The 55,228-nt window shown below is 66.9% G+C and carries 52 protein-coding genes and 1 tRNA gene (2 of these 53 cut by a window edge); 23 read left to right on the top strand and 30 right to left on the bottom strand.

All coding sequences use genetic code 11. The annotated features are described in order from the left end of the window. The 3 genes in view from BO996_RS13970 to BO996_RS13960 are tightly spaced (at most 30 nt apart) and all read left to right on the top strand, a layout consistent with a single transcriptional unit that may run on beyond the window. A protein-coding gene (locus BO996_RS13970; RefSeq protein ID WP_063326519.1) for a COG4315 family predicted lipoprotein crosses the window boundary here: on the top strand, nucleotides 1-366 show its 3' portion. The gene continues 51 nt to the left of window position 1, outside the view; 366 of the gene's 417 nt are visible here — the last part of the coding sequence; its start codon lies beyond the left edge, outside the window; it ends in the stop codon at nucleotides 364-366. A gap of 30 nt (nucleotides 367-396) precedes the next feature. Further along, entirely contained in the window at nucleotides 397-990 is a 594-nt protein-coding gene (locus BO996_RS13965; RefSeq protein WP_071955095.1) for an RNA polymerase sigma factor, read from the top strand. A gap of 10 nt (nucleotides 991-1,000) precedes the next feature. After that, complete coding sequence (locus BO996_RS13960) at nucleotides 1,001-1,840, top strand: anti-sigma factor family protein (RefSeq protein WP_071955093.1); 840 nt, start codon at nucleotides 1,001-1,003, stop codon at nucleotides 1,838-1,840. A 15-nt stretch (nucleotides 1,841-1,855) separates the two neighbouring features. Here the strand turns inward: BO996_RS13960 and BO996_RS13955 are convergent, their stop codons facing one another. After that, complete coding sequence (locus tag BO996_RS13955; protein ID WP_071955091.1) at nucleotides 1,856-2,551, bottom strand: DAPG hydrolase family protein; 696 nt, start codon at nucleotides 2,549-2,551, stop codon at nucleotides 1,856-1,858. Nucleotides 2,552-2,707: 156 nt separating this feature from the next. Between BO996_RS13955 and BO996_RS13950 the strand changes: the two genes are divergently transcribed. Continuing rightward, a complete protein-coding gene (locus tag BO996_RS13950) occupies nucleotides 2,708-3,373 on the top strand; it encodes a TetR/AcrR family transcriptional regulator (protein WP_071955089.1) in 666 nt (221 codons plus the stop codon). A 73-nt stretch (nucleotides 3,374-3,446) separates the two neighbouring features. On the opposite strand, the gene BO996_RS13945 is transcribed toward BO996_RS13950, so the two are convergent. The 4 genes from BO996_RS13945 to BO996_RS13930 all read right to left on the bottom strand — a co-directional run bounded on the left by BO996_RS13945 (nucleotide 3,447) and on the right by BO996_RS13930 (nucleotide 7,444). Beyond that, the gene (locus tag BO996_RS13945) at nucleotides 3,447-4,538 is read right to left on the bottom strand and encodes an enoyl-CoA hydratase/isomerase family protein (protein ID WP_071955087.1); all 1,092 of its coding nucleotides are present in this window, start codon (nucleotides 4,536-4,538) and stop codon (nucleotides 3,447-3,449) included. Between the two features lie 142 nt (nucleotides 4,539-4,680). Further along, entirely contained in the window at nucleotides 4,681-5,706 is a 1,026-nt protein-coding gene (locus tag BO996_RS13940; RefSeq protein WP_071955085.1) for a Bug family tripartite tricarboxylate transporter substrate binding protein, read from the bottom strand. Nucleotides 5,707-5,748: 42 nt separating this feature from the next. Next, a complete protein-coding gene (locus BO996_RS13935) occupies nucleotides 5,749-6,246 on the bottom strand; it encodes a MaoC family dehydratase (protein WP_013803034.1) in 498 nt (165 codons plus the stop codon). A 1-nt stretch (nucleotide 6,247) separates the two neighbouring features. Beyond that, a complete protein-coding gene (locus BO996_RS13930; protein ID WP_071955083.1) occupies nucleotides 6,248-7,444 on the bottom strand; it encodes a CaiB/BaiF CoA transferase family protein in 1,197 nt (398 codons plus the stop codon). An 83-nt stretch (nucleotides 7,445-7,527) separates the two neighbouring features. Between BO996_RS13930 and BO996_RS13925 the strand changes: the two genes are divergently transcribed. Beyond that, nucleotides 7,528-8,415: a LysR family transcriptional regulator gene (locus tag BO996_RS13925; RefSeq protein ID WP_043823541.1), complete on the top strand. Its 888-nt coding sequence runs from the start codon at nucleotides 7,528-7,530 to the stop codon at nucleotides 8,413-8,415. A 155-nt stretch (nucleotides 8,416-8,570) separates the two neighbouring features. Here BO996_RS13925 and typA read toward each other — a convergent pair whose 3' ends face one another. The 9 genes from typA to BO996_RS13880 all read right to left on the bottom strand — a co-directional run bounded on the left by typA (nucleotide 8,571) and on the right by BO996_RS13880 (nucleotide 19,670). Next, on the bottom strand, nucleotides 8,571-10,397 hold the full coding sequence (gene typA, locus BO996_RS13920) for a translational GTPase TypA (protein WP_034398352.1): 1,827 nt from the start codon (nucleotides 10,395-10,397) through the stop codon (nucleotides 8,571-8,573). 23 nt (nucleotides 10,398-10,420) lie between these two features. Beyond that, nucleotides 10,421-11,386, bottom strand: coding sequence for a tRNA pseudouridine(55) synthase TruB (gene truB / locus BO996_RS13915; protein WP_012204836.1), 966 nt, complete (start codon nucleotides 11,384-11,386; stop codon nucleotides 10,421-10,423). Between the two features lie 4 nt (nucleotides 11,387-11,390). Continuing rightward, entirely contained in the window at nucleotides 11,391-11,762 is a 372-nt protein-coding gene (rbfA, locus tag BO996_RS13910) for a 30S ribosome-binding factor RbfA (RefSeq protein ID WP_012204835.1), read from the bottom strand. A 6-nt stretch (nucleotides 11,763-11,768) separates the two neighbouring features. Next, nucleotides 11,769-14,630: a translation initiation factor IF-2 gene (gene infB / locus BO996_RS13905; protein WP_034392162.1), complete on the bottom strand. Its 2,862-nt coding sequence runs from the start codon at nucleotides 14,628-14,630 to the stop codon at nucleotides 11,769-11,771. A gap of 23 nt (nucleotides 14,631-14,653) precedes the next feature. Next, nucleotides 14,654-16,141, bottom strand: a complete 1,488-nt coding sequence (gene nusA, locus BO996_RS13900) for a transcription termination factor NusA (protein WP_012204833.1) — start codon at nucleotides 16,139-16,141, stop codon at nucleotides 14,654-14,656. Nucleotides 16,142-16,228: 87 nt separating this feature from the next. Beyond that, nucleotides 16,229-16,807, bottom strand: coding sequence for a ribosome maturation factor RimP (gene rimP / locus BO996_RS13895; RefSeq protein WP_012204832.1), 579 nt, complete (start codon nucleotides 16,805-16,807; stop codon nucleotides 16,229-16,231). Between the two features lie 266 nt (nucleotides 16,808-17,073). Next, on the bottom strand, nucleotides 17,074-17,475 hold the full coding sequence (locus BO996_RS13890) for a thioredoxin family protein (RefSeq protein ID WP_013803038.1): 402 nt from the start codon (nucleotides 17,473-17,475) through the stop codon (nucleotides 17,074-17,076). Nucleotides 17,476-17,484: 9 nt separating this feature from the next. After that, nucleotides 17,485-18,828: a c-type cytochrome gene (locus BO996_RS13885; RefSeq protein ID WP_071955081.1), complete on the bottom strand. Its 1,344-nt coding sequence runs from the start codon at nucleotides 18,826-18,828 to the stop codon at nucleotides 17,485-17,487. Continuing rightward, entirely contained in the window at nucleotides 18,825-19,670 is an 846-nt protein-coding gene (locus BO996_RS13880; protein WP_071955079.1) for a c-type cytochrome, read from the bottom strand. Before BO996_RS13880 ends, BO996_RS13885 begins: the two co-directional genes overlap by 4 nt. A gap of 168 nt (nucleotides 19,671-19,838) precedes the next feature. Between BO996_RS13880 and BO996_RS13875 the strand changes: the two genes are divergently transcribed. After that, a complete protein-coding gene (locus tag BO996_RS13875) occupies nucleotides 19,839-20,834 on the top strand; it encodes a DnaJ C-terminal domain-containing protein (protein WP_071955077.1) in 996 nt (331 codons plus the stop codon). Further along, nucleotides 20,831-21,166 (top strand): chaperone modulator CbpM, encoded by a 336-nt coding sequence (locus tag BO996_RS13870; protein WP_034392145.1) that lies wholly within the window; start codon nucleotides 20,831-20,833, stop codon nucleotides 21,164-21,166. The genes BO996_RS13875 and BO996_RS13870 overlap by 4 nt, the downstream gene beginning before the upstream one ends. 88 nt (nucleotides 21,167-21,254) lie before the next feature. Here the strand turns inward: BO996_RS13870 and BO996_RS29450 are convergent, their stop codons facing one another. Next, nucleotides 21,255-21,416 carry a hypothetical protein gene (locus BO996_RS29450; RefSeq protein ID WP_012204826.1) on the bottom strand — a complete coding sequence of 54 codons (162 nt, stop codon included), beginning with the start codon at nucleotides 21,414-21,416 and terminating at the stop codon, nucleotides 21,255-21,257. Nucleotides 21,417-21,660: 244 nt separating this feature from the next. Between BO996_RS29450 and BO996_RS13865 the strand changes: the two genes are divergently transcribed. Continuing rightward, nucleotides 21,661-22,287 (top strand): lipocalin family protein, encoded by a 627-nt coding sequence (locus BO996_RS13865; RefSeq protein ID WP_071957100.1) that lies wholly within the window; start codon nucleotides 21,661-21,663, stop codon nucleotides 22,285-22,287. An 18-nt stretch (nucleotides 22,288-22,305) separates the two neighbouring features. Here the strand turns inward: BO996_RS13865 and BO996_RS13860 are convergent, their stop codons facing one another. From BO996_RS13860 to BO996_RS13845, 4 genes are all read right to left on the bottom strand, one after another. Beyond that, nucleotides 22,306-23,994 (bottom strand): ABC transporter ATP-binding protein, encoded by a 1,689-nt coding sequence (locus BO996_RS13860; RefSeq protein ID WP_071955075.1) that lies wholly within the window; start codon nucleotides 23,992-23,994, stop codon nucleotides 22,306-22,308. Continuing rightward, nucleotides 23,991-25,118: an ABC transporter permease gene (locus BO996_RS13855; protein WP_442856961.1), complete on the bottom strand. Its 1,128-nt coding sequence runs from the start codon at nucleotides 25,116-25,118 to the stop codon at nucleotides 23,991-23,993. Before BO996_RS13855 ends, BO996_RS13860 begins: the two co-directional genes overlap by 4 nt. Nucleotides 25,119-25,260: 142 nt before the next feature. Then, the gene (locus BO996_RS13850; RefSeq protein WP_013803046.1) at nucleotides 25,261-26,289 is read right to left on the bottom strand and encodes a microcin C ABC transporter permease YejB; all 1,029 of its coding nucleotides are present in this window, start codon (nucleotides 26,287-26,289) and stop codon (nucleotides 25,261-25,263) included. 96 nt (nucleotides 26,290-26,385) lie between these two features. Continuing rightward, nucleotides 26,386-28,215: an extracellular solute-binding protein gene (locus BO996_RS13845; protein ID WP_043796336.1), complete on the bottom strand. Its 1,830-nt coding sequence runs from the start codon at nucleotides 28,213-28,215 to the stop codon at nucleotides 26,386-26,388. Between the two features lie 112 nt (nucleotides 28,216-28,327). Here BO996_RS13845 and fabI point away from each other — a divergent pair, with 112 nt between their 5' ends. Further along, complete coding sequence (gene fabI / locus BO996_RS13840; protein ID WP_012204820.1) at nucleotides 28,328-29,128, top strand: enoyl-ACP reductase FabI; 801 nt, start codon at nucleotides 28,328-28,330, stop codon at nucleotides 29,126-29,128. Here fabI and BO996_RS29060 read toward each other — a convergent pair. Continuing rightward, nucleotides 29,125-29,283 (bottom strand): hypothetical protein, encoded by a 159-nt coding sequence (locus BO996_RS29060; protein ID WP_156897953.1) that lies wholly within the window; start codon nucleotides 29,281-29,283, stop codon nucleotides 29,125-29,127. The two genes, fabI and BO996_RS29060, sit on opposite strands and share 4 nt — an antisense overlap. A gap of 120 nt (nucleotides 29,284-29,403) precedes the next feature. Here BO996_RS29060 and BO996_RS13835 point away from each other — a divergent pair, with 120 nt between their 5' ends. The 3 genes from BO996_RS13835 (at nucleotide 29,404) to BO996_RS13825 (ending at nucleotide 31,510) form a co-directional block, all read left to right on the top strand. Further along, nucleotides 29,404-29,856 carry a hypothetical protein gene (locus BO996_RS13835; protein ID WP_225614194.1) on the top strand — a complete coding sequence of 151 codons (453 nt, stop codon included), beginning with the start codon at nucleotides 29,404-29,406 and terminating at the stop codon, nucleotides 29,854-29,856. A gap of 62 nt (nucleotides 29,857-29,918) precedes the next feature. Next, nucleotides 29,919-30,554, top strand: coding sequence for a superoxide dismutase (locus BO996_RS13830; RefSeq protein ID WP_071955071.1), 636 nt, complete (start codon nucleotides 29,919-29,921; stop codon nucleotides 30,552-30,554). A 35-nt stretch (nucleotides 30,555-30,589) separates the two neighbouring features. Then, nucleotides 30,590-31,510, top strand: a complete 921-nt coding sequence (locus tag BO996_RS13825; RefSeq protein WP_012204817.1) for a ZIP family metal transporter — start codon at nucleotides 30,590-30,592, stop codon at nucleotides 31,508-31,510. Nucleotides 31,511-31,534: 24 nt separating this feature from the next. On the opposite strand, the gene BO996_RS13820 is transcribed toward BO996_RS13825, so the two are convergent. Further along, nucleotides 31,535-32,266, bottom strand: coding sequence for an IclR family transcriptional regulator (locus BO996_RS13820; protein ID WP_012204816.1), 732 nt, complete (start codon nucleotides 32,264-32,266; stop codon nucleotides 31,535-31,537). Nucleotides 32,267-32,423: 157 nt separating this feature from the next. Between BO996_RS13820 and BO996_RS13815 the strand changes: the two genes are divergently transcribed. The 3 genes from BO996_RS13815 to BO996_RS13805 all read left to right on the top strand — a co-directional run bounded on the left by BO996_RS13815 (nucleotide 32,424) and on the right by BO996_RS13805 (nucleotide 35,871). Continuing rightward, nucleotides 32,424-33,377, top strand: coding sequence for a hydroxymethylglutaryl-CoA lyase (locus tag BO996_RS13815; protein ID WP_071955069.1), 954 nt, complete (start codon nucleotides 32,424-32,426; stop codon nucleotides 33,375-33,377). A 39-nt stretch (nucleotides 33,378-33,416) separates the two neighbouring features. Next, nucleotides 33,417-34,664: a CaiB/BaiF CoA transferase family protein gene (locus BO996_RS13810; RefSeq protein WP_071955067.1), complete on the top strand. Its 1,248-nt coding sequence runs from the start codon at nucleotides 33,417-33,419 to the stop codon at nucleotides 34,662-34,664. 145 nt (nucleotides 34,665-34,809) lie between these two features. Continuing rightward, on the top strand, nucleotides 34,810-35,871 hold the full coding sequence (locus BO996_RS13805; RefSeq protein ID WP_071955065.1) for a Bug family tripartite tricarboxylate transporter substrate binding protein: 1,062 nt from the start codon (nucleotides 34,810-34,812) through the stop codon (nucleotides 35,869-35,871). Between the two features lie 96 nt (nucleotides 35,872-35,967). On the opposite strand, the gene BO996_RS13800 is transcribed toward BO996_RS13805, so the two are convergent. Next, nucleotides 35,968-38,580 (bottom strand): arginine/lysine/ornithine decarboxylase, encoded by a 2,613-nt coding sequence (locus tag BO996_RS13800; RefSeq protein WP_071955063.1) that lies wholly within the window; start codon nucleotides 38,578-38,580, stop codon nucleotides 35,968-35,970. 149 nt (nucleotides 38,581-38,729) lie between these two features. On the opposite strand from BO996_RS13800, the gene BO996_RS13795 reads away from it, so the two are divergent. Further along, the gene (locus BO996_RS13795) at nucleotides 38,730-39,155 is read left to right on the top strand and encodes an NfeD family protein (protein ID WP_013803053.1); all 426 of its coding nucleotides are present in this window, start codon (nucleotides 38,730-38,732) and stop codon (nucleotides 39,153-39,155) included. A 100-nt stretch (nucleotides 39,156-39,255) separates the two neighbouring features. Next, nucleotides 39,256-40,173: an SPFH domain-containing protein gene (locus BO996_RS13790; RefSeq protein ID WP_013803054.1), complete on the top strand. Its 918-nt coding sequence runs from the start codon at nucleotides 39,256-39,258 to the stop codon at nucleotides 40,171-40,173. Nucleotides 40,174-40,218: 45 nt separating this feature from the next. Here BO996_RS13790 and BO996_RS13785 read toward each other — a convergent pair whose 3' ends face one another. Continuing rightward, a complete protein-coding gene (locus BO996_RS13785) occupies nucleotides 40,219-40,623 on the bottom strand; it encodes a tautomerase family protein (RefSeq protein WP_012204809.1) in 405 nt (134 codons plus the stop codon). A 198-nt stretch (nucleotides 40,624-40,821) separates the two neighbouring features. On the opposite strand from BO996_RS13785, the gene BO996_RS13780 reads away from it, so the two are divergent. Both BO996_RS13780 and BO996_RS13775 read left to right on the top strand, forming a co-directional pair. Next, a complete protein-coding gene (locus BO996_RS13780) occupies nucleotides 40,822-41,799 on the top strand; it encodes a LysR substrate-binding domain-containing protein (protein WP_071955061.1) in 978 nt (325 codons plus the stop codon). Nucleotides 41,800-41,812: 13 nt separating this feature from the next. Next, a tRNA-Ser gene (locus BO996_RS13775) sits at nucleotides 41,813-41,902 on the top strand. 127 nt (nucleotides 41,903-42,029) lie between these two features. Here BO996_RS13775 and BO996_RS13770 read toward each other — a convergent pair. Continuing rightward, nucleotides 42,030-43,097, bottom strand: coding sequence for a 2,3-butanediol dehydrogenase (locus BO996_RS13770; protein WP_013803056.1), 1,068 nt, complete (start codon nucleotides 43,095-43,097; stop codon nucleotides 42,030-42,032). Nucleotides 43,098-43,166: 69 nt separating this feature from the next. Continuing rightward, nucleotides 43,167-44,969 carry an NAD(P)/FAD-dependent oxidoreductase gene (locus tag BO996_RS13765; RefSeq protein WP_071955059.1) on the bottom strand — a complete coding sequence of 601 codons (1,803 nt, stop codon included), beginning with the start codon at nucleotides 44,967-44,969 and terminating at the stop codon, nucleotides 43,167-43,169. A 320-nt stretch (nucleotides 44,970-45,289) separates the two neighbouring features. Between BO996_RS13765 and BO996_RS13760 the strand changes: the two genes are divergently transcribed. From BO996_RS13760 to BO996_RS13755, 3 genes are all read left to right on the top strand, one after another. Further along, nucleotides 45,290-47,239, top strand: coding sequence for a sigma-54-dependent Fis family transcriptional regulator (locus BO996_RS13760; protein ID WP_071955057.1), 1,950 nt, complete (start codon nucleotides 45,290-45,292; stop codon nucleotides 47,237-47,239). 136 nt (nucleotides 47,240-47,375) lie between these two features. Continuing rightward, a complete protein-coding gene (locus BO996_RS29940) occupies nucleotides 47,376-47,498 on the top strand; it encodes a hypothetical protein (protein WP_013803059.1) in 123 nt (40 codons plus the stop codon). 135 nt (nucleotides 47,499-47,633) lie between these two features. Further along, the gene (locus BO996_RS13755; protein WP_071955055.1) at nucleotides 47,634-48,248 is read left to right on the top strand and encodes a hypothetical protein; all 615 of its coding nucleotides are present in this window, start codon (nucleotides 47,634-47,636) and stop codon (nucleotides 48,246-48,248) included. A gap of 45 nt (nucleotides 48,249-48,293) precedes the next feature. On the opposite strand, the gene BO996_RS13750 is transcribed toward BO996_RS13755, so the two are convergent. Both BO996_RS13750 and BO996_RS13745 read right to left on the bottom strand, forming a co-directional pair. After that, a complete protein-coding gene (locus tag BO996_RS13750) occupies nucleotides 48,294-50,213 on the bottom strand; it encodes a hybrid sensor histidine kinase/response regulator (RefSeq protein WP_071955053.1) in 1,920 nt (639 codons plus the stop codon). An 86-nt stretch (nucleotides 50,214-50,299) separates the two neighbouring features. Further along, nucleotides 50,300-50,593 carry a DUF2789 domain-containing protein gene (locus BO996_RS13745; protein WP_012204803.1) on the bottom strand — a complete coding sequence of 98 codons (294 nt, stop codon included), beginning with the start codon at nucleotides 50,591-50,593 and terminating at the stop codon, nucleotides 50,300-50,302. A gap of 207 nt (nucleotides 50,594-50,800) precedes the next feature. Here BO996_RS13745 and BO996_RS13740 point away from each other — a divergent pair, with 207 nt between their 5' ends. Beyond that, entirely contained in the window at nucleotides 50,801-51,064 is a 264-nt protein-coding gene (locus BO996_RS13740) for a hypothetical protein (protein WP_071955051.1), read from the top strand. 78 nt (nucleotides 51,065-51,142) lie between these two features. Here BO996_RS13740 and BO996_RS13735 read toward each other — a convergent pair whose 3' ends face one another. The 3 genes from BO996_RS13735 to BO996_RS13725 form a co-directional block, all read right to left on the bottom strand. Then, nucleotides 51,143-53,521: a TonB-dependent siderophore receptor gene (locus tag BO996_RS13735; RefSeq protein ID WP_071955049.1), complete on the bottom strand. Its 2,379-nt coding sequence runs from the start codon at nucleotides 53,519-53,521 to the stop codon at nucleotides 51,143-51,145. Nucleotides 53,522-53,753: 232 nt separating this feature from the next. Further along, nucleotides 53,754-54,713 carry a FecR family protein gene (locus BO996_RS13730; protein ID WP_083571152.1) on the bottom strand — a complete coding sequence of 320 codons (960 nt, stop codon included), beginning with the start codon at nucleotides 54,711-54,713 and terminating at the stop codon, nucleotides 53,754-53,756. Beyond that, nucleotides 54,703-55,228, bottom strand: partial view of an RNA polymerase sigma factor gene (locus tag BO996_RS13725; protein ID WP_013803066.1) — the 3' portion only. 23 nt of this gene lie beyond the right edge of the window; 526 of the gene's 549 nt are visible here — the last part of the coding sequence; its start codon lies beyond the right edge, outside the window — the gene reads right to left on this strand; its stop codon occupies nucleotides 54,703-54,705. The genes BO996_RS13730 and BO996_RS13725 overlap by 11 nt, the downstream gene beginning before the upstream one ends.

The following is a 55,228-nucleotide window of genomic DNA, read 5'->3' as shown; positions in this document are numbered from 1 at the left end:
ACATTGACCCTGGCAGGCTGCTATTCCGCGCCTGCGGCCAACGCCTCTGGCCAGACCCCGCCCAGCGCGGTCAGCGTGCAAAACGGCATGCTGGTCGGCGCCAACGGCATGACGCTCTACACCTTCGACAAGGACACGGCCGGCAGCGGCAAGTCCGTCTGCAACGGCCCCTGCGCGACCAACTGGCCGCCGCTGATGGGCAAGCAGGCGCCGTCCGGCGGCAACTACAGCGTGGTCCAGCGCGACGATGGCAGCAGCCAGATCGCCTACAAGGGCAAGCCGCTGTACTACTGGGTGAAGGACGGCAAGGCCGGTGACACCACGGGCGACGGCGTCATGGGCGTCTGGCATACCGCACGCCCCTGATTCCAGCCGCATCCGCCTTCGGACCTGCCCATGGACCGCAGCCAGATCCTGGAGCACCTGCCCGGCCTGCGCCGCTACGCGCGGCTGCTGGCAGGCGATGCCTGGGCCGCCGACGACCTGGTGCAGGACACGCTGGAGCGTGCCTGCCGCAAATGGCTGCTGTGGCGCCCCGACGGCGATCTGCGCGCCTGGCTGTTCACGCTGATGCACAACCTCTACCTGAACCAGCGGCGCTCTGCCGCGCGCGGGCAGTGGCTGGACATAGACAGCCTGTCCGAGACCCTGGCCGCACCCGAGGACAGCAGCGACGCGGCCCTGGACCTGGAGCGCTGCCTGCAGCGCCTGCCCGCCGAGCAGCGGGCCGTGCTGCTGCTGGTCAGCGTGGAGGACATGAGCTACGCCGACACGGCGCGCGTGCTGCAGCTGCCCCTGGGCACCGTGATGTCGCGCCTGTCGCGCGCACGGTCCCGGCTGCGCGAATTGATGGAGGCCCCATCGGCCACCTCGGCAAACTCGGCAAACTCGGCCACTTCGGCCTCCTCTGCAGCGCCTGCACAGTCAGCACCTACTGCGAAGGCCGCAACACCCCAAGCCGCAGCCCCCGCGCTGCGCCGGCTCAAATGAAGAGGCCGCCATGACTGCATCCGCCCCCACCCCTCTTTCATCTTCCTCGCCCTTGCCCCCGCCCATTTCCGACGAGCAGTTGCACGCCCTGGTCGATGGACGCCTGCCCGCGCAGCAAGCGCAGGCGCTGCGCGACCAGCTGGACGAAGACAGTGCCGCGCGCGTGGAGCAATGGCAACGCCAGCGCCAGTTGCTGCGCGCCCTGCATGCCGCCCGGGATGAACCCGGCATGCCCGACGAAATGCGCGCCGCCGCCGAACAGTTGCAGGGCCTGCGCCAGCGCCAGCAGCAGTGGTGGCGCTGGGGTGGCATGGCCGCGGGCTGGATGCTGGCCTTCGGCCTGGGCTGGCTGGTGCATGGGCAGCAGGCGGTGCCCGCCGCCGCGCCATCAACGGCGGCCACGCTGGCTGCGGCCACCCCGGCCCGCTTCGCCCACCAGGCGGCCGTTGCCCACGCGGTCTACCAGCCCGAGCAACGCCACCCGGTCGAGGTGGAGGCCGCGCAGCAGGCCCATCTGCTGCAGTGGCTGTCCAAGCGCCTGGGCCGGCCGCTGAAGCTGCCGGCCCTCACGGACCTGGGCTATGAGCTGGTGGGCGGCCGATTGCTGCCCGGCGACAGCGGCGCACGCGCCCAGTTCATGTACCAGGACGCGGCGGGCGAGCGCATCACCCTCTACCTGGGCGCGCTGGAGGACCCGGCCACGCGCGGCGAGACCGCCTTTCACTTCAGCAGCGACGGCCCCGTGCCCAGCTTCTACTGGGTGGACCAGGGCTTTGGCTATGCGCTCAGCGGCGCCCTGCCGCGCAACCGGCTGCTGCAGCTGGCCACGGCCGTGCACCAGCAGCTTTGAAGCCTGGGGCCACGGCTACCAGGGCAGCGGCGCCGCCTCGCCGTTGCCATGCTCGCCGTAGTACAGCGAGGGCAGGAAGCGCGACAGGTAGGTGAACTCCGTGTAGCAATGGCGCAGCAGGCCCAGGCCCAGCACATCGGGCAGCTCGGCCGCCGGGTCGGCGCAGGACTGGCCCAGCAAAAAGCGGCTGCGCAGCACGCAGCCAAAAGGCGTGTCACGCGCCAGGTGCACCATCTGCCCGTCCATGGGGTCCCCGCTGGCATCCAGCTGCACATGCTCGCCGAAGCCGATGCGTGCATACACGGCGGCCGAGGCGCGTTTTTCGGCAAAGGCCAGCTCCAGCTGCGCAGGGTCGAACAGCTCGCGCGGGTCGTGGAACTTGAGCCTGGCCGCCACGGGCGGAATATCGGCCAGGGACTCCACGGCCTCGATGGAAGCGCCGATGTAGCTCTCGCCCTTCTTCCATTGCGCATCCCAGCCGCGATGCGCGATGTGGTCATGCGGATGCCACCACTTGATGTGCTGCGTGGTCTCGAAGAACTTGAACCACCAGTCCAGCATGCGGCCGCTGCAGCCATGCAGGTCGGTGCGGCAGGCCACCACCAGGCAGCCGCTGGGCAGGCGCTGGATTCCCGTCTCCAGCCGCAGCGGCGTGATGTGCAGCAGCTCGTCGATGCGGGAAATGTCGGGCTCGAAGGCATGGGGGTTCATGGGTGTTTTCCGTTCCTGGGTTGATGAGGAAAAGCCATCTTATATTAAAGAAACGAACAACGTTTCCAAAAAATTGGATAATCCCTGCCGGGTAACAAAATGCTGCACAACTAGGCCCGACCCTGCACAACACCGAACGGAACGACAAGAAAACCAATGGAATCCGAAATCACTCCTGCGGCCCCCCGGCCGCGCGGCCGGCCGGCCCGGCCCGAGCACGAGGCCAACGATGCCGCCCTGGCCGCCGCCACCTGGCTCTTGCTCAACGAAGGCTATGCCGCCACCACCATGGAAGCCGTGGCCAGGCGCGCGGGGCTGGCCAAGAAGACGCTCTACCGCTTTGCCGCCAACCGCGAGGATCTGGTGGCCCTGGTGGTGCGCGGCTGGACCGACGGTTTCCGCCCTGCCCTGTCGGCCGATGCGCGATCGGCCTCAGAGGTGGCGCCAGCGCTGGCCGAGATCCTGCGCGTGATTGCCGCGCGCGTGCTGTCGGCCGAGGCAGTGGGCATGTTCCGCCTGCTCACCACCGATTTCCCCGCCAAGCCCGAGCTGCTGGAGGTCTACCAGCGCAACGGCATAGAGCGCGGCCGCGGCATGCTGGTGGACTGGCTGCGGCGCCAGTGCAGCAAGGGGTTGCTGCGGGCCGAACAGCCCGAAGTCGTCTGCGACCTGCTGCTGTCCATGGTCATTGCCGAGCCGCTGCGGCAAATGGCCCTGGGCCTGACGCCGCCCGTGCCCGAATGGGACCCGGGGCCGCGCATAGAGCATGCGGTCCGGCTGCTTGCCGGCCAAGCCTGCAGCATGGAGCCTGCGGATCGTTGAATGAAAAAAGGCCACCCGGCATGGCGCCGGATGGCCTTTTGGAAGCTTGAACGCTGAACGCTCTGCGCCGCGATCAGTCCAGCGCCGCCAGCGGATGCGAATGCGCAGGCCAGGGGCTGTCAAAGAAGGCACGCCATTGCGCGTCCTGCACCTCCTCGATGCGCGCGGGGTTCCAGCGCGGGTGGTGGTCCTTGTCCACGGCCAGTGCGCGTATGCCTTCGATGGTCTCGCTCTGGCCCGGGCGCAGGTAGAAGCAGTGGCGCACCATGTCGCGCTCCATGCGCAGGTCCTGGGCCAGCGTCATGCCGCGCGCGCGGCGGATCTGCTCCAGCACCACGTGCAGCATCAGGGGCGAGCGCTTGCGCAGCGTGGCTGCCGTGTGCCGGGCCCACTCGCCATCCGCCGCTTCCAGCGCCTGCACCATGGCAGCCACCGTGGGCAGGGCGAACACGCGGTCGATCTCGGCGCGGGGCTGGGCCGCCGGCTTGGCCGGGGCCGTGAACTTCGACTTCACCAGGGCCTCGATGGCCGCTGCATCGGCAAAGCTGCCGGCGGCCAGCGCGTCCCACAGCGCAGGCTGCTGGTCCGATGGCAGGTAGCCATCGGCCAGGCCGAAGTCCAGCGCATCGGCCGCGCCGATCACGTCGCCCGTCAGCGCCAGCCACTCACCCGCGTGACCCGGGCAGCGCGAGAGGAAGTAGCCGCCACCCACATCGGGGAACAGGCCGATGGCCGTCTCGGGCATGGCCATCTTGGTGCGCTCGGTGACGATGCGCAACGTGCCGCCCTGGCTGATGCCCATGCCGCCGCCCATGACGATGCCGTCCATGAAGGCGATGTAGGGCTTGCCAAAGGTGTGGATCAGGTGGTTGAGCGCGTACTCCTCTGTGAAGAAGTCCTCCAGCTGCGGATTGCCCATGCTGCCCGCGCCATGCAGGAAGCGGATGTCCCCGCCCGCGCAGAAGGCGCCGAAGACCCCCTCCTTGCCCATGCCTCGGATGGCCACGGCCAGCACCTGCTCATCCTTTTGCCAGGCCAGCAGGGTGGCCAGCAGATCGCGCACCATGCCCAGCGACAGCGCATTCAGCGCCTTGGCCCGGTTCAAGGTGATCATGCCCATGCGGCCCCGCACTTCGCTGAGGACTTCGCCGGCAGCTCCCGTCATATCTTGCTCCTTGTTGCTATGCATGCCCTGCCCCGGCAGCCCGGGGCAATGAGCCGCAACCATAGCTGAAAAACCGCGCCCGCCCCTGACAAACAGGTGCCAATATGCGCAACTGCGCGACAGGCGCCGCAACGTCCCGCACTCAGTCCAGAGAGACGCCCGTGCTCTTGACCACGCCGGCCCAGCGCTTGATCTCGCTGCGGATGTAGGCGCCGTATTCCTCGGGCGTGGAGCCCAGGCCTTCGGCGCCCTGCAGCTGCAGCTTCTCGACCACGCCCGGGTCCTTGAGCGCGCGCATCAGCTCCTGGTTGAGCCGCTGGATGATGGCGGCCGGCGTTTTGGCCGGCACCATCACGCCCTGCCAGGCCCCGGCCTCGAAGCCGGACATGCCGCTTTCGGCCAGCGTGGGTGCATCGGGGAAGTTGGGCAGGCGCTTGGAGGAACTCACGGCCAGCAGCTTGAGCCGCCCTTCCTTGATGAAGGGAGCGACCGAGTTGATGGTGTCGGTCATGAAGTCGATCTGCCCGGCGACCAGATCCACGTCGGCCGGCGCGCTGCCCTTGTAGGGCACGTGGCTGGCCTCGATCTGGTAGTGCTGCACGACCTGGAAGGCCGCCAGGTGGGTGACGTTGCCGTTGCCGGCCGAGCCATAGGACAGCTGGCCGGCCTTGTCCCTGGCATGGCGCACGAACTCCTGCACGTTCTTCACCGGCAGCTTGGGGTTGACCACCAGGCCCAGCGGCACCACGGCCGTCAGCGCAACGGGCATCAGGTCCTTGCCCACGTCGTAGCTCATCTTCTTGTAAAGCGACGGGCTCAGCGCAATGGACGAGGTGTTGTAGAGCACGGTATAGCCATCGGGCGCAGCCTTGGCCACCAGGGCATTGCCGATGTTGCCATTGGCTCCGGGCCGGTTGTCCACGATCACGGTCTGGCCCAGTTGCTGGCCGACCTGCTGGGCCAGCACGCGCGCCACCAGGTCGGTGGGACCGCCCGGCGGGAAGGGCACGACCATCGTGATGGGTTTGCTGGGCCAGGGCTGCTGCGCCAGAGCGGCGCCGGGCAGTGCCGCCCCCACCGCCACCGCCGCCGCAATAGGGGCCGCCAGGGTGACCAGCGCCATGCGGCGCCTTCTATTGCGGGCCGCCTTGTCGATCTGCTTGTCCATGCTTTTGTCTCCTGATGTCGTTATGGGAATGCTTGTGGCCGCCTAGCTGCGCCCGGCCAGCAGGCGCACGGCCGTGTATTCCATGACCTTCTGGTGGCCCTGGTTGAAGACCTCGATGCGCGAGGTGACGACGGCGCGGTTGCCCTTGGAGGTGGGCTTGATGGCGGTGACTTCGACCAGCGCCTCGATGGTGTCGCCCACCAGCACGGGGCCGAGGATCTTCTGGTGCAGCTCCAGCATGGCCAGGCCCGTGCCCTGGATCATGCTTTGCAGGATGAAGCCTTCGATCAGCGCATAGGTCATGGCGCCCGGCACGGGGCGGCCGGCAATGGCGCCGCCGTCGTAGCCCTCCTCGATGAAGATGGCCTCCAGCATGCCCGTGGCATTGATGAAGGCGACCAGGTCGGACTCGGTCACGGTGCGGCGGAAGGTGCGCAGCTGCTGGCCAACCTGCAGGTCCTGCCAGAAAAAGCCCTGGCCCATGCGGGGCACGGCGTTCCAGGCGGCACCAGGGTGGGGCTGCGGGGTGTTCACTGTCATCTCATGTCTCCTGTTGCGTGATCTGCAGGCCGGCGATGCGCTCGGCGCTCCAGCCCGCCTGGGCCAGCAGCGCCGCCGTGTGCTCGCCAAGGCGCGGTGGCATGCCCATGGGGGCCTGCCGGCCATCCATGCGCACGGAGGAGCGAGGCAGGTGCACGGTGCCCATGGCGGGGTCCTCCAGCGGCACGAAGAACTCCGTGGCCTGCAGGTGTGGATCGGCGGGCAGATCGTCCATGCGCGCCACGGGGGCGGCGGGAATCTCCAGGCGCTGGCAGGTGTCCAGCCAGTACTGGGTGCCGTGCAGCGCCACATGCTCGCCCGCGGTCTCCAGCAGCTCGGCGATGTGGGCCGTGCGGCTGGCCTGGCTGGCAAAGCGCGCATCCAGGGCCAGCTGCGGCTGGCCCACGGCGGCGAAGAAGCGCTGCCAGTGCGCATCGGTGTACGGCATCATGCAGACGTGGCCGTCCAGCGTTCGGTAGGGCTTGCGCCAGGGCGCCATCACGCGCGGGTAGCCTGCGCCGCTGAGCGCGGGGCTGAAGTGCATGCCGTAGAAATGCTCGACCAGATTGAAGCCCACCATGGTCTCGTACATGGGCACTTCCACAAAGCAGCCATGGCCGCTGCGCTCGCGCTGGAACAGCGCCGCCAGCACGGCATGCGCGGCCACCAGGGCGCAGGTCTTGTCGGCCGCAATGGTGGGCAGGTAGCGCGCCTCGCCCGTCTGGCGTTCCATCAGGTCGGCCAGGCCGCTCATGCCCTGGATGACGTCGTCGTAGGCGGGCATGCCCGCATAGGGACCGTCCTCGCCAAAGCCATGCAGGCCTGCATAGACCAGGCGCGGATAGCGCTCGCGCAGCGTTGCGGGGTCCAGGCCCAGCGGGGCCAGCTTTTGCGGCCGCATGCTGTGCATGAACACATCGGCCGTGGCCAGCAGCGCATGCAGGGCCTGGCGCGACTCTTCCCGCTTGAGGTCCAGCACCACGCTCTTCTTGCTGCGGTTGGTGCCCATGAACATGGCTGCCATGCCGGGCTCCACGGCCGGGCCGGTATGGCGCGTGGAGTCGCCGGCCGGCGGCTCGATCTTGATGACTTCGGCGCCGTAGTCGGCCAGCACCTGGCTGGCCAGCGGCCCGAACACCACGCTGGACAGATCCAGCACCCGAATCCCTGTCAACGCAGCCTGCACTGTGGTCTCCATGTTGCTTCAGGGAGCCAGTATTTGATATCTTCAAAGCTGCGTCTAAGACTTAATTCAGCATCTCTGATACACGGTAGATATCAATGGACCTGCGCCAACTGCGTCACTTCGTCACCCTGGCCCGCACGCTCAACTACCGGCAGGCGGCCGAGCAGCTGCACATGTCGCAGCCGCCGCTGTCCCAATCCATACGCCGGCTGGAAGACAGCCTGGGCGTGCAGCTCTTCCAGCGCGACCGCCGGGGCACGGCGCTGACCGAGGCAGGCCTAGCGGCCCTGGAAAGTGCCGAGCTGGCCCTGCACCATGCACGCCAGATGCAGGAGGTCTCGCGCGCCACGGCCGGCGGTGAGCGCGGACGGCTGCACATAGGCTTCATAGGCTCGGCCACGTTCTCGTTGATTCCGCGGCTGGTGCAGGCCTTTCGCAGCGAATATCCGCTGATCGACCTGGTGCTGACCGAATCGACCACGCGCGAGATCTGCGCGCAGGTGGCCAGCGGCGATTTCGATGCCGGCCTGCTGCGCTACCCGGTGACGCAGGCCACCGAGCTGTCCATCACGCCCGTGGAAAAGGACGAGCTGGTGGCCGTGCTGCCCGAAGGCAACCCGCTGCTGCAGCGGCCCGCCTTGCGGCTGCGGGACCTGGCGGACCAGCCCTTCATCAACTACCGCCCCAGCGAGGTGCCCGGCCTGCATGCGCTGGTGGTGCTGGCCTGCCAGAACGCGGGCTTCATGCCCCAGGTCAAGCAGCATGCCGTGCAGGCGCAGACCCTGGTCAGCCTGGTGGGCGCAGGCCTGGGCGTGGCGCTGGTGCCAGCGGTGGTGGCCAAGGGCAGCACGCCGGGGGTGGTGTTCCGCGCGCTGGCAGATACCGAGAACCTGCCCTCCATCGGCCTGGCCCTGGCGCTCAATCCGCAGCAAAGCGCAGCGGCCGGGCAGCGCCTGCGCGAGTTGCTGCTGCAGCTGCAGTAGCAAGCAGTAGCAAGCAACAGCAGCAGCAGTTCCTTTGCCGTTGCGCCGGCACACCTGAGAGCGGCGCGCCAAAAAGACAAAGGCCGCAGATGCGGCCTTTGACAGTCAGGGCGGTGAAGCCATGCGGCTTGCGTGCGCCCTGGTCGCAACAGCGCTTATGCGCCGCGCGAAGCGCGCTTGCGCTCGTTCTCGGACAGGTGGCGCTTGCGAACGCGGATGCTCTTGGGGGTGATTTCCACCAGCTCGTCGTCCTCGATGAATTCCACCGCGTATTCCAGCGACAGGTCGATCGGGGGCGTGATCTTGATGGCATCTTCCTTGCCGGACACGCGGAAGTTGGTCAGCTGCTTGGTACGCGTGGCGTTGACCACCAGGTCGTTGTCACGGCTGTGGATGCCGATGATCATGCCTTCGTACACGGGATCGTTGGCCTTGACGAACATGCGGCCACGGTCGTCCAGCTTGCCCAGGGCGTAGGTGAAGATTTCGCCTTCGTCCATGGAGATCAGCACACCGTTCTTGCGGCCGCCGATTTCGCCCTTGTGCGGCTCGTAGCTGTCGAAGATGTTGGAGATCAGGCCGGAACCACGGGTCAGGTTCAGGAATTCGTTGGTGAAGCCGATCAGGCCACGCGCAGGAATGCGGTACTCCAGGCGCACGCGGCCACGGCCATCGGGTTCCATGTTGACCAGCTCGCCCTTGCGCTCGCCCAGGGCCTGCATCACGCCACCCTGGTGGCCTTCTTCGATGTCGGCCGTCACCAGCTCGATAGGCTCGTGGCGCACGCCGTCCACGTCGCGGTAGACCACGCGGGGCTTGGACACGGCCAGCTCGTAGCCTTCACGGCGCATTTCTTCCAGCAGGATGGTCAGGTGCAGTTCGCCGCGGCCCGACACTTCGAAGATGCCGTCTTCGTCGGTTTCCTTGACGCGCAGGGCCACGTTGGAACGCAGTTCCTTTTGCAGGCGGTCCCAGATCTGGCGGCTGGTCACGAACTTGCCTTCACGACCTGCCAGCGGCGAGGTGTTGACGCAGAAGTTCATGGTCAGCGTGGGCTCGTCGATCTTGAGCATCGGCAGCGGCTGGGGGTTCAGCGGGTCGGTCAGCGTGACGCCCATGCCCAGGTCGGCAATGCCGTTGACCAGCACGATGTCGCTGGGACCGGCTTCGGTCACCTGCACGCGGTCAATGCCCTGGAACTTCAGAACCTGGTTGATGCGGCCCTTGTAGCTCTTGCCGTCAGGACCTTCCATGACCAGCACGTCGGTCGAAGGCTTGAGCGTGCCGGAGGTGATGCGGCCCACGCCGATACGGCCCACGAAGGTGGAGTAGTCCAGCGCCGAGATCTGCATCTGCAGCGGAGCGGCAGGATCGCCCTTGACGGCGGGAACGTGCTTCAGGATGGTGTCGAACAGGGCCGACATGTCGGGGCCCCACTGTTCGCCGGGAGCGCCTTCTTCCAGCGAGGTCCAGCCGTTGATGCCCGAGGCGTACACCACGGGGAAGTCCAGCTGCTCGTCGGTGGCACCCAGCTTGTCGAACAGGTCGAAGGCGGCGTTGACCACGTAGTCGGGACGCGCACCGGGCTTGTCCACCTTGTTGACCACGAGGATGGGCTTCAGGCCCAGGGCCAGTGCCTTCTTGGTCACGAAGCGCGTCTGGGGCATGGGGCCTTCCTGCGCGTCGATCAGCAGCACCACGCCGTCCACCATGGACAGGGCACGCTCCACTTCACCGCCGAAGTCCGCGTGGCCGGGTGTGTCGAGGATGTTGATGTGCGTCTCGTTCCAGCTCACGGCGCAGTTCTTGGCCAGGATGGTGATGCCACGCTCGCGTTCGATGGCGTTGTTGTCCATCACCGTGTCCACGACTTTCTCGTGCTCGGCGAAGGTTCCGGATTGGCGCAGCAGCTGGTCCACCATGGTGGTTTTGCCGTGGTCCACGTGGGCGATGATCGCGATATTGCGGATTTGTTTGCTCATAGTGTTTTCCCATTGCCGCTGCGTCATGGGCGCGGCGTGTCTTCCAAAATCTGTTGAATTTCCAGTGAACTGAGCAGGCGCCCGGGGATCAGTTCCCCACGCACCACGCGCCCCACTCCCAGCAGAGCCTGTGGGTTCTCGCCATACACAGCCACCGCCTCGGCATCGGCCCAAGCGCCCTTGCGGGGCAGGCCCGTGAGAAAACGGGCCGCATCTTGCTCGCCCAGCGTGACAGCCGTGTGGCTGGCCAGCAGGGCGTCGACAGGCTGCAACTGCTGCAGACGCTCGCCCTCGCCCATGGCGGCCAGCGCCTCCAGCGAGATACAGCGCTCGACACCCAGCCCCCCGGTGTCGATACGGCGCAGCGCGCGCAGGTGCGCGCCGCAGCCCAGGGCCTCGCCCACGTCCTCGGCCAGCGTGCGGATGTAGGTGCCCTTGCTGCAGGTCACCAGCATCCGGATCGCAGGCAGCCCTTCGCTGTCTTGCGTCAGCGAAAGCTCCAGTGCGTGGATTGTCACTTCGCGCGCCGGGCGCTCGACTTCGATGCCGGCACGCGCATATTCATAGAGAGCCTTGCCGTCCTTCTTGAGGGCGCTGTACATGGGTGGCACCTGCCGGATCGCACCCGTGAACTGCGCCTGCACGGCGGCCAATCGCTCGGCCGTGAGGGCGGCGAGGTCAACGGCGCGCTCGCGCAGCACCTCGCCCTCGGCATCGGCCGTGGTCGTGGTCTGGCCCAGGCGCGCAATCGCCTCATAGGTCTTGGCAGCTTCAAGCTGCAACTGGCTGAACTTGGTCGCCGCACCGAAGCACAGCGGCAGCACGCCGGTGGCCAACGGGTCCAGCGTGCCGGTGTGTCCGGCCTTTTCGGCGCGCAGCAACCACTTGACCTTTTGCAAGGCGTCGTTGCTGGACAGCTCCAGCGGTTTGTCGAGTAGCAACACCCCATGCACAGGGCGCCGCTGCACCCTTGTGCGTGGCGCGTTCATGGGGCTACTCTTCCTTTCCGCGCGAAGAAACGGCCTTGGCGATCAAGGCGTTCATGTCGGCCGCACGCTCGGAGGTGCGGTCGTAGATGAAGTGCAGCGTGGGCACTGTGTGGATATGCAGGCGCTTGAACAGGCCATTGCGCAGGAAGCCTGCGGCCTGGTTCAACGCTTCCTGCGTCGCCTGTGGATCGCCCACGAGCAGGCTGAAGTAGACCTTGGCGTGGGCATAGTCCGGAGTCACCTCCACGCTTTGCAGCGTGACCATGCCCACGCGCGGGTCCTTCAACTCGCGCGCGATCAGCTCTGCCAGATCACGCTGGATCTGGTCAGAGACTTTGAAGCTGCGATTCGGCGCAGCGGACTTGCGTGTTGCCATGGCGAATTACAGCGAGCGCGCGATTTCCTTGATCTCGAACACTTCGAGCACGTCGCCTTCGCGAATGTCGTTGTAGTTCTTGAGCTTGATACCGCACTCGAAGCCTTCCTTGACTTCCTTGACGTCGTCCTTCAGGCGCTTGAGCGATTCGATCTCGCCCGTGTAGATGACCACGTTCTCGCGCAGCAGGCGGAAATGCGCATTGCGCGTGACCTGGCCTTGCGTGATGTACGAGCCGGCCACGGTGCCGATCTTCGAAGCCACGAACACGGTGCGGATCTCGGCCATGCCGATGATCTCTTCCTTGCGCTCGGGAGCCAGCATGCCGGACATGGCTGCCTTCACCTCTTCGACTGCGTCGTAGATGATGTTGTAGTAGCGCAGGTCCACATCGTTGCTCTCGGCCGTCTTGCGAGCCTGGGCATCGGCCCGGACGTTGAAGCCGATGATGATGGCCTTGGAGGCCAGCGCCAGGTTCACGTCGGACTCGCTGATGCCGCCCACGCCCGAGTAGACCAGCTGAACGCGGATCTCGTCGGTCGAGAGCTTGAGCAGCGATGTGCCCAGCGCTTCCTGCGAGCCCTGCATGTCGGCCTTGATGATGATGGGCAGGGTCTGGACCTCGCCTGCACCCATTTCGGCAAACATGTTCTCGAGCTTGGCAGCCTGCTGGCGGGCCAGCTTGGTGTGGCGGAACTTGCCGGCGCGGTAGGTCGCGATTTCGCGGGCACGACGCTCGTCCTGCAGCACCATGAAGTCGTCGCCGGCCTGGGGCACGTCGGACAGACCCTGGATTTCCACCGGGATGGAGGGGCCGGCAGACTTGGTCTGCTTGCCGTCTTCGTCCAGCATGGCGCGCACGCGGCCGTAGGTCTGGCCTGCCAGCACCACGTCGCCCACCTTCAGCGTACCGGACTGCACCAGCACCGTGGCCACAGGGCCGCGGCCCTTGTCCAGCTGGGCTTCGATGACCAGGCCCTTGGCAGCGGCTTCCACGGGAGCGGTCAGCTCCAGCACTTCGGCCTGCAGCAGAACCTGCTCCAGCAGCTCGTCGATGCCCTGGCCGGTCTTGGAGGACACGGCGATGAACGGGGACTCGCCGCCGTACTCTTCAGGCACCACCTGCTCGGCCACCAGGCCTTGCTTGACGCGGTCGAGGTTGGCATCGGGCTTGTCGGCCTTGGTGATGGCAACCACGATGGGCACACCAGCCGCCTTCGCGTGCTTGATGGCTTCCTTGGTCTGGGGCATCACGCCGTCGTCGGCCGCGCACACCAGGATGACGATGTCGGTGGCCTGGGCACCACGGGCACGCATGGCCGTGAAGGCCTCGTGGCCCGGGGTATCCAGGAAGGTGACGATGCCGCGGGGCGTCGTCACATGGTAGGCACCGATGTGCTGGGTAATGCCACCGGCTTCGCCCGACGCCACCTTGGTGCGGCGGATGTAGTCCAGCAGCGAGGTCTTGCCATGGTCCACGTGGCCCATGACGGTGACCACGGGAGCACGCGACTCCTGGGCAGCTTCCTGCTGGGACACTTCCTCGGCCGTGAAGGCTTCGGGATCGTCCAGCGCGGCGACCTTGGCCGTGTGGCCCATTTCCTCGACCACGATCATGGCCGTGTCCTGGTCCAGAGGCTGGTTGATGGTGACCATCTGGCCCATCTTCATCAGCACCTTGATCAGCTCGGACGCCTTGACCGACATCTTGTGCGCCAGTTCGGCCACGGTGATGGTCTCGGGCACGTGCACTTCGATGGCACGGAATTCCGCTGCCGCGCTCTGGTGCTGACCGTCATGACGGTCATTGCCACGACGGCCGCCACGCGGGCCGCCGCGCCAGTTGGAACGGCCACCCACGCCACCGGAGCTGTCGCCACGGGTCTTGATTTCCTTCTTCTTGCCATCGCCAGCCCAGCTCGACGAGAGCTTGGCGGACTTGACTTCCTTGCCGGCACCGGCAGGCGCACCCGCACGCGCACCGGCTCCACCGGTGGTCGTGCCGGCGGGCTTGTGCAGCGTGGTCTTCTTGGCATCGCCGGCAGCGGGCGCTGCAGGCTTGGCCACGGGCTTGGGCTCTTCAGGCTTCTTGGCCACGAGCACCTTCTTGGGCGCAGCCATCATGGCGCGAATGGCTTCGGCCTCGGCCAGCGCCTTGCGGCGGCGGTCTTCCAGATCCTTGGCGCGTTCGGCTTCCTCGGCCGCGCGGGCCTTGGACTCTTCCTCGGCCTTGACGCGAGCCGCAACCTGGGCTTCGGCGCGCGCGGCCTGGCCTGCAGCCTGCTCACGCGAAGCTTCCTGCTTCGCGCGGTTGGCCTCGAGGATCTTTGCGGCTTCTGCAGCCGCATAGGCGCTTGCGCGCTCTTCGGCTTCTCGTTCGCGTTGTTGAACTAGTTCGCGCTCTTCGCGCTCACGGCGTTGCTGTGCCAATTCTTCCTCCTCGCGGCCGATCATTTCGGCCTGGCGACGTGCTTCCCCTTCGCGGCGCACCAGATCCTGGGACTCGCGCTCCGATGCCGCGCGCTGCTCCTGGGCAGCGGCAACGACAGCGGGATCGGAGGCGCCCTCGGCGACCTCGTCACGCTTGACGAAGGTGCGCTTCTTGCGCACTTCCACCTGTATGGTGCGGGCGCGGCCCGACGAATCGGCCTGCTTGATCTCGCTTGTGGACCGTTTGGTCAGCGTGATCTTCTTGGCGCCACTTCCGTGGCTGGCCTGCAGATGGCTGAGCAGTTGCTGCTTGTCGCCGTCGGTCAACGCATCCGATGCGTTGTCCTTGGCGACGCCTGCAGCCTTGAGCTGCTGCAGCAACGTGTCAGGGGTCTTGTTGAGCTCTCTTGCAAACTCGGCAACCGTATTACTGGACATATATGCTCTGAACCTCCCTGACCTTACTCTTGCCCTTCGGTGAACCAGTGTTCACGCGCCTTCATGATCAAAGCCTTCGCTTCTTCCTCGGTCTGCCCGGTCAGCTCGGTCAACTCGTCGATGGCCAGATCGGCCAGATCGTCTCGGGTGTGCACATCGGCCTCGGCCAGCTTGTCCACGATCTCCGGAGTCATTCCCTCGAGCGTCAGCAGATCCTGCGACACTTTGCCCACGTTTTCCTCGTGCGCGATTTCCTGCGTCAGCAGTGCATCTTTCGCCCGGGTGCGCAACTCGTTCACCGTCTCTTCGTCGAACGCCTCGATTTCGAGCATTTCCTGCAGCGGCACATAGGCCACTTCTTCCAGGGTCTCGAAACCTTCCTCGATGAGGATGTTGGCGATTTCCTCGTCCACATCGAGCTTTTCCATGAACAGCTGGCGCGCAACAGCGGACTCGTCCGCCTGCTTTTGCGCAGACTCAGCCGCGTCCATGATGTTGATCTTCCAGCCGGTGAGCTCGGAAGCCAGGCGAACATTCTGACCGCCACGGCCGATGGCGATGGCGAGGTTTTCCTCGTCAACCACCACGTCCATGGCATGCTTTTCCTCGTCCACAACGATGGACGACACATTGGCCGGAGCCAGCGCGCCGATCACGAACTGTGCAGGGTCTTCGGACCACAGCACGATGTCCACGCGCTCGCCAGCCAGTTCATTGGTGACGGCGTTGACACGGGTGCCTCGCACGCCGACGCAGGTGCCGATGGGATCGACACGCTTGTCATGGCTGAGCACGGCGATCTTGGCGCGGCTGCCGGAATCGCGAGCGCAGCTCTTGATCTCCAGCAGGCCCTGCTCGATCTCGGGCACTTCGTTGCGGAACAACTCGACCATGAACTCGGGCGCCGAGCGCGACAGGATGATGGGCGCGCCGCGCAGCGTGGCGTCCACTTCCATGATCATGGCCCGCACGCGGTCGCCGTTGCGCAGGTTTTCCTTGGGGATCATCTCGTTGCGGCGCAGGCGTCCTTCGACACGGCCGGCCTCGACGATGATGTCGCCCTTGTCCATGCGCTTGACGGTGCCCGTGAAGATCCGGTCGCCGCGCGACAGGAACTCGTTGAGCAGCATTTCGCGCTCGGCGTCACGGATCTTTTGCAGGATGACCTGCTTGGCCGCCATGGCGCCGATGCGGCCGATGGGAACCGACTCGATCTCTTCCTCGATGTACTCGCCTTCGGAGATACCGGGGACGCGGTCCTGTGCGTCCATCAGCATTTCTTCGGCATCGGGGTTTTGCAGGCCCGCATCATCGGGCACTACCAGCCAGCGGCGGAAGGTGTCGTAGTTACCGCTATCGCGATCGATGGCCACGCGGATGTCCACCTCACCTTGGTACAGCTTCTTGGTGGCCTGGGCCAGGGCCGATTCCACTGCACCGAACACCAGATCGCGCTCCACGTTCTTTTCGCGCGAAATGGCTTCTACCAACATCAACAATTCGCGATTCATGCGACGACTCTCCTATTTCAATCACACAGGAAGGGGATGGCAGTGCCCTTCCTGCCCCAATGATTCGACGTACCCTGCCTGCTCCGATCAGACCGGCTTGGCAGAACGCCCCTTGAAATCCACGATGGGAGCCAGACGCGCCTCGCGCAGCTCCTCCAGAGTGAAGCCCAGCGCCTGCAGGGGCGCGGGAACACGCTTTTTGCTGACCTTCTGGCCAGGCTTGACGGGTGGCTCGTCGCTCCAGACGATCTGCCAGCCACCATCTTCGGCACGCTCCAGCGTGCCGCGGAATTTCTTGCGATTGGCGCTGACCTGCCCTTCAGCGGCGGCGCCGATGGGCTCCTTGAGGGTCAGGTCGATGACTTCACCGACAAAGCGGGTGAAGTCCTGCTCGTGCCGCAGGGGGCGGTCGATACCAGGGGAGGAGACCTCAAGGCGCGTGTAATCTGCGCCATCAACCTCAAGCGCGAACTGCAGCTGGCGCGTGATCTTCTCGCAGTCCTCGACTGTCACGAACTGCTCCGGCACCACCGGCCCGCCCTCCACCGGGGGCTGCCAAGGCAAATCAATTGTGACGCGCAACAGCCCGCCCGCCGAGCGTTCTATTTCCACCAGGTCATAGCCCAGACCTGTCACGGTTTGTTCAACGATTTGCTGTAGTGCCACGTGTATTTAAATTCAGTCCTGCAAACACAAAAGACCCGGAACGCCCCTGAAACATTGGCAGCAGCCATGTCCCAACAGCGCCGAGCCCCATGGCAATCCCGAAGGTCGCCCGAAGATCGCCCAAAAAAAAGGGCGGTTGGTACCCGCCCGTTTGGTCGTGAATATGCCATTGTATCCGCAAACGACCTTCAGGCCAAGCCCGCCCCGCACAAAAGCGGGGACAGGACGAGGCGCCTCATGCCGGCCCACCCGCCCTTGCCCGAGGCTCAGACGCCAACGCGCTCCAGCGCCTGCGCCGACTGGAGCCGCCGCAAGAGGGCCTGCGCCTCGGCGGGATCGGCAGGGGCCGCGCCCGGGTCCTGGGCCAATGACTGCAGCATGCGCGCCACGACCCCCGCCTGGGGCAGCACCGGCCCCAGAAAACGTGCGCGCTCGCCATCGGCCACCAGCAGCGAGGGGAAGGTTTCGATGTCCAGATCTCCGGCCACGTCCTCGCGGTCCTCGACATCAAGCCAGACAAAGCGCATCTGCGGGAACTGGCTTGCCAGTTCCGCAAACGTGCTTCGGTATTGGTTGCAAACGCCGCACCATTGCGCGCACAGGCAAACCACCCACCAGGGGCGGGTGGCGTCGCTGTCGTCCGGCAGCTTGCCGGCCATTGAATCCATGAAAGCCTCTCAGAAACCACGCCCTTCCCGGGCGCGATAAACCTCCATGTTACCGATTTCCGCTGCCTTGTTGCCCCAGGCGTTGCGCACATAGCTGGCCACGGCGGCCACCTGTGCGTCGGACAGCACATGACCGAAAGGCGGCATGCCGTGCGGCTGCGGCTGCTGCCGGGTGGAGGGTGGGTAGCCTCCCTCCAGCAACACCAGCAACAGGTTGCGCGGCTCGGCCAGGGTCACGGAGGCATTGCCCGCAAGCGCGGGAAACGCGCCCGGCGTTCCCTGGCCCTCGGCACCGTGGCAAACCGCGCATTGCCGCTCGTAGATGGCCCGCCCCAAGGCCATTTGCCCGGATGGCACGGGCGCGGCAGCAGGCCTGCTCCTGGGCGGGCCTGCTGCCGCGCCCTGCTCCTGCAGGTAGGAAGCGAGGGCCTGCAGATCCTGCGGCTGCCAGTGCTGGGTGCTGCGCGCCACGACTTCGGCCATGGGGCCCAGCGCCGATCCCGAAGGACCCGAACCCGTCTGCAGCAACTGCACCCAGGCGGACTCCTGGCCTGCGCGCACGCCGGCTTCGCCTGGGTCCAGCAGCGACGGCGCATACCAGGCCTGCCCTGCCACAAAGCCACCGGACATGGCCTGGGACGAGGCGCCCATGCCGTTGCGCGGTGCATGGCACGCCGCGCAGTGCCCCAGGCCCTGGGCAAGATAGGCACCGCGATTCCAGGCAGCCGCCTTCTGCGGCCGGTCCTGCCAATCCTGCGGGGTGAAGAACAGCGCGCGCCAGACAGCCAGCGAGCCCTGCCAGCCATAGGGAAAGTCCAGCGCATGCCGGGGCGCCTGCGCGCGCACGGCGGGCAGGCTTTGCAGATAGGCGAACAATGCGTCCGAGTCGGCGCGCGTCACATGGGTGTAGCTGTCATATGGAAAGGCCGGATACAGCAGGCGCCCCTCCCGTGACCGCCCGTTATGCATTGCACGCCAGAAGTCCTGGGCCGTCCACAGCCCCAGGCCACTTTCCTTGTCAGGCGTGAGATTGCTGGTGTAGAGCGTGCCGAACGAGGAGGGCAGCCCCCGCCCGCCCGCATACTCGGCGCCGCCAGCCGCCGTATGGCAGCCTGCGCAGTTGCCCACGCGGGCCAGGTAGGAACCGCGCTCTATCAAGGCAGTTGGCGTTTCGCGCGCGCCTGACCAGCCGCCATGGCCATAGGCGTGCACGCCCTGCTCGCCCCGCAGGTTGAGCCAGATCAGGAGCGCGCCCAGCAGGGCGATGATCAGCAACGCCAGCCCTGCCACCCTGGCCAGCCGCCATCGCCCGCGCGTGTTCCCGCTTGCCGCGTTTTCTGCCAGGGTGTTCATGGCTTGCCCTCCTGGCCAGCAATGGCGGCTACAGCGCCGCAGCGCAGCGGCATGGGCAGGGCCAGGGCTTCATGTCCGCCCGGCGCCGCCAGTGCGGGGCGTGATGACAGCCAGGCCGTGACGGCCACGACCTCCTGCGCCGTCAGCGCCTTGGCCACCTGGTCCATGCAGTCGGGCGCTGCCGCCTTGCGCTGGCCGGAGCGCCAGGCACCGATCTGGCTGTTCAGATAGTCGCGCGACAGGCCCAGCAGACCTGGAATATCGTCACCCGCACCCATGAGCCGCTCACCATGGCATGCAGCGCAGGCGGGCAGGCCGCGCTGCGCGTCGCCCCGCAAGACCAGCTGCTCGCCACGGGCGAGTTCAGCGGGCGGCAGTTGCGCCGGCACGGGCGGGGCATAGGGAAGCTCCAGGCCTGCGAAGTGCGTGGCGATCTGGCGCAGATAGTCGTCCGACATGAATTCGATCAGCCGGTTCATGGCCGGATAGCTGCGGCGACCTTGCTGGAAGTTCTTGAGTTGGCGGTACAGATAGCCTGCGGGCTTGCCCGCAATGCGCGGAAAGTAGCCGCTGGGCGTGGCCCGGCCCTCGGGACCATGGCAGGCCGTGCAGGCCAGCACCCTGGAGGCCATGGAGCCCACATCGGGCAGCGGGGCGCTGACCACGGCGGGCGGCAGGTCTGCCATGGGCACGCCCGGTGCTGGCTGCATGGTCTGCGCGGTCTGCGCCATCACCCCGCAGGTTCCACACGCGCCGGCCACCAGCCATGCGCCCAGCAGGGCCCTCCATCCCCTGGAGCCTGGACGCCCCCGCCCAGCCCGCCACCGACTGCCATGTGCCATGTCCGACGCCTCCTGTTCCGTCCTGCCGACGCGCGAATGTAATGAACCCGTCACAAGATGCCAGTCAAGCAGGAAAAGGCCCATCGGTTGAGACCCTGCCATGACCGGGCTATGCTGCCTTCGGGTTTGTCCAGAACATCGCCCGCAAGGGCCGGAGGACGGAAATTCATGGATTACAAGGACTACTACCGCATCCTGGCCGTGGACAGGCAGGCCAGTGCCGATGACATCAAGAAGGCCTACCGCAAGCTGGCGCGCAAGTACCACCCCGATGTCAGCAAGGAGGCGGACGCCTCCGAGCGCATGGCCGAAGTCAACGAAGCCAATGCCGTGCTGTCGGACCCCGAAAAGCGCGCAGCCTATGACGCCCTGGCCGATGCGCCGCGCCGCAGCGGGCCCGGCGCCGGCGGCTTCCAGCCACCACCTGGCTGGGAAGGGCAGGACTTTCACTTTCGCAGCAGCGACGGCGCCATGCCGGAGGGCGACGCGGACTTCAGCGAGTTCTTCTCACAGATGTTCGGCCAGGGCGCGCGTGCCCGCCATGCGGGCGGGGGCGGCCAGCATCGCGCCCCACCCGACATGCGCGGGCAGGACCAGCACGCCAGCATCGAGCTGGACCTGCTGGACAGCTACCAGGGCGCGCAGCGCAGCCTGCACCTGCGCACCACGGTGCTGGATGAGGACGGACACCCCGTGGCGCGCGACAAGGAATTGCAGGTCAGCATTCCCAAGGGCGTGCGCGAAGGCCAGATGATCCGCCTGGCCGGCCAGGGCGGCCCGGGCCTGGGCAACGGCCCGGCAGGCGATCTGCTGCTGGAAGTGCACCTGCGCCACGACCCGCGCTGGTGGGCAGAGGGCAAGGATGTCTACCAGCCCGTGTCCCTGGCCCCCTGGGAAGCCGCACTGGGCGGCCCGGTCCGCGTGGCCACCATTGCCGGTGAATTCGAGGTCAGCGTGCCCGCAGGCAGCCGCGCTGGCCGCAAGCTGCGCATCAAGGGCAAGGGCTTGCCCGCCGCCACGCCGGGCGACCTGTACCTGGTGCTGGGCATCGCCCTGCCCGAGCCTCAGACCGACGCCCAGCGCCAGGCCTATGCGGCACTGGCTCAGGCCTTTCCCTCGTTCGATGCCCGCCAGCACGCAGCGGGCCAAGGAGCCACGCGATGAGCACGCCGCTGTACCCCTTCTACGAGCCCGCAGAACTGCTGGACGAAGGCGCTCTGGACCTGCAGGATCTGGCCCGCCACTGCCAGCGCAACACCGCCTGGGTGGTGGAGCGTGTGCAGACCGGCGTGCTGTACTGCGAAAACGAGCCGTCCGGCGAAGCGGCCGCGCCACAGGCGCAGTGGCGCTTCAGCAGCCAGACCCTGGTGCGCGCGCGCCGCATAGCCCATCTGGAGCACAGCTTCGATGCCGACCCTCAGCTGGCCGCGCTGACGGCGGACCTGATCGAGGAAGTGCAGATGCTGCGCCGCAAGCTCCAGGCACTGCAGCATTGAGAACGCCGCCTCAAAAGCAAAAGCCCTCGTAAGAGGGCTTTTGCTTTCAGAACGCGGCCACAGCAGGCGCGCATGCGGCCCGCCGTGCTCAGCGGTGACGCTTGCCGGGGTTCTTCTTGGTGTGGGTGTGGGCGCCACGGGCGCGGCTCACGCGCTGGCCACGGCCGGGCGTCGGCAGGGTGACGCCGTTGGGCAGGGGAGGCTGGGGAGTGAACTTGCGGTCGGCTTCGGTAACGATCTTGTTGCCCATGGCATTTCCTTCTTCAAAAAAATGAGAACGCGCAATTAGGCCATAGACCTGCATGACCGCGCACAAAAAAACACATGGCCTGCTCTGGCATAGGGAAAGTTCCAGCGTTGCGCGGCCCGCACAGCACCGGTGCAGGCAGCGCCGGCCTACACTGCGGCCCGGTTTTCTGTCCTAAAGTAGGAGCACGCTGCCAAGCGCGCAAGACCCTGGCATGCACGTCTGCCTGAACACGGAGTTCCGCACCATGTCACCCCGCCACCCCAATACAGAGTCAACCACCCCATCCACTTCCCGCCCCGCCTGGGTGCTGCCCACGGCCGGCCTGGCAGGGCTTGCCGTAGGCGCCGCCGCAGCAGCGTTGCTGTGGAAGGGCCTGCGCAACCCACCCATCCCCCCTACCGTGGAGCCGGTGCGCGGCTGGGACATCCAGCGCTACATGGGCCGCTGGTATGAAGTGGCCCGCATCGACCACAGTTTCGAAAAAGGCCTGGAGCGCACCCAGGCCGAGTACACACAGCTTCCCGACGGCACGGTGCATGTGCTGAACCGGGGCTACGACGCCCGCCACCGGCGCTGGAAATCCTCCGAGGGCAAGGCCCGCACGGTGCACGGCCCGGACGTTGCGGCGCTCAAGGTCTCTTTCTTCGGCCCGTTCTACGGCGGCTACAACGTGGTGGCTCTTGATGCCGAGTACCGCTGGGCCATGGTGGTGGGATCGGACCTGCGCTATTTCTGGATTCTTTCGCGCACGCCCGAACTGGCCGAGGGCGTGGCGGCACGCCTGCTGGCACAGGCCCGGCTGCTGGGCGTGCCCGTGGACAAGGTCCAGTGGATCCTGCAGGACGGAGTCAATCCCACGGGCAGCTGGTAGCGCGGACCGGCAACTGCCTCAGAACCCCTCGGGCATGCCGTCGCCCGAGAAGCCGGCGGCCTCCACCAGCCGCTGCGTGTACGCCTGGCGCGGCGCGCCCAGCACCTGGGCGACGGGGCCGGATTCGACGATGGCGCCATCCTTCATGACCACCACGTCATGGGCCATGGCGCGGATCACGTCCACGTCATGCGTGATCAGCAGATAGGCCAGTCCCCGCTCGCGCTGCAGCCGCTGCAGCAGGCCCAGCACCTGCTGCTGAATGGTCACATCCAGCGCGCTGGTGGGCTCGTCGAGCACCAGCACCTCGGGCTCCAGCACCAGCGCACGTGCAATGGCGATGCGCTGGCGCTGGCCTCCCGAGAATTCGTGGGGATAGCGGTCCAGCAGGCCGGGAAACTGTTCCTGCGTCAGGCCCACGGCCGACAGCATCTCCACGATGCGGTCGCGTTGCTGCGGCGCCGCCAGCGACGGCGCATGCACGCGCAGGCCTTCGCCAACGATCTGCTCCAGCGTCAGCCGGGGCGACAGCGATGAATACGGGTCCTGGAACACCACCTGCACCTTGCGCCGCAGCGCACGGTTGGCGGGCGAGTTGCGCGTGGCTGGCTGTTGCCAGGCATGGCCGGCAATGCGCAGCCGTCCTTCATGGGGCAGCAGCCCCAGCACGGCCTGGGCCAGCGTGGATTTGCCCGATCCCGATTCACCGACCACACCCACGGTGCGCCCGGGCAACAGCGCCAGGTCTGCGGACTGCACGGCGACGAAGCGCCCCTGGCCGAACCATCCGCGCATGCCTGCCAGCGGCACCGGATAGCTGACCTTGAGGCCCTGGGCCTGCACCAGCGGCTCGCCAGCCGAGGCCTGGGCGCCTGCCTCTACCTCGATCAGGTCGCGGCGCGGCACGCTGGCCAGCAGCTTGCGCGTATAGGCATGGCGCGGAGCCGCCATGACCGCCGACACCCCGCCCTGCTCCACCAGTTGCCCGCGCTCCATCACCGCCACGCGGTCGGCAAAGCGCCGCACCAGGTGCAGGTCGTGCGTGATCATCAGCACGGCCATGCCGGTCTGGCGCTGCAGGTCATCGAGCAACTGCAGGATCTGGCCGCGCAGCGTGACATCGAGTGCCGTCGTCGGCTCGTCGGCCAGGAGCAGGCGCGGGCTGCTGGCCAGCGCCATGGCGATCATGGCGCGCTGGCGCTGCCCGCCACTGAGCTGGTGGGGAAAGGCGCGGGCGCGGCGCACAGGCTCGGCAATGCCGGTGGTCGCCAGCAATTCGGTGGCCTGGACCAGGGATTGCGCTCGCGTCAGCCCCTGCTTGAGGCGAAGCACCTCGCCCACCTGCTCGCCCACGGTCATCAGCGGGTTGAGCGCCGTCATGGGCTCCTGGAAAATCATGGCCACGTCGCCGCCGCGCACGGCGCGCATCTCGCGCTCGGGCAGGCGCAGCAGGTCGCGGCCGTCGAACAGGGCCTGGCCGCCCAGTTGAGCGTCTCCAGCCAGCCGCAGCAGCGACAGCGCGGTGATGGTCTTGCCCGAGCCGGACTCGCCCACCAGCGCCAGCTTCTCGCCTGCCGCCAGGTCGAAGCTCACGCCGTGCACCACATCCTTGCTGCCGAAGCGCACGCGCAGGTTGCGCACGGACAGCAATGTCCGGCCACGGCCCGGGGGCGAAGGTAGCTCCATTGCCGGCTGCTCTGCGTTCATGCGGCGTCCTTTGCATCGACACCGGGGGCGGCATCGCTGGCTGCGGCCTTGCGCGGGTCCAGCGCATCGCGCAGCGCATCGCCCATGAAGGTCAGCAGCAGCAGCGTCACCACCAGCACGGCAAAGGTGGACAGCGAGATCCACCAGGCATCGATGCTGTTCTTGCCCTGGTTCAGCAGCTCACCCAGGCTGGGGGTGTCAGGCGGCACACCCAGCCCCAGGAAGTCCAGCGAGGTCAGGGCCAGGATGGCCGCACTCATGCGAAACGGCAAAAAGGTCACCACGGGCGTCATGCTGTTGGGCAGCAGATGGCGCCAGATCAGCGCGCCATTGCCCACGCCCAGCGCCCGCGCCGACTTCACATAGTCCAGCTGGCGGTTGCGCAGGAACTCGGCACGCACGTAGTCCGACAGGCCCATCCAGCCGAACAGCGACAGCAGCACCAGCAGCAGCGAGACGCTGGGCGCCAGCACCGCGCTGAAGATGATCAGCAGATACAGCTCGGGCATGGAGCCCCAGATCTCGATGAAGCGCTGGAATGCCAGATCGGTCCTGCCGCCGAAAAAACCCTGGACGGCCCCCGTCACCACGCCCAGCACCACGCCTGACGCCGTCAGCGCCAGCGCAAACAGCACGCTGACGCGAAACCCGTAGATCAGCTGGGCCAGCAGATCGCGCCCCCGGTCATCGGTACCCAGCAGGTTGTCGCGCGAGGGCGGCGCCGGATTGGGCGAGGTCGCGAAGTAGTTCAGCGCCTGTGGCCCATAGGGATTGAGCGTATACAGCGCCCAGTTGTCGCCCTGGCTCAGGCGGTCGCGGATGAAGGGGTCCAGGTAGTCGGTGGCCGTCTCGAAGTCGCCGCCGAAAGTCTTCTCGGAATAATCGTTCCACAGCGGCCAGTAGGTCTGGCCCTCATAGCGCACCACCAGGGGCCGGTCGTTGCTGATCAGCTCGGCGCCCAGGCTCAGCACCACCATCACGCAAAAAGCGACCAGGCTCCAATACCCCAGCCGATTGCGCCTGAACCGCATCCAGGCCCGCCGCGCCGGCGACACTGCCACCACAGCCAGCGGTACAGGCGCTGCCCCGGGCAGCCCTGCGTCTGGAGCGGCAAGGGAGTGCATCTCAGTTTCCATGTTGCTGCATCACAGTGGCGCGACCGCCCAAAGTCAGGGACACCAGGCAAGGGCCTGCGCCAGCCGCCAATGGCCCGAACGCTCCCCCGCAAAGCAGGAGGGGGAAGCGGCGCAGCCGTTCAGGGGGCGCTCAATCAAACCGTACACGCGGATCCACCCACACATAACAAAGGTCACTGACCAGCTTGGTCACCAGGCCGATCAGCGTGAACAGATACAGCGTGCCCAGCACCACGGGATAGTCGCGCCGAATCACGCTGTCATAGCTGAGCAGGCCCAGGCCGTCCAGCGAGAACAGTGTCTCTATCAGCAGCGAGCCCGTGAAGAAGGCCCCGATGAAGGCGGCCGGAAATCCGGTGACGATGGGGATCAGCGCGTTGCGCAGCACATGGCGGTAGAGCACCTGCCGCTCGGACAGGCCCTTGGCGCGCGCAGTCAGCACGTACTGCTTGCGGATCTCTTCCAGGAAGGCATTCTTGGTCAGCATGGCCGTGATGGCGAAGCTGCCCGCCACCATGGCCGTCACCGGCAGCGCGATATGCCAGAGATAGTCCACAATGCGCGCGCCCCAGGACAACTCGTCCCAGTTGGAGGAAGTCAGCCCGCGCAGCGGAAACCACTGCAACTGGCCCCCAAAGATCACCAACAGTGCCACGCCCAGCACGAAACCCGGAATCGCATAGCCGACCAGGATCAGCAGCGTGGTGGCGAAGTCGAACCGCGAGCCGGCCCGCACGGCCTTGGCAATGCCCAGCGGCACGGCAACGAGGTAGCTGATGAAAAAGGTCCACAGTCCCAGGCTGGCCGAGACCGGCAGCTTCTCCTTGATCAGCTGCCAGACATCCTTGTTCTGAAAGAAACTGCGCCCCAAGTCGAACCGCGCGAACTGCCCGAGCATCTGGAAGAAGCGCTCATGGGCCGGCTTGTCAAAGCCGTAGAGGGCCTTGATCTGCTCTATGCGCTGGGGGTCCACCCCCTGGTTGCCACGGTAGGCCAGGCCACCGCCTTCGCCGCCACGGCCCACGCTGGCCTTGGCCTCGGCCAGATACTGCTCGACCGGGCCACCGGGCACGAACTGCACGACCACGAAGGTCAGCAGCAGTACGCCCAGCAGGGTCGGCACCATCAGCAGCAAGCGTTTGAATATGTAGGCCCACATAAGAAGTCTTGCATTATGTCCATTGCGGAGAGAGGCCCCGGCCGGGGGACGCCCTCATCATGCAACGGATCGCAACGACGCAGCCGCAACGCCGGCTCATGGAGGCGGCGCGGTCAGCACAGGCATGCGGGCCCACCAGGTGTCCATGGCCCAGCTCTCGCCCTTCGCATAGGCCGGAACCACGGCCGGCCGCACCAGGCGCCAGGAGTCGTAGACCATGCGGTGCGTGCCCGCGCTCCACTGCGGAATCAGATAGTGGCCGTGCGTGATGATGCGTTCGAGTGCGTGGCAGGCAGGCAACAGTTGCGCCTCTGTCTTGGCCTCGGTCATGCGGCGGATCATGGCGTCGACCGCCGGGTTCTTCACACCGGGGAAATTGCCGGAACCCTCGGTTGCCGCCGCCTGGCTGCCGAACAGGTCGGCGAACTCCTGGCCCGGATTGTTCGTGCCCTGGTAGGCGATGGAGATGATGTCGTAGTCGAACTTCTCCACGCGCTGCTGGTACAGCGCAAAGTCCGCCGAGCGAAAGCGCAGCCGGATGCCCAGCTTTTCCAGATTGCGTATCCAGGGCGAGACCTGGCGAATGCCCGACTCGCTGCTGTCCAGGTACTCCAGCTCCATGGCCTGGCCCCGCGCGTTGCGCAGCACGCCATCCTGAATGGTCCAGCCGGCATCGGCCAGCAGTTGCCGCGCCTGGCGCAGATTTCCGCGCAACGAGCTGTCGCCATCGGTGCGCGGCGGCTCGGCCATGGGGCCGAAGGCCTCTGGCGGAATGCTCTTGCGCAAGGGCTCCATCAGCGCCAGCTCCTCTGGCGAGGGCTCGCCATGGGTCTCGCAGGCCGTGTTGCCGAACAACCCGCGCACGCGCTGGTAGGAACCGTAGAACATCTGCCGGTTCATCCACTCGTAGTCCATGGCCAGGCCCAGGGCGCGGCGCACCCGAACGTCCTGCAGCACAGGCCGGCGCACGTTGAGCACGTAGCTCTGGAATCCCGATGGCAGCTTGTTGCTGAACTCGCCCTTGACCAGCTCGCCCCGGTCGAAGCGCTTGCCGTACAGGCGCCGCGCCCAGTCACCGGCGCTGTAAAAGCGCATGAGGTCGAACTCCCCGGCCTTCAGCGCCTCCAGCCTCGCCGTGTTGTCGCGGTAGATCTTGACGGAGATGCGATCGAAATTGGCCGTGCCCACGCGCACAGGCAGATCACGGCCCCAGTAGTCCGGGTCACGCACATAGGTGATGTCCTTGCCGAATCGCACGGGACCTATCTTGTAGGGCCCGCTGCCGATGGGCGTGTCCGTCACCACCTGGTCGAAGGGCTTGGCCTTGCCGTTTTCCACGCCCCAGTCGCGGCTGAACACAGGAATGGCCCCCACGGTCAGCGGCAATTCCCGGTTCGGCTGCTTGAAGCGAAAGCGCACGGTGCGCTCGTCCAGCACATCGACGCCCGCCACATCGAAGAACAGCGTTCTGTAGCCGGGCAGTGCATGCGGGCCCACCAGCGTGTCATAGCTGAACTTGACATCGGCGGCCAGCACGGGCTTTCCGTTGTGAAAGCGTGCCTGGGGCCGCAACCGGAATGTGGCGGACAGGCCGTCGGCCGCGGCCTGCACATCCTCGGCCAGCAATCCGTAGCCGGTGGCGGTCTCGTCCAGCGAGGGCCACAGCAAGGTATCGAACATCAGCTCCGCCAGATAGGCGGGCGACGACCCCTTGATGGTGAACGGGTTGTATTTGTCAAAGGTGGAGATGCGCAGATTGCTCACCAGGCGCAGCTCGCCGCCCTTGGGGGCCTTGGCGTTGACATAGTCGAAATGGCTGAAGCCCTCGGCATAGCGGGGCTCGCCCCACAGGGCATAGGCATGCGAGCCCCAGGCCGGCACACACGCCGAGGCCAGCAGCAGCGAAGAAATCATCCAATGGCGCATGCGACAATTCTGCACCACGCAGCCAGCCCTTCCGCTGGCAAACGCTGACGCGGGCCCCGGCCGTCGCCGCCAGCTGGTGCGCACTTCCACTCACTTTCTCTGGAGAACAACAATGGGCTTTCTCGCCGGTAAAAAACTGCTGATCACGGGCGTTCTGTCCAACCGCTCCATCGCCTACGGCATCGCCAAGGCCTGCCATGCACAGGGCGCGGAGCTGGCCTTCAGCTATGTGGGCGAGCGCTTCAAGGACCGCATCACCGAGTTCGCCGCTGAATTCGACTCCAAGCTGATCTTTGACTGCGACGTGGCAGACGATGCCCAGATCGACAAGCTGTTCGCCGACCTGGGCGCGACCTGGGGCAAGTTCGACGGCTTCGTGCACAGCATCGGCTTTGCACCGCGCGAGGCCATCGCCGGCAACTTCCTGGACGGCCTGTCGCGCGAAGGCTTCAAGATCGCGCACGACATCAGCGCCTACAGCTTCCCCGCGATGGCCAAGGCGGCCCTGCCCTACCTCAACGACAAGTCCTCGCTGCTGACGCTGTCGTACCTGGGCGCCCTGCGCTCCATCCCCAACTACAACACCATGGGCCTGGCCAAGGCATCGCTGGAAGCCTCGGTGCGCTACCTGGCCGAGGCCGTGGGCCGCACGGCAGACGGCCGCGCCATCCGCGCCAACGGCATCTCGGCCGGTCCCATCAAGACCCTGGCCGCCTCGGGCATCAAGGACTTCGGCAAGCTGCTGGGCCGCGTGGCCGATGCATCGCCGCTGCGCCGCAACGTGACCATCGAGGACGTGGGCAATGTGGCCGCCTTCCTGCTGTCGGACCTCGCCTCGGGCGTGACGGCCGAGATCACCTACGTGGACGGCGGCTTCAGCCAGACCGCAGGCCTGTCGGCCGACCAGGTCTAAGTCAACGCCAGACTGCGACCCGCCCCGCAGGCATTGCCGCCTGCGGGGCTTTTTTTCGCCTGGAATCCAGGCATCCGCATCCTGCCGATGCGCGAAAGGAAATACACATCGGATTGCATACGGTCATTTTTGTTTTGAATGAGAATGATTCTCATGAATAATACAATTCTCAGATCAATATCAAAGAACCTCTGAAAACCTCGGAGCCAGCAGATATGCAAGCAACCTCTGACCTCAGTCTGCCCTCTCCCGTCCCGGCACCCTCCGAAGCATCCTTGAATCAATGGGAACAGCTGGCGCGCCGCGCCCATGGGCATTTCCATGCAGGCCAGATCGAAAGCGCGCTCGCCATGCAGATGAAGGCCCTGCATGTGGCGCAGCGCCTAATCGCCGGCCCGCTGCTGGCGGAACACGCCGATCACTGCATGGCCGCCTGGGTGGTCTCCCACCACAACCTTGCCGAGTTGCTGGCATTGCGCCAGCAGCCCGCACTGGCCATCGAATACCTGTGCGAGGCGCACCAGGGCCTGCTGGCCCTGGGTGATGCGCGCCACCATGCGGCCGCCGTGTGCAGCGCCGCCTGGCGCCATATGCGCGAAACCCATTCAGCCCTGCTGCAGTGGCAGCGCCAGCACGGCAGCCAGCCCCGCATCGATGCGGCGCTTCAGGCCTCGGCCCGCGTCTTCGACTGCACAGCCACCGCCCTGCCACCCCGGCTGGCGCATTGATTGCAGCCGCACAGACATCGCAACGCACCGATTTTTTCCCCGTAGTCCCTGAAAGAAACCACATGAGCAACTACACCCTGCCTCCCCTGAACTACGCCTACGACGCGCTGGAGCCCCATATCGATGCGCAGACCATGGAGATCCACTACACCAAGCACCATCAGGCCTATGTGAACAACCTGAATGCCGCGCTCAAGGACACGCCGCACGGCAGCCAGCCCGTGGAGCAGTTGATCGCCGACCTGTCCCTGCTGCCCGAAGGCGTTCGCGGTGCCGTGCGCAACAACGGTGGCGGGCACGCCAACCACAGCCTGTTCTGGACCGTGATGGCCCCGGTGGACCAGGGCGGCGGCGGTGCTCCCTCGGGCGAACTGGCCCAGGCCATTGACCGGGAACTGGGCGGCTTCGATGCCTTCAAGGCCGGCTTCACCCAGGCCGCGCTCACGCGCTTTGGCAGCGGCTGGGCCTGGCTGGTGGTGGGCAAGGACGGCAAGCTGGCCGTGGAAAGCAGCGGCAACCAGGACAGCCCGCTGATGGCCGGCATCGGCTCCGGCGCCACCCCCATCCTGGGCCTGGACGTGTGGGAACACGCCTACTACCTCAAGTACCAGAACCGCCGCCCTGAATACATCGCGGCGTTCTACAACGTAGTCAACTGGGCCGAAGTGGCCCGCCGCTACGCCGCCGCACGCGGCTGAACGGTCCGCAACGCCAACCTCTGACCTCGACCAGCATGGATCTGCCACAACGCTTCCGCTCCAAGACCAGCGTACGGTCCAACATCCGCCTGTGGATAGGCCTGGCCATCATGATGGCCGGCGCCTGGGCGCTCACCAGCCAGTTCTGGGCCTACGCCCAGAACCATCCGGTGGTCTTCCAGGCCCTGGCCGGAGGCTCGGCCGCCGCGCTGGCGACCGCACTGGGCACCGTGCCCGTGATGCTGTCCCAGCGCCTGTCCGAGCGCACGCAGGACACCCTGTTCGGCTTTGGCGCCGGGGTCATGCTGGCCGCCTGCGCCTTCTCGCTGATCCTGCCGGGACTGGAGGCCGTGCGCACCCAGGAACTGTTCGGTGGCGGCAGCTGGGCGGCTGGCGGGGTCATAGGTTCGGCCATCCTGATGGGTGGTGCCGCCCTCATGCTCATGGACAGGCTCCTGCCCCATGAGCACTTCATCAAGGGCCGCGAAGGCCTGGACCCGCAAGGCGCGCGCAAGCTGCAGCGCACCTGGCTGTTCGTCTTCGCCATCACCCTGCACAACCTGCCCGAAGGCCTGGCCATCGGCGTGGGCTATGCGGGCAACGACGGACTGCGCGCCAATGCGCTGGCCACGGGCATTGCCATACAGGATGTGCCCGAAGGCCTGGTGGTGGCCGTGGCCCTGCTGGCCGCAGGCTACAAGCGCAGCTTTGCCGTGTTGCTGGGCATGGCCTCCGGCCTGGTGGAGCCCGTGGGCGCCGTGCTGGGGGCAGCCATCGTGAGCGGCTCGGCAGCCATGCTGCCCTGGGGACTGGGCTTTGCAGCGGGCGCCATGCTGTTCGTGATCAGCCACGAAATCATTCCCGAGTCGCACCGCAAGGGCCATGAAGCCTTTGCCACGGGCGGCCTCATGCTGGGCTTTGTGCTGATGATGGTGCTGGACACGGCCCTGGGCTGAGCCAGCGCACCGCGCACGCCTGGCTCAGGGCAGCAAAAGCCCCAGTTCCCGCGCCGCCGCCAGCACATGGCGGGCGTGGCGCTCTTCATAGCGGTGGGCTGGCATGGTCAGTGTCAGCGCCGCTGCCAATTCCCCATCGCGCTTGAACACGGGGGCCGAAATCCCGGCGATCTCGCGGTGCCTGTCTCCCACCATGGCGCAGTAGCCATCGGCGCGCACACGGGCCAGTTGCGTGCGGCTGCCGCCGCGCGATGCGGCGTACAGCTCGGCATCGAAAGCCGACAGCACGCGCCCGCCTGCGCCCTGGCCCAGCGGCAGCAGATCGCCCGTCCGTGCATGGTCGCGCACAGGATGGGGCGAATCCACGCGGTACAGGCACAGCCGGTCCTGGCCCTGACGCACGTGGTAGGCCGCACTTTCGCCCGTGGCCTGCACCAGGGTGCGCAGCACGGGCATGACCACGCTGTCCAGCGAGAAATGCCGGGCATAGACGGTGTTCAGCCGCGCCACGGCCGGGCCCACGGCGTAGCGGCCGTCATCCATGCGCAGCACCCAGCCGCCATGCTCCAGCGAGGCCAGCAGCCGCAGCACGGTGCTCTTGTACAGGCGCGTGCGCTCCGACAACTGGGCCAGCGTCAGCCCGTCGTCGCCGTCGCGAAACGCTGCCAGCAGGCTCAAGGCCCTGTCCACGGCCGCCACGCCGCCCGGCGCGGCGTTCTCGTCGGCCACCGATTCCGTCACTGATTTGCGAGGCATAAAAAGGCACCCAAGGGAAAACCCCAGGCACGCAGGCTTGACGATGGCGCGTGCAGCAGGGAATATTTCAATAGAGAGAATACAGTTCTATCTATTAGAACCACACAGAATCCCGATGTCAACAGGTGAATCCGCCACCATCGACACCCACCACCGGATGCAACTGCCCATGTCCTCCCACCGTTTTGACGTACTCATCAGCGAAGTCGGCCCGCGCGATGGCCTGCAGTCCGTGGCCTCCACCATGTCCACGGAGCACAAGCTGACCTGGATCGCCGCGCTGGCCCATGCAGGCCTGCAGGAGATCGAGGTCGGCTCCTTCGTCTCGCCCAAGCTGCTGCCGCAGATGGCCGACGCGGCCGAGGTGGTCGCCCAGGCCATCACCCTGCCCGGCGTCACCGTGATGGCCCTGGCCCCCAATCTGCGCGGCGCCGAGGCCGCGCTGCGCGCCGGCGCCCACAAGGTCACGCTGCCCGTCTCGGCCAGCCCCGCGCACTCCATGGCCAATGTGCGCAAGACGCCCATGCAGATGGTGGACGAGGTGCGGGCCATTGCCGCGCTGCGCGACGAGATCGCGCCGCAGGCCCTGATCGAGGCGGGCATCTCCACGGCCTTCGGCTGCACGCTGCAGGGGCTGGTGCCGGAGGACGAAGTGATTGCACTGGCCCTGGCCTGCGTGGCGGCGGGCGCCGATGAATCGGGCCTGTCCGACACCACGGGCATGGCCAACCCGGCCCAGGTGCGGCGCCTGTTCACACGGCTGCGCGCCGAGCTGGGCGAACATGCAGGCGCGGCCCACATGCACAATACGCGCGGCCTGGGCCTGGCCAACTGCCTGGCCGCCTACGAGGCCGGCGTGCGCACCTTCGATGCCTCGCTGGCCGGCCTGGGCGGCTGCCCGTATGCGCCCGGCGCCTCGGGCAACGTGGTCACCGAAGACCTGGTCTTCATGTTCGAGGCCATGGGCATCCGCACCGGCGTGGACATCGATCGCCTGATCGCCGCCCGCCAGCCGCTGGCCGCAGGCCTGCCCGGTGAGGAGCTGCACGGCATGACGCCGCTGGCCGGCCTGCCCAAGGGCTTTGTGCCCCGCATCTACGCACCGGCCTGAGCCGCAGCGACAACCCCCACATTCATTCACCGTTTTTCCATGAGCCAACCCACTACCCCCGACACGGCCGCAGGCCAGACCGCGCCACTGCCCTACGCAGGCATCCGCGTGGTCGAGTTCACCCACATGGTCATGGGCCCGTCCTGCGGCATGATGCTGGCCGACCTGGGCGCCGAAGTCATCAAGATCGAGCCCGTGGGCCACGGCCGCGACGGCGATGCCACGCGCAAGCTGCTGGGCTCGGGCTCGGGCTTTTTCCCGCTGTTCAACCGCAACAAGAAAAGCCTGACGCTGGACCTGCAGACCGAGGAAGGCAAGCAGGCCGCGCTGCGCCTGATCGCCACGGCCGACGTGGTCTGCGAGAACTTCAAGCCCGGCACCATGCGCAAGCTGGGCCTGGACTACGACAGCCTCAAGGACCGCTTCGAGCGTCTCATCTACGTGAGCCACAAGGGCTTTCTGCCCGGCCCCTACGAGCACCGCACGGCGCTGGACGAAGTGGTGCAGATGATGGGCGGCCTGGCCTACATGACGGGCCGCCCCGGCGACCCGCTTCGCGCGGGCGCCAGCGTCAACGACATCATGGGCGGCATGTTCGGCGCCATGGGCGCGATGGCCGCCCTGGCCCAGCGCGAGAAGACCGGGCGCGGCCAGGAAGTGCAAAGCGCGCTGTTCGAGAACAACATCTTCCTGGTCGCCCAGCACATGATGCAGTTCGCCGTCACCGGCAAGCCGGCCGCGCCCATGCCGGCACGCATCTCGGCCTGGGCCATCTACGACGTGTTCGAAGTCCGGGACGGCGAGCAGATCTTCCTGGCCGTGGTCAGCGATGGCGCCTGGCGCCTGTTCTGCGACGCCTTCGGCCTGGGCGAGCTGCGCGACGATCCGCGCCTTGGCAGCAACAACGACCGCGTACTGGCGCGCAGCTGGCTGATGCCGCTGCTGCGCGAGAAGATGGCCCCGCACAGCGCCGCCCACATTGCAGAGATCTTCGAGAAGAACGGCCTGCCCTTCGCGCCCATCGCACGCCCGCAGGACCTGCTGGAAGACCCGCACCTGAACGCCACGGGCGCGCTGGCCCCCATCACCCTGCCCGATGGCCGCGAGACCAAGACCGTGCTGCTGCCCTTCACGCTGGACGGCAAGCGCCTGGATGTGCGCCTGTCGCCGCCGCGCCTGGGCGAGCACAGCCTGGAGATCCTCACCGCCCTGGGCTACAGCAGCGAGCAGGCCCTGGCCCTGGCCCGGGGCGACGCCACCGACAGCCACGCCAAGGCTTCCCACTGACGCCGGGCTGAGCCACTGAAGGCGCCGCCGTCCACCCGGCGCGCGGCGCCCCTGCAACCTTGCACCCCATCCACCCCACACCGGACGACGCTTGCCGCGCGCCCGGCGGGGAGGCCTTTTCCCAAAAATTCCCGGAGACAACACCATGCCCGCCACCCACCGCAACCCGGCCGCCCAAAAACAGATACAGACACTGACACAGACCCAGGCCCGCCCTTGTTCCGCCCCGCGCCGCCAGTTGCTGCTGTGCGCCCTGCCCGCATTGGCTGCCGCCCTGCTCCCGCTGGCGGCCCAGGCCCAGCCTGACCACTGGCCCTCACGCGCCGTGCGCATGGTCGTGCCCTACACGCCGGGCGGCGGCACGGACGCGGTCGCGCGCCAGATCAGCGAGCGCGTGGGCACGCTGAACAAATGGACCGTGGTCGTGGACAACAAGCCCGGCGCGGGCGGCAACATCGGCCTGGATGCAGTGGCCAAGTCCGCGCCGGATGGCTATACCTTCGGCATGGGCCAGACCGCCAACCTCGCCATCAACCCCGCCCTGCTGCCCAGCATGCCCTTCAACCCGCGCACCGACCTGATCCCCGTGGCCCTGGTCGCTGCCCAGCCCACGGTGCTGGTCGTACCGCAGGACTCGCCATGGAAGTCGGTGCAGGACCTGGTCAAGGCCGCCAAGGCCGACCCGGGCGGCATCCGCCAGGGACTGGCATCGACGGGCACGGTAGGCCACCTGGCCGGCGAGATGCTGGCCTTCAAGGCCGGCATCCAGGTGCTCAACGTGCCCTACAAGGGCGCAGCGCCGGCCGTGACCGACCTGCTGGGCAAGCAGACGCACTACATGTTCGGCACGCCCCAGGCCGTCTATCCGCTGCTCAAGGGCGGCAAGCTGCGCGCCCTGGCCGTGACCTCGGCCAAGCGCCTGCCCATCCTGCCCGAGGTGCCCACCGTGGCCGAGTCGGGCTATGCAGGCTTCGAGGCCGTGGACTGGAAGCTCATCGTCGCGCCCAAGGGCACGCCGGCTGCCATCGTGCAGAAGATGAACACCGCCGTGAACGCGGCCCTGCAGCAGCCCGCCGTGCAGCAGCAACTGCAGGCCGAGGGCAGCACGGCCCTGGGCGGCGGCATCCAGGATGCGGCCCAATACCTGCTCAAGGAACAGACGGACTGGGCCGCGCTGATCCGCGACGCAAAGATACGCCTGGAGTGACCCCGGAATAACAACGCCGCAGCGGCGCAATGAAAAAGGCGCGGAGCCCCTTTCGGGACCCGCGCCTTTTTGATGGGCCGTCAGCCGGCCCGGCGATCAGATCGTGCGGCCGAAGGGACCATCGTCCCCCACCTGCACCATCTTGCGACCGCGTGCAGGCTTGGCTGCCGTGCCGACTTCAGGCGCGGCGGGCTGCGCCTTGCGCGCTGCGGGGCGCTTGGCAGGCGCCTTGACCCCGGTGACCGCGGCGGCCTTGGCAACCTTGGCGGCCGGCTTGGCTGCCGGTTTCGCGGCTGCCTTGGCAACTGTCTTGGCGGCTGCCTTGGCCGCAGGCTTGGCTGCAGTCTTCACGGCCTTCTTCGCAGCAGGCTTGCCACCTGCCGGCGTCTTGCGCGCCGGCGCGGTCCCGGCCACGCAGTCGGCGTAGTAGCGCACTTCGCCATCTTCGCCTTGCAGCTCCACCAGGCCGTGGATGTCGGTCTCGAAGCCCGGGCACTCCTTGGCGAACTCGCGCGCAAACAGCAGGTAGTCCACGATCTTGCGGTTGAACACTTCGCCGGGAATCAGCAGCGGAATGCCGGGCGGGTACGGCGTGACCAGGCCCACGGTGATGCGGCCTTCCAGGTGGTCGATCTCCACGCGCTCGGTCTTGCGCTGCGCGATGTGGGCGTAGGCATCGGTGGGCTTCATGGCGGGCTGCAGGTCCGACAGGTACATCTCGGTCGTCAGGCGGGCGATGTCGTACTTGGCGTACAGCTGGTGCACGTGCTGGCACAGGTCGCGCAGGCCCATGCGCTCGTAGCGGCGGTGCTGCTGGCAGAACTCGGGCAGGATGCGCGCCAGCGGCTGGTTGCGGTCGTAGTCGTCCTTGAACTGCTGCAGCGCCGTCAGCATGGTGTTCCAGCGGCCCTTGGTGATGCCGATGGTGAACATGATGAAGAACGAGTACAGGCCCGTCTTCTCCACCACCACGCCATGCTCGGCCAGGTACTTGGTCACGATGGAGGCGGGGATGCCCGTGTCCGAGAAATCGCCGTCCAGGTCCAGGCCCGGCGTCACGATGGTGGACTTGATCGGGTCCAGCATGTTGAAGCCGTCGGCCAGCTCGCCGAAGCCGTGCCAGTTGTCGAACTCCTTGCCGTTCTTGGCCTTGGAGCGCTTGGGCGCCGCGTCATGGCCGCGGATGATCCAGTCCTGGGCCGAGCCCACGCCTTCATCGGCCAGCTTCTCGGGACCCCAGACCTCGAACCACCAGTCGTCGTCGCCGAACTCGTCCTCCACCTTGCGCATGGCGCGGCGGAAGTCCAGCGCTTCCAGAATGGACTCCTCCACCAGGGCTGTTCCGCCGGGCGGCTCCATCATCGCGGCGGCCACGTCGCAGCTGGCGATGATGCTGTACTGCGGGCTGGTCGAGGTGTGCATCAGGTACGCCTCGTTGAACAGGTGGTGGTCCAGCTTTTCGGTCTGGCTGTCCTGCACCAGCACATGCGAGGCCTGGCTGATGCCGGCCAGCAGCTTGTGGATGGACTGCGTGGCATACACCACCGAGTGCTTGGGGCGCGCGCGCTTCTTGCCCATGGCGTGGTAGCTGCCATAGAACGGGTGGAAGGCAGCGTGCGGCAGCCAGGCCTCATCGAAGTGCAGGTTGGCCACATAGCCGTCCAGCATGCTCTTGATGGTCTCGGTGTTGTAGAGCACGCCGTCGTAGGTGGACTGCGTCAGCGTCAGCACGCGCGGCTTGACCGTCTTGGCATCCACGCCCTTGAGCAGCGGATTGGCCGCGATCTTGGCCTGGATGGACTCCACCGAGAACTCGCTTTGCGGGATCGGGCCGATGATGCCGAAGTGGTTGCGCGTGGGCTTGAGGAACACCGGAATCGCACCCGTCATGATGATGGAGTGCAGGATGGACTTGTGGCAGTTGCGGTCCACCACCACCACGTCGCCGGGCGCCACGGCGTGGTGCCACACGATCTTGTTCGACGTGGACGTGCCGTTGGTCACGAAGTAGCAATGGTCGGCATTGAAGATGCGGGCGGCATTGCGCTCGCTCTCGCCGATGGCGCCGTTGTGGTCCAGCAGCTGGCCCAGCTCCTCCACCGCGTTGCACACGTCGGCGCGCAGCATGTTCTCGCCGTAGAACTGGTGGTACATCTGGCCCACGGGGCTTTTCAGGAAGGCCACGCCGCCCGAGTGACCGGGGCAGTGCCAGCTGTAGGAGCCGTCTTCCGCATAGTCCAGCAGCGCCTTGAAGAACGGCGGCTGCACGCCTTCCAGGTAGCTCTTGGCTTCGCGGATGATGTGCTTGGCCACGAACTCCGGCGTATCCTCGAACATGTGGATGAAGCCGTGCAGCTCGCGCAGGATGTCGTTGGGCAGGTGGCGGCTGGTCTTGGTCTCGCCGTAGATGTAGATCGGCACATCGGCGTTCTTGCGGCGCACTTCGCCGATGAAGCTGCGCAGGCTGTGGATCACGGGATCGGTTCCGCCATCGCCCAGCGAGAACTCCTCGTCATCGATGGACAGAATGAAGGCACTGGCCCGGCTTTGCTGCTGCGCGAATTGCGACAGGTCGCCGTAGCTGGTCACGCCCAGCACCTCGAAACCTTCTTCCTCGATGGCCTGGGCCAGGGCGCGGATGCCCAGGCCCGAGGTGTTCTCGGAGCGGTAGTCCTCGTCGATGATGACGATGGGAAAGCGAAACTTCATGGGGGCAGCCTCCGTAACCTGAGCGGGCCAAAAAACGAAACAGGCGCGAAGTGTAAGGAATATCCTTATTGCGCCTTTGAAGCGTGCGGATTTTCACCCAGAATGTGCTGCACTAAACACAAGCAACTGTCACAAAGGGAGTCTCACGCATGGAATATTCCACCATCTGGTGGCTAGTCGCCGGCGCCTTGGTCATCGCCGAGCTGCTGACCGGCAGCTTCTATCTGCTGATGCTGGCGCTGGGCGCCATCATCGGCGCGCTGTGCGCGCATGCGGGCCTGGCGCCCATTGCACAGATCATCATCGCCGCCGCGCTGGGCAGCGCCTTCGTGCTGGCCTGCTATCTGGTGCGCCGCCGCCAGCCCAGCCGCCAGCCGGCATCGAGCAACCGCGATGTCAACCTCGACATAGGCGAGTCCGTCATGGTCGAGCAATGGAATTCCGACGGCACGGCCCAGGTCCGCTACCGTGGCGCCCAATGGACCGTGATCGGCCGCCCGGGCAACCTGCCCTCGGCCGGCATGCACCGCGTGGCCGAGGTCGTCGGCAACCGTCTGCTCGTGGACAAGCTCTGAGCCACCGCTGCACCTCTTGCGCACACCTGGGGATGCAGTCCTCGCGCCCCTTCGCCTCACCCTCTTGTTTCACTGAATGCCCTCCGGGCTTGGAGACACCATGGAAATCGCCATCGTCATCGCCGTCATCGCGGCCATCTTCATCGCACGCTCCGTCAAGGTCGTGCCCCAGCAGCACGCCTGGGTCAAGGAACGCCTTGGCAAGTACGCCGGCACGCTCACGCCGGGCCTGAACTTCCTCGTGCCCTTCGTGGACCGCGTGGCCTACAAGCACAGCCTCAAGGAAATCCCGCTGGATGTGCCCAGCCAGGTCTGCATCACGCGCGACAACACCCAGCTGCAGGTGGACGGCATCCTCTACTTCCAGGTCACCGATCCCATGCGCGCCAGCTACGGCTCGTCCAACTACATCATGGCCGTCACCCAGCTGGCCCAGACCTCGCTGCGCAGCGTGATCGGCAAGCTCGAACTGGACAAGACCTTCGAGGAGCGCGACATGATCAACGCCCAGATCGTCTCGGCCATCGACGAGGCCGCGCTCAACTGGGGCGTGAAGGTGCTGCGCTATGAAATCAAGGACCTGACGCCGCCAGCCGAAATCCTGCGCTCCATGCAGGCCCAGATCACGGCCGAGCGCGAAAAGCGCGCCCTGATCGCCGCCTCCGAAGGCCGCCGCCAGGAACAGATCAACATCGCCACCGGCGAGCGCGAAGCCTTCATCGCACGCTCCGAAGGCGAGAAGCAGGCCGTCATCAACAAGGCCCAGGGCGAGGCCGAATCCATCAAGGCCGTGGCTGACGCCACCGCCCAGGCCATCGAACGCGTGGCCACCGCCATCCGCCAGCCCGGCGGCGAACAGGCCGTGCAGCTCAAGGTGGCCGAAAAGGCCGTCGAGGCCTACAGCCAGGTGGCATCGGACGCCACCACCACCTTGATCGTTCCCAGCAACATGACCGAGGTATCGAGCCTGATCACCTCGGCCATGAAGATGATCCAGACCGGACAGCGCACCAGCTGAGATCCGCCGGAACCCCACGAAGAACGGGCCATCGCGGCCCGTTTTTCATTGCGCGCCGGTCTGCTGCACCAGTGCCATGGCGAAGCGCCCATGGCCCACGGACCAGTCCGAGTAGTCGTTCTCATGCATGAAGATGAACACATCGGCCGGCGCAACCCCGGCCCCCTCGTGCAGGTTGCGCGCAATGGCCGCATACAAGGCCTTCTTCATCGCGTCGCTGCGTCCGCGCCGCATGGTGATCTCGACCACCACCACCGCATCCGAACGCGCCACCCCGTTGAAACTGCGGCTGAACGCGAACTGCCCGGGAGCGTACGGGTGCACCATGTTGAACAGCTCGTCCTCGGGCATGCCAATGCCTTGCACCAGCGCCTGGTGGATGCCCTGCACGACGGCATCGCGCTGGGAAGTGGAGGTGGACTGGGGCAGATAGGTGTGGACGAAGGGCATGGTGCTATGTGCTTTGGGATCGAATGGAGAGGGAGAGTCCGGCCAGAATCCACGCAGGAATTGCCGGCCGAAGCGGCAAATCTATCCACCGGCCCATTGCCTGAAAAGCGATGATTCGGCCGGTTCTATGTACCTGGAACTCACATAGCCTCCACCCGCCCCGTGACCCGACCCATGACCCGACTCATGACCCCACCCATGACCCGCCGCCTGCCCCCGCTGGCCGCCCTGCGCGCCTTTGAAGCTGCCGCACGCCTGGGCCGCATGACGGCGGCGGCAGACGAGCTGTGCGTCTCGCCCGGCGCCGTCAGCCGCCAGGTACGGCAACTGGAGCAGCACCTGGGCCTGGCGCTGTTCGCGGGCACCAAGGCCCGCCCCACGCTCACCGCAGCGGCGCGCACCCTGCAGCCCGCGCTCACCCAGGCCTTCGAGCAGATCCATGAGGCGGTGCGCAGCCTGGGCGACGCCCACGAAGGCCCGCTGGACGTGGCCTGCTTCAGCACCTTCACCGTCAAATGGCTGATCCCCCGGCTGTTCGACTTCCACGCGCACCACCCCGGCATCGAGGTGCGCCTGCGCACCACGGACACCGGCACCGACGCTGCACGCGAAGGCTGCGACCTGCTCATCACGGCCATCCCCACCGACCGCGACAGCAGCGGCAACAGCGGCCAGGCCATTGCAGACGACGAGATGGCGCTGCCGCTTTTCGACGAATACCTGGGCCCCGTGATGTCCCCCGCAATGGCCGGGCTTGTCGCGCGGCCCCAGGACCTGGCCAGCCTCCCCTTGCTGCACACGCGCGGCCGGCGCGATGCCTGGGACCTGTGGGCCGCCTCCATGGGCATGGCCCCGCCCGCAGCGGCAGGCCCCGTCTACGAGCACTACTACTTCACGCTGGAAGCGGCGCTGCGCGGCCTGGGTGCAGCCGTTGCTCCCTGGCACCTGGTGATGGACGACGTGCAGGCCGGCCGCCTGCTGGCACCCTTCGGCTTCACGGCCTCCGGCTACCGCTACCTGGCACTGCGCCGCAGCACCGCCGCGCCTGCCCGGCTCGACACCCTGTGCACGTGGCTGCAGGCGCAGGTGCGGGCCATGCCGCAAGTGCCAGCCGTCCAAGGCGTGCCGATCACGCAGGCAGGCAACTTCGCCGCCGCCTCCAAAAATCGATGCTAGAATCGCGGTCTTCGGAGAGGTGGATGAGCGGTTTAAGTCGCACGCCTGGAAAGCGTGTGTGGGCTAATCCCCACCGCGGGTTCGAATCCCGCCCTCTCCGCCAAAATGATCTAAGCCCTTGATTGATTCAATCAAGGGCTTTTTTCTTTGTGCAGCGTGTGACCGCACGACAGGAATCGGGCGAACCCGCTCCTGATCGCAGCGGGTTCGATTCAGGCCTGCCGCCCGGCCTACCTGAGCCGTGGCTGCACGATGATCTTCACCGCCGATTCGTTGTTGTGGATCAGCGTGTCAAAGCCCTGCGCCACCAGGTCATCGAGCTGGATGCGCTGGGTGATGAAGGGCTCGAGGTTGATCTTGCCCTCCTCGACCAGCTTGATGGTTTCCTGGTGGTCGTTGCAGTAGGCAATGGTGCCGCGCACGTCCAGCTCCTTCATGACCACGCTGTGCACGTTGATGGTGGCCGGATGGCTCCAGATGGACACGATCACCACCACGCCCGTGGCCTTCGTCACGGCCACCAGCGTGTCCAGCACCTTGTTCACGCTGGAGCACTCGAACGACACATCCACGCCCTTGCCGCCGGTGAGCTTCATCACCTCGGCCACCACGTCCACTTCGGAGGGGTCCAGGATGTGATCGGCCACGCCCGATTCACGCGCCTTCTGCTTGCGCTTGGCGCTCAGTTCGGTGATGACCACCGTCAGGCCCTTGGCCTTCAGGATGGCGGACAGCAGCAGGCCGATGGGGCCTGCGCCGCCGACCAGCGCCACATCACCCGCCTTCGCTCCGCTGCGGGTATAGGCATGGTGGCCCACGGACAGCGGCTCGATCAGCGCGGCCTGGTCCAGTGGAATGGCATTGGAGATCGGGTGCACCCAGCGGCGCTTGACCGCAATCCGCTCGGACAGCCCGCCGCCACGCCCGCCCAGGCCGATGAAATTCATGTCCTTGGACAGGTGGTAGTGGTCGCCCGGCCCCGTGGGCACGTCGTCGGCCACGATGTAGGGCTCCACCACGACGTGCTGACCGACCTTGATATCGTCGACACCCGCGCCCACGGCGTACACCACGCCGGAGAACTCGTGCCCCATGGTGATGGGTGCGGACTCGCCCGAGATGGGGTGCGGATGGCCGCAGGGCGGAATGAAGATCGGCCCTTCCATGAACTCATGCAAATCCGTGCCGCAGATGCCGCACCAGGCCACCTCGATGCCCACGGTGCCGGGCTCCACCACGGGTTCGGGGATGTCTTCGATGCGGATGTCGCCCCGGTCGTAGAAACGTGCTGCTTTCATGATTGAACTTTCTGTTTTGCAAGGCTGGGTTGGCGGGCGGCACAGCCGCCCCATGGCGATTATTCGGCCTTACCGCAGGTGATGAACTTGCTGCAGGTCATAGACACGCACTGGCAGGCCTTCCTGCCGCGCCTTGAGCTGCAGCGCCAGGTACAGCGAATAGTGGCGCGACTGGTGCAGGTTGCCGCCGTGGAACCACAGCGCCTCTTGCTGCGTGGGCTTCCACATGTTGCGCTGCTCACCCTCCCACGGCCCCGGGTCCTTGGTGGTGTCCGAGCCCAGGCCCCAGACCTTGCCCACCTTGTCTGCCACCTCCTGGCTGATCAGGTCGGCCACCCAGCCGTTCATGGAGCCATAGCCGGTTGCGTAGACCACCAGGTCGGCCGGCAGCTCGGTGCCATCGGCCAGCACCACCGCGTTTTCCGACAGGTGGCTGATCTGCTTGCCCGCCTGCAGCTTGATGCTGCCGTCGATCACCAGATCGCAGGCCCCCACGTCGATGTAGTAGCCCGAGGCGCGGCGCAGGTACTTCATGAAAAGGCCGGAGTCGTCATCACCGAAGTCCAGCATGAAGCCGGTCGCCTCTAGCTTGCGGTAGAAGTCCGCGTCGCGCTCGCGGATGCGGTTGTACACCGGCACCTGGAAGTCGGCCATGATGCGGTAGGGCAGCGAGGCGAAGATCAGGTCCGCCTTCCTGGTCGTCACGCCGCTGGCCACGGCGCGCTCCGAATACAGGTCGCCCAGGCCGATGTCCATCAGCGAATCGGAGCGCACGATGTGCGTGGACGAGCGCTGCACCATGGTCACATCGGCGCCGTGCTCCCACAGGGCCGCGCAGATGTCGTGCGCCGAATTGTTGGCGCCGATCACCACCACCTTCTTGCCCGCATAGGCGTCCGGTCCATGGTGCTGGGACGAGTGCTGCTGCTCGCCCTTGAAGACGTCCTGGCCCTTGATCTTGGGCACATTCGCCTTGCCCGACATGCCGGTGGCGAACACCACATGTTTGGGGCGCAGCACCTGCGTCTCGCCGTTGCGCTCCACGGTGACTTCCCATTCCTGCCTGTCCTCATCGAAGCGGGCGTTCAGGCAGTTGGTGGACGGCCAGTAGTTGACCTCCATCACCTTGGTGTACATCTCCAGCCAGTCGCCGATCTTGTCCTTGGGCGCGAACACGGGCCAGTTGTCCGGGAACGGCATGTACGGCAGGTGGTCGTACCAGACCGGGTCGTGCAGGCACAGCGATTTATAGCGATTGCGCCACTGGTCGCCGGGGCGCGCCTGGCGGTCGATGACGATGTGCGATACCCCCAGCTGGCGCAGCCGCGCGCCCAGCGCAATGCCGCCCTGGCCGCCGCCGATGACGAGCACGAAAGGCTGCTTGTCGCGGCCCAGCTCCTGGGCCTCCTGCTGGCGGCGCTCCAGCCAGGTCTGGCGGCCACGCCGGATGCCGTGCTCGGCCCCCATCGGGCGGCGCGTGCCCATGGGTTCTTCATGGCCCTTGAGCTCCTGGGCGGCCGTCAGCAGCGTCCAGATGCGCCCGTCCCTGATGCGGACATGGCCGCCGCCGCGCGCATGGCGCGTATCGATCACGATCCAGGCGGACACCACGCCATCGGCCTCCTCCACCGCCTCGCGCTCGTCCAGCGAAAAGCGCACGGGCGCCGCGGCGTCCAGCTGCGCAGCCAGCATGTCGGCGATCTGGCTGCGCCCTTCCATGGTCTTGATGTTCCAGGTCAGCAGCACCAGGTCGCGCCAATAGCATTCATCGGCGAACAGGCGGCTGGCGGCCGCGAAGTCGCGGTCTCCCAGGGCATGGTTGAGTTGGTCAAGCAGCGCCTTGGCGCGGGCGTTGGGCGTCGTATCGGTCATGGTTGTCTCCTTGATGCGGTCATGCCCGCTGGTTTTTCTTCGGGCAGGCGCTCTTACGCAATCACCATGCCAGGCAGGCCCAGCGGCGGGATGCGCCAGGCAAATCAAGGGGTTGCCTGCGCGCCTCCGGTACAAACCCTGGGCCTTGCAAATCGCTGCCCGGCGTTGCCGCCCGCGACAGGTGGGGCAGCCCTGCGACACCTGTCGCACCAGGCGTGCTGCAGCGCAGCAGGGGCAGTGGGTAAGTCTTGATTGGCGCTGCGCCGTGCAGGGCACAGAATCGTCTGCGGCACGTTCAAAGCCCGCATCGACTCCACGCCATGCCCCTGCAGTCCTACGCCTCGCACATCCAGGAAATCGAAGCCTTCGGCCTGGGCTACTCCAACCGCGGGCAGGAGCGCGACCGCGCCGTGCTGCGCAGCTGGCGCCGGTGCATCGACTCCCACCGGCTTGACCCGGCGCATACCAGCGAAGCCCACATCGTGACCGACGGCCAGCTGCGCGCGCACCGCGAGGAGTCCGAGCCACTGATCCACATCGCCCGCCATGCGCTGGAGCGGCTGTACCAGCAGCTCAAGGGCCTGGACTACGTGCTGCTGCTGGCGGACCGGCACGGCGTGGCCGTGGACTTCCTCGGGCATGAGGCCGACGCTGGCGACCTGCGCCGCGCAGGCCTGTACCTGGGCGCGCAGTGGCGCGAGGACCACTCGGGCACCTCGGCCGTGGGCGCCTGCCTGGAAACGGGCGAGGCGCTGACCGTGCACCAGAGCGACCATTTCGACTTCACCCACACCGGTCTGTCCTGCACGGCCGCGCCCATCTACGACATGCACGGCGAACTCGCTGCGGTGCTGGACCTGTCGCTGCTGCGCTCACCCGCCGAGCGGGCCAGCCAGAACCTGGCGCTCAACCTCGTCGTGGCCGCCGCGCGGCGCGTGGAGCAGGCCAACCTGATGGCCCAGTCCGGCCAGGACTGGGTGGTGCGCCTGGCGCAGTCGCCCGATTTCCTCGACGTCGATCCCGACGCCTCCATCAGCGTGGACGCACGGGGCCGCATCCGCGCCATGACCCACGCAGGCGCCCGCCTGCTGGTGGCCGCCGCGCAGCTGGACTGGCGCCAGCGCCACAAGCTCATCGACCAGCCGCTGGAGCGCTTCTTCGACGTGGACCTGCGCCACCTGCCCGAGCTGCGCCGCCATCGCCCGGCGCAGGAGCGCATCATCCGCGCCCGCGACGGCAGCATCCTCTTCGCCCATGCCATGGAGCCGCAGCGCCCGACACGCCGCCTGCGCGCGCAGGCAACGCCGGCGCAGCCCCCGCTGCCGGCAGCGCTGCAGGCGCTGGACACGGGCGATGCCAAGCTGCAGACGCTGCTGCGCAAGGCCGCACGGCTCGCGCCGCAAACGCTGCCCATCCTGGTGCAGGGGGAGACCGGCGCAGGCAAGGAATACCTGGCCCGCGCGCTGCATGCCAGCAGCGGCCGCAGCGGCGCCTTTGTCGCCATCAACTGCGCGGCCATTCCAGAGGCACTGCTGGAAAGCGAGCTGTTCGGCTACCTGCCCGGCACTTGGACCGGCGGCGCCAGCAAGGGCCGCGAGGGCCTGATCGCCGCGGCGCACGAAGGCACGCTGTTCCTCGACGAGATCGGCGATATGCCACTGGCCCTGCAAGCCAAGCTGCTGCGTGTCCTGTCCGAATCCGAAATCACCCCGCTGGGCGCCCGCGCGCCACGGGCGGTGTCCGTTCGCGTCATCTCGGCCTCACACCGCCCGCTGGCCGAACTGGTGCGGCGCGGCAGCTTCCGCGAAGACCTGCTTTACCGCCTCAATGCCGCCGAGCTGCAACTGCCCGCCCTGCGCCAGCGCAGCGACCTGCAGGCGATTGCCGACCAGATGCTGGCCACGCTGGGCAGCCATCTGCACCTGGGCGACGCGGCCCGCGCGCTGCTGGCCGCGCACGCCTGGCCCGGCAACCTGCGCGAGCTGCACAACGCGCTGCGCTACGCCGCAGCCCTGTGCGGGAACGATGGCGACGGCAGCATCGAGCCCGACCACCTACCCGACGCGCTGCACGGCACCCCGCCCTGCACCGCCGCCCTGGCCAGCAACACCAGCGAGCCCGCCGCACAGGCGCTGGAGCAACTGCTGGCCCAATGCCAGGGCAACGTCTCCGAGGCGGCGCGCCAGCTCGGCGTCAGCCGCTCCACCATCCACCGCCGCATCCAGCAGCTGCAGCTTGGCGTGCGGCATGCCCAATGGCGCGGGCCATAGGGCCGAGCGGCAAACTGCAACCGGCAACCGGCAACCGGCAACCGGCAATCCCGAAGCGTCGCTGACACGGTGTTACAGGAGCTGCGGCGTTCACCAGTAGATTGGCGCGTTTCGTCCATTGCAGCCCCAAAAAAAGATGAAACCCAAGATCAACTTCATTGAACGCGAGCGCCTGTTCCGGCGGGAACTGAAACGGCGAAAGGTCAGGTTCCTGCCCATGCAGGTATTGCGCCGGCTGTTCGAGAAGGCAGGTGTCTGAGCCCTCCCCCACGGCTGCAACAACTGGAGCAGGTCCGGCTGCGCATGCAGCCTGGTCAAACCCGCCGCATTCAGCGCTACACTGCCCGGCTCGCTGCCCATGGGCGAAGCAATGAATACGGCCGGGTGACTTGGCATGCATGGGCAGCTTTGGCTTTGGATTGCCCCAGAAAAACGGGAGAGTGGCTTGCCGATATACAGCTTGTCTTGTGCCAATTGCTCCGCTCCACTGGAGATTGGAAGTGATACGGAACGCTTCATCTGCGCGCATTGCGGAAGCGCCCAAATTCTTGAACGTCAAGGCGGAATCATTTCACTGAAAAAGGTGGAAAACTCCCTTCAGGCCATCCAACGGGGCACGGATCGCACAGCGGCAGAACTGGCCATTCCAAGGCTGACGCAAGAAAAGCACCAGATTCTTGCGCTGCGTGCACAAGCGTTGGAAGCCCATCAAAAGAAGCGTGCACACGCACGCGGCCGAAGGTTGAAGCTGGCCGGCATCAGCTTCCTCGTCCTGCTTCTTGCGGGTCCTACGGCGATAAACCAGATCAAGATGCCTGCCATCAACACTGCGCTCACGTTGGCGTGGATGCTTTCCTTGATCGTCATACCCGTTCTTGTTTTTCTAAAAACCAGGATGCCGCGGAGTACCTCCGCGCAGCAAGTCATCAGTGATTACGACGCGCAATTGGCGTCGATTGAAGCCCACCTGCAGGCCAATCGCGCCATTGTTTCCACCCTGCCATCTTGATGTGATGGCTTGCGAAAACGCTTCGCAGGCCATTTCCATGGGTGCTCACGCCCTCACCAACTGATGCAGCAACTGGCTCAGATCCTCCTGCGAATACGGCTTGGCCAGCCGCGTCATTCCAGGCGGCAGCGCCGGGATGTCTGCAAAGCCGCTGGCCAGGATGAAATTCAAGCCCGGATACCGCTGCGCAATGTGTTCGGCCAGCTCGACGCCGTTCATGCCGGGCATGGCGTAGTCGGAGATGACCACGTCAAAGCGTGCCTGGCGCGCCAGCAGGTCGATGGCCTCCTGCCCGGCGCCGAGGGCCGTGACACGGTGGCCCAGGTCCTCCAGCAGGGCCGAGGCGTTGGCCAACACCAGCGGGTCGTCGTCCACCAGCAGCACGTCCATGGGTCCCACGTCCTGCGTGCGCTGGGCGCCCATGTGGCAGGCCGTGCTCTCGTCCTTGGAGATGGGCATCCACATCTCCACCGTGGTGCCGTTGCCCGGTGTGCTGTGCAGCACGAGCTTGCCGCCGGATTGGGCCACCAGCCCGTCCACCATGGCCAGGCCCAGGCCGGTGCCCTTGCCCACGCCCTTGGTGGTGAAGAAGGGCTCGACCACGCGGGACAGCGTCTGCTCGTCCATGCCCTCGCCGGTGTCCTCCACGCGCACGCAGACATAAGAGCCTGCGGCAAGGCCTGCAAGCTGGCGCGGCAGCATCGTTTCCACGGCCGCCACGATCTTGATGACGCCGCCGCCCGGCATGGCGTCGCGCGAGTTGGCGACGAGGTTGAGCATGCTGCTCTCGAACTGGCTGGGATCGGTGAGGATGCGCGGCAGGTTGGCGGCCAGGGCCATCTTGAGAAAGATATGCGGGCCGGCCGCCTGCTGCAGCAGGCCTTGCAGGCCCGACAGCAGCACCGCCACGTCCACGGCCTCCGTCTTCAATTCCTGCTGCCGCGCAAAGGCCATCATGCGCTGAGTCAGCGAGGCGCCACGCTGGGCGCCGCGCGTGGCGGTTTCCACCAGCGCGCGCAGCCGCTCGTCGGGCGGCATGCGCTTGCGCAGCAGCTCCAGGCTGCTGAGCACCGCCATCAGCAGGTTGTTGAAGTCATGGGCCACGCCGCCCGTGAAGCGGCCGATGGCCTCCATCTTCAAGGCCTGGCGCAGCTGGGATTCGGCGGCCTTGCGCTCGGTCACATCGCGGGTGACCTTGGCAAAGCCGATCAGCCGGCCGTCATCGTAGATGGCATCGATGACCACCGAGGCCCAAAAGCGCGAGCCATCCTTGCGCACGCGCAGGCCTTCGGCCTCCATGCGGCCCGTGCTGACCGCCGTGCGCAGCCCCGCCTGGGGCAGCCCGGCCTGCTGGTCTTCGGGCGTGTAAAAGCGCGAGAAATGGGTGTTGAGGACCTCCTCCTCCTCATAGCCCTTGATGCGTTTGGCGCCCAGGTTCCAGCTCACGATGCGGCCTTCGGGGTCGAGCATGTAGATCGCATAGTCGGTCACGCTTTGCACCAGCAAGGCAAAGCTGCGCTCGGCGCTGGAAAGCGGGCTGGACAGGGGCGGCGGGTGCGCATCAGCCTCGCGCACGCACAGCAGCAACGCCGGGCTGCCGTCCGGCAGCCGTATGCGCGATGTGCTCGAAGCCACGGGCCGCTCGCGCCCTGAACAGGTCAGCAGCGGCCAGCAGCTGGCCCGCCTAGGCTGTGCGGCCTGGGCAGGAGGCTCCCATTGGCGGCTTGCCCAGCCCGAACGCGCAGCCTGGGCGACGAAACACTCTTCGAAAACGCTGCCCTCCAGCGCATCTCCGGAGTGGTCCAGCAGGCTGCGGGCCTGGCGGTTGCAGTGGGCCAGACGGCCGTCGAGCCCGACGACAAAGACGGCGTCGGGAAACGCATCCAGAACGGCGTGGCCCGGGTCAAGGGGCAAAAGAGCGTCGGAGCCTGGAGAGGCCGACGCCAGACCATTCGAGGTCAGCATGTGAGCGACTCCGTAGGCAAATGGGTTGAATGCGCCGCGAAAATTGTAAGCAGCACGGATTCATCGCAAGCGGTTGCATCACAGGATCAGGGACGCGCTTCCTGCTCGTGCTCGGAAGCCGCTGGGGCAGGCACGGCGTCCAGGTCGGGCTCGGAATGCAAGGCCTCGCTGAGCTGGTCCACCACCAGCGCCCAGGTCGCATCGGCATGCCACTGCTGCGAGAACAGGGCGCGTTGCGCGTCGGTCCAGAACGGCGCGTCCACCAGCAGCGTGTTTTTCTCCAGGCGGTGCGAAAGAATGAACTGACGGATGCCCTCCGGGCTGGAGTCCAGTCCCAGCTGATCGAAGAGGTTGGTCATGGTGGGTTCGGCTGTGATCATGGTGTGTCCTTCTTGGGTGTTGGCGGGGGTTGGTCCAAGGCTAGAAGCTCGGCCGGCTGCCCCATGTCGGACACCGAAGCAAGCTACCGTCGGAAGCCCTTCTGCGCTTGGGCCGCAGTGCCCGCGCACAGCACAGCCCTGCTCCTACAAGGCGGCACCAGCGCACTGGCGCACGATGCAGCCACCTCATCACAGGACACCTATTCCATGAAAAAACTGCTGCTTGCCACCGCCATTTCCCTTGCCTTCGCCGCAGGCCTGTCGACCGCCCACGCCCAGGTGGGCAAGGCCGCCTCCGAGGCCGCCAACGCCGCAGACCACAAGGTGAAGGAAAAGCAGGCCGACGCCAAGGCCAAGGACAGCGGGCCGGTCGGCAAGGCCGTGAACAACGTCAAGTCGGACTACCACAAGAAGCGCTCCAAGCAGTCGGCAGACAACGCCAAGGAATCGCTGAAGAAGGCGACCGAGTAAACGGCACGGCCCGGATGGACAAAGGCCCACTTGCGTGGGCCTTTGTCTTTTGCGGAGGCCGGCGCTGCCGGCGCGGCCTCAGAAGCTGTGCCGCAGCGTCACCATCACATTGCGCGGCGCACCGGGCAGGTTCAGGTTGGGGCTGGTGCCGTGGGCCGAGACGATATAGCGGCGGTCGAACAGGTTGCGCAGGTTCAGCTGCACCGTGGTGGCACGGCCGATGCGGTACTGGGCCATGGCATCCACCACCGTGTAGGCGGGCAGCGTGACGGTGTTGCCGGGGTTGGCAAAGCGGTCGCCCACGTAGTTGAGGCCGCCGCCCACGGTCCAGGCATCGCCCAGGCGCTGGGTGAGCCAGACAGACAGGGAGTTCCTGGGCGTGATGGTGGCGCGCTTGCCCTGCACGGGCTGGCCGGCGTCCACGGTGGTGGATTCGGTGACCACGGCATCCAGGTAGGCGTAGCTGAAGGTGGCCTGGGTGCCGGGGCGCAGTTCGCCGGACAGCGACAGCTCCAGGCCGCGCGTGCGCTGCGTGCCGATGGGGATCAGCTGGGTGGGCTGGGCCGGGTTGGTGGTCTTGATGTCGGTGCGTTCCAGCTGGAACAGCGATGCCGTCGCCATGGCCTTGCCGTCCATCAGGTCCCATTTGCCGCCCACTTCATAGTTGGTGGTGCTTTCCGGCTTGATGGCGGCATTGGTGGCCGACAGCGCAAACATCTCGGCCGAAGGCTGGTAGGAGCGGCTGACCGACAGGTAATAGGACTGCACGGCATCGGGCTGCCACACCAGGCCGGCGCGCGGGCTCCAGGTGGAGTCCGTGCGGCTGAAATCGCTCTGGCCGGCCAGGCGGTTGTCGGTTTCCTGGCCGAAGCGGTCATAGCGCAGGCCCACCAGCAGCTTCCACTGCGGCGACAGCGTGACCTGGTCCTGCAGGTACAGGGCCCGCGTGAGGTAGCGGTTGAGCGTGCTGCCGCTCAGGGTGCCGCCGCCGTTGAGCGGGGCCACGGGCAGCACGGGGTTCCAGAGGTTCACGTTGGCCAGGGTGCCGCCGCTGTAGGACAGCGCATCCTTGTTCTGCTGGCCCAGCTCCAGGCCGTAGAGCACTTCATGCAGCACGCTGCCGGTGCTGAAATTCTGGATCAGCTCGGTCTGGTTGAAGATGCCGTGCTCGTTGCGGTCCACGCCCGAGCGGGTCAGCGCCACGGTGCCGGCCGCCTCGTTGGTGGTGCCGGCCGGCAAGGTGTTCTGGCGGTCCAGCTCGTAGTGGTAGTAGCGCAGCGCGTTGCGCACGCGCAGCGTGTCCGAGAAGCGGTGGTTGAAGGTGGCGGTGAAGGAGCCCACGGTGGATTCGGAGGTGTCCGCATCGCGCGCATTGGCCGAGCCGTAGTAGGTGCCGGGCGCCACATCCACGGGGCGGCCGCGGTAGGCGGGAATGCCGAAGTCGGTGACGCGCTTGTCGCGCAGCAGCTCGGCCTGCAGCGTCAGCGAGGTGTTGCCGTCCGGCTTCCACATGACGGATGGGGCGATGGTCTCGCGCTTGAGGAACTGCTGGCTGCGGTAGCTGTTGGCGTCTTCGGCGGCGCCGGTGACGCGCCAGGACCAGTCGCTGCCCTCGGGCGCGCGGCCCACATCGAATTCGGCACGCTTGTCGGCCCAGCTTCCCACGCTGACGGCCACGTCGGAGACATTGACGCCCGGCTTCTTGGTCACGCGGTTGACCAGGCCGCCCGAGGAGCCGCGGCCATAGAGCACGGCGGCCGGGCCCTTGACGACTTCCACGCGCTCGATGTTGGAGAGGTCGCGGAAATACAGCGCGTCGTCGCGGAAGCCGTCCACGAACTGATCGCCGATGCTGGTGAAGCCGCGGATGCTGACCTGGTCGCGCTGGCCGTCGCCGTGCGAAAGGCCGATGCCGGCCACGTTGCGCAGCGTGTCCTGCAGCGAGGTGGCCGCCTGGTCGCGCATGACCTGCTGGGGGATCACATTGATGGTCTGGGGCACGTCGCGCAGCGGCGCCTCGGTCTTGGTGCCGCTGGCGGCCGAGGGGGCGTAGTAGGCCGTGTCCTCCGCGCGCGAGGCCAGCACGCGCACTTCTGCCATGACGGCGCCTGCCGCGCCGGAGCTGGCAGCCGGGCCGCCGCTGCGCTCCACGGTGAAGGTGCGCTCATCCTGCGCACGCACCTGCAGGCCGCTGCCGGCCAGCAGGCGCTGCAGGGCCTCACGCACTTCCAGCGTGCCGCGCAGCGCGGGCGCCTGCAGGCCCTGGGCCACATCAGTGAGGAAGATGATCTGGGCGCCGCTTTGGCGCGCCAGCGCGTTCAGCGACTGGGCCAGCGGCTGGGCAGGCAGGTCCACGGCCAGGGGCTGGGCATGGGCCATGCCGGCAATGCACAGTGCGGCGGCCAGGGCCGCGATGCGAAGGCGCGGCAGGCCGGTGACGGTAGGGGAAGGGTTCATGGCGACATCTCTCCTGAGGCGTTGGGTACGGAATACGGGGTACGGCGGTGGCGGCAGGCCCCTCCAGGGCCTGTTCGGCCCCGGGCGCGATGCCGGTCTGCCTGTAAGCCGCTGCAGCGCGCAGGTTTGTACACATGGCCACGGAAAATTTCTGGATCAGGCCAGCGGCTGCAGGGACAACTGCCGGGCGGCCTACCTGCGCCTACCTGCGCCTACCTGCGCCTACCTGCGCCTACCTGTGGCGCGTGGAGATCAGCACGCGGCCGTCGTCCTCATGCCGCACCTGCACGGGCGCAAGGCGCGGCAGCAGGTCCAGCAGCTGGTCGATGCGGTCCAGGTCGAACTGCCCCGAGATGCGCAGCTGCGCAGCATGCCGGTCGGCCAGCACGATGGGGGCGCTGCGGTAGCGCTGCATCTGCGCCACGGCCTCGGACAGCGGCGTGCCGTCCAGCACCAGGCGGCCCTCCCGCCAGGCCAGGGCGGCCAGGGCAGCGGCGCCGTCGCCCGCCTCTGCCGGCACGAGCTGCGGCAGCGGCCGGCCGGCGCGCGTGCGCAGGTGCTGGCCGGTGGACAGCTCCACGGGTGCGCCGCCACCCTCCATGGAATGCACGCGCACCCTGCCCTGCAGCACGGTGATGTCGGCGCCATCCTCATGGCGGTGCACGCCGAACACGGTGCCGATGTCCTGCACCACCACGCCGCCGGCCTGCACGGTGAAGGGCCGCTGCAGCCAGGGCACCCAGCCGTGCCAGAAGGCATGGGATACCTCGAAGGACGCCTCCCCCTGGTCCAGCACCAGGCGGCGCGAGCGCAGGTGCTGCGCCACTTGCACGCGCGAGCCGGTGTTCAGCCGCACCTCGCTGCCATCGGCCAGTTGCCAGCTCTGGCGCTGGCCCACGGCCGTCGCCAGGGTCTGGCGCTGCAGCGCGGGGTCGGCCCAGAGCAGCAGCGCCAGCGCCGCCAGGGCCGCAGCCGTGCCTGCGCGCAGCGCCCTGCGCTGGCGCAGCTTCTGGCGCTGGGCGGCGGCCTGCTCGATTTCCTCGGGCGTGGGCAGGTGCCGGCGCAGCATGTCGGCAAAGGGGGCCAGGGCGTCATCGACGGGCAGATGGGCGCTGCGCCCCGAAGACTGCGCAGAAGCACCCTGGCGCGCGCTGCGCGTGCCGCCTGTGCTGCGCGTGATCTCAGGCGGCATGGTCGGCCGTGAGCACGGGCTGCACATCGCGCAGTGCACGCGCCAGATGGCGGGCCACCATGCCGCGCGAGATGCCCATGCGCTGTGCGGCCTCTTCCTGCGGCATGCCGTAGAGCTTGGTGAGGATGAAGGCCTCGCGGCTGGCCTGGGGCAGCTGCTCTATCGCCACCAGCAGCGCGCGCTGGCGCTGGGCGGCGGCCACGGCCAGCTCGGGCGGGGACAGCGGCATGGCGGCGGCGGGGGCAAGGCGCTCTTCCAGCTCGGCGCCATCGAAGGGCGTTTCGGGCCGGCGCGCCTGGGCCCGATGGCGGTCTATGGCCAGGTCACGCGCCAGATGCCGCAGAAAGGCCAGCGGGTTGGCAATGCCCTGGGGAACGGGCCGCTCCATCAACCGCAGGCACAGCTCGTTGACGATTTCGCGGGGCTGGCATTCATCGCCGAAGCGGTGGCGCAGGAAACCGACCAGTTCGTCATAGTGCTGCACCAGCTGGGCCAGCAGGGGCTCGGCGGGCGGT

The organism is Delftia sp. HK171, assembly GCF_001886655.1.
In the GTDB taxonomy this organism is placed as follows: Bacteria; Pseudomonadota; Gammaproteobacteria; order Burkholderiales; family Burkholderiaceae_C; genus Comamonas; species Comamonas acidovorans.
This window is presented reverse-complemented; position numbering and strand designations above follow the sequence as displayed.

Coding starts and splice junctions, on each gene's coding strand:
- BO996_RS13925 (WP_043823541.1), top strand. CDS start 7,528: ATGGACCTGCGCCAACTGCGTCACTTCGTCACCCTGGCCCGCACGCTC.
- rbfA (WP_012204835.1), bottom strand. CDS start 11,762: ATGGCAACACGCAAGTCCGCTGCGCCGAATCGCAGCTTCAAAGTCTCT.
- fabI (WP_012204820.1), top strand. CDS start 28,328: ATGGGCTTTCTCGCCGGTAAAAAACTGCTGATCACGGGCGTTCTGTCC.
- nusA (WP_012204833.1), bottom strand. CDS start 16,141: ATGAATCGCGAATTGTTGATGTTGGTAGAAGCCATTTCGCGCGAAAAG.
- BO996_RS13740 (WP_071955051.1), top strand. CDS start 50,801: ATGAAAAAACTGCTGCTTGCCACCGCCATTTCCCTTGCCTTCGCCGCA.
- BO996_RS13890 (WP_013803038.1), bottom strand. CDS start 17,475: ATGGATTCAATGGCCGGCAAGCTGCCGGACGACAGCGACGCCACCCGC.
- BO996_RS13940 (WP_071955085.1), bottom strand. CDS start 5,706: ATGGACAAGCAGATCGACAAGGCGGCCCGCAATAGAAGGCGCCGCATG.
- BO996_RS13815 (WP_071955069.1), top strand. CDS start 32,424: ATGCAACTGCCCATGTCCTCCCACCGTTTTGACGTACTCATCAGCGAA.
- BO996_RS13885 (WP_071955081.1), bottom strand. CDS start 18,828: ATGAACACCCTGGCAGAAAACGCGGCAAGCGGGAACACGCGCGGGCGA.
- BO996_RS13825 (WP_012204817.1), top strand. CDS start 30,590: ATGGATCTGCCACAACGCTTCCGCTCCAAGACCAGCGTACGGTCCAAC.
- BO996_RS13810 (WP_071955067.1), top strand. CDS start 33,417: ATGAGCCAACCCACTACCCCCGACACGGCCGCAGGCCAGACCGCGCCA.
- BO996_RS13880 (WP_071955079.1), bottom strand. CDS start 19,670: ATGGCACATGGCAGTCGGTGGCGGGCTGGGCGGGGGCGTCCAGGCTCC.
- BO996_RS13875 (WP_071955077.1), top strand. CDS start 19,839: ATGGATTACAAGGACTACTACCGCATCCTGGCCGTGGACAGGCAGGCC.
- infB (WP_034392162.1), bottom strand. CDS start 14,630: ATGTCCAGTAATACGGTTGCCGAGTTTGCAAGAGAGCTCAACAAGACC.
- BO996_RS29450 (WP_012204826.1), bottom strand. CDS start 21,416: ATGGGCAACAAGATCGTTACCGAAGCCGACCGCAAGTTCACTCCCCAG.
- BO996_RS13860 (WP_071955075.1), bottom strand. CDS start 23,994: ATGAACGCAGAGCAGCCGGCAATGGAGCTACCTTCGCCCCCGGGCCGT.
- BO996_RS13820 (WP_012204816.1), bottom strand. CDS start 32,266: ATGCCTCGCAAATCAGTGACGGAATCGGTGGCCGACGAGAACGCCGCG.
- BO996_RS13855 (WP_442856961.1), bottom strand. CDS start 25,118: ATGCACTCCCTTGCCGCTCCAGACGCAGGGCTGCCCGGGGCAGCGCCT.
- truB (WP_012204836.1), bottom strand. CDS start 11,386: ATGAACGCGCCACGCACAAGGGTGCAGCGGCGCCCTGTGCATGGGGTG.
- BO996_RS13730 (WP_083571152.1), bottom strand. CDS start 54,713: ATGCCGCCTGAGATCACGCGCAGCACAGGCGGCACGCGCAGCGCGCGC.
- BO996_RS13850 (WP_013803046.1), bottom strand. CDS start 26,289: ATGTGGGCCTACATATTCAAACGCTTGCTGCTGATGGTGCCGACCCTG.
- BO996_RS13965 (WP_071955095.1), top strand. CDS start 397: ATGGACCGCAGCCAGATCCTGGAGCACCTGCCCGGCCTGCGCCGCTAC.
- BO996_RS13785 (WP_012204809.1), bottom strand. CDS start 40,623: ATGCCCTTCGTCCACACCTATCTGCCCCAGTCCACCTCCACTTCCCAG.
- BO996_RS13945 (WP_071955087.1), bottom strand. CDS start 4,538: ATGACGGGAGCTGCCGGCGAAGTCCTCAGCGAAGTGCGGGGCCGCATG.
- BO996_RS29060 (WP_156897953.1), bottom strand. CDS start 29,283: ATGAGAATCATTCTCATTCAAAACAAAAATGACCGTATGCAATCCGAT.
- BO996_RS29940 (WP_013803059.1), top strand. CDS start 47,376: ATGAAACCCAAGATCAACTTCATTGAACGCGAGCGCCTGTTCCGGCGG.
- BO996_RS13790 (WP_013803054.1), top strand. CDS start 39,256: ATGGAAATCGCCATCGTCATCGCCGTCATCGCGGCCATCTTCATCGCA.
- BO996_RS13955 (WP_071955091.1), bottom strand. CDS start 2,551: ATGAACCCCCATGCCTTCGAGCCCGACATTTCCCGCATCGACGAGCTG.
- BO996_RS13870 (WP_034392145.1), top strand. CDS start 20,831: ATGAGCACGCCGCTGTACCCCTTCTACGAGCCCGCAGAACTGCTGGAC.
- BO996_RS13765 (WP_071955059.1), bottom strand. CDS start 44,969: ATGACCGATACGACGCCCAACGCCCGCGCCAAGGCGCTGCTTGACCAA.
- BO996_RS13845 (WP_043796336.1), bottom strand. CDS start 28,215: ATGCGCCATTGGATGATTTCTTCGCTGCTGCTGGCCTCGGCGTGTGTG.
- BO996_RS13830 (WP_071955071.1), top strand. CDS start 29,919: ATGAGCAACTACACCCTGCCTCCCCTGAACTACGCCTACGACGCGCTG.
- BO996_RS13770 (WP_013803056.1), bottom strand. CDS start 43,097: ATGAAAGCAGCACGTTTCTACGACCGGGGCGACATCCGCATCGAAGAC.
- BO996_RS13800 (WP_071955063.1), bottom strand. CDS start 38,580: ATGAAGTTTCGCTTTCCCATCGTCATCATCGACGAGGACTACCGCTCC.
- BO996_RS13865 (WP_071957100.1), top strand. CDS start 21,661: ATGTCACCCCGCCACCCCAATACAGAGTCAACCACCCCATCCACTTCC.
- BO996_RS13795 (WP_013803053.1), top strand. CDS start 38,730: ATGGAATATTCCACCATCTGGTGGCTAGTCGCCGGCGCCTTGGTCATC.
- BO996_RS13745 (WP_012204803.1), bottom strand. CDS start 50,593: ATGATCACAGCCGAACCCACCATGACCAACCTCTTCGATCAGCTGGGA.
- BO996_RS13755 (WP_071955055.1), top strand. CDS start 47,634: ATGCATGGGCAGCTTTGGCTTTGGATTGCCCCAGAAAAACGGGAGAGT.
- BO996_RS13805 (WP_071955065.1), top strand. CDS start 34,810: ATGCCCGCCACCCACCGCAACCCGGCCGCCCAAAAACAGATACAGACA.
- BO996_RS13760 (WP_071955057.1), top strand. CDS start 45,290: ATGCCCCTGCAGTCCTACGCCTCGCACATCCAGGAAATCGAAGCCTTC.
- BO996_RS13750 (WP_071955053.1), bottom strand. CDS start 50,213: ATGCTGACCTCGAATGGTCTGGCGTCGGCCTCTCCAGGCTCCGACGCT.
- BO996_RS13960 (WP_071955093.1), top strand. CDS start 1,001: ATGACTGCATCCGCCCCCACCCCTCTTTCATCTTCCTCGCCCTTGCCC.
- BO996_RS13780 (WP_071955061.1), top strand. CDS start 40,822: ATGACCCGCCGCCTGCCCCCGCTGGCCGCCCTGCGCGCCTTTGAAGCT.
- typA (WP_034398352.1), bottom strand. CDS start 10,397: ATGAGCAAACAAATCCGCAATATCGCGATCATCGCCCACGTGGACCAC.
- BO996_RS13935 (WP_013803034.1), bottom strand. CDS start 6,246: ATGACAGTGAACACCCCGCAGCCCCACCCTGGTGCCGCCTGGAACGCC.
- BO996_RS13735 (WP_071955049.1), bottom strand. CDS start 53,521: ATGAACCCTTCCCCTACCGTCACCGGCCTGCCGCGCCTTCGCATCGCG.
- BO996_RS13930 (WP_071955083.1), bottom strand. CDS start 7,444: ATGGAGACCACAGTGCAGGCTGCGTTGACAGGGATTCGGGTGCTGGAT.
- BO996_RS13950 (WP_071955089.1), top strand. CDS start 2,708: ATGGAATCCGAAATCACTCCTGCGGCCCCCCGGCCGCGCGGCCGGCCG.